At 58.7% G+C, this 57,067-nt stretch carries 50 protein-coding genes and 6 pseudogenes; 35 read left to right on the forward strand and 21 right to left on the reverse strand.

The genetic code is table 11. The features are described 5' to 3' along the window. Positions 1-75: 75 nt before the first annotated feature. Positions 76-303, reverse strand: a complete 228-nt coding sequence (locus C6558_RS27410) for a BrnA antitoxin family protein (protein ID WP_057213486.1) — start codon at positions 301-303, stop codon at positions 76-78. Positions 304-628: 325 nt separating this feature from the next. Here C6558_RS27410 and C6558_RS27415 point away from each other — a divergent pair. The 3 genes and pseudogenes from C6558_RS27415 to C6558_RS27425 form a co-directional block, all read left to right on the forward strand. Then, positions 629-942, forward strand: a pseudogene (locus C6558_RS27415) (co-chaperone GroES). A gap of 48 nt (positions 943-990) precedes the next feature. Beyond that, the gene (gene groL, locus C6558_RS27420; RefSeq protein ID WP_057213490.1) at positions 991-2,625 is read left to right on the forward strand and encodes a chaperonin GroEL; all 1,635 of its coding nucleotides are present in this window, start codon (positions 991-993) and stop codon (positions 2,623-2,625) included. A 135-nt stretch (positions 2,626-2,760) separates the two neighbouring features. Next, positions 2,761-3,014, forward strand: a pseudogene (locus tag C6558_RS27425) (IS5/IS1182 family transposase); the annotation flags it as partial. A 378-nt stretch (positions 3,015-3,392) separates the two neighbouring features. Here the strand turns inward: C6558_RS27425 and C6558_RS27435 are convergent. Next, positions 3,393-3,680, reverse strand: a complete 288-nt coding sequence (locus C6558_RS27435) for a hypothetical protein (RefSeq protein ID WP_057213496.1) — start codon at positions 3,678-3,680, stop codon at positions 3,393-3,395. Between the two features lie 323 nt (positions 3,681-4,003). Between C6558_RS27435 and C6558_RS40050 the strand changes: the two genes are divergently transcribed. Both C6558_RS40050 and C6558_RS27445 read left to right on the forward strand, forming a co-directional pair. Then, positions 4,004-4,174, forward strand: coding sequence for a hypothetical protein (locus C6558_RS40050; RefSeq protein WP_156407934.1), 171 nt, complete (start codon positions 4,004-4,006; stop codon positions 4,172-4,174). Positions 4,175-4,879: 705 nt separating this feature from the next. Next, on the forward strand, positions 4,880-5,200 hold the full coding sequence (locus tag C6558_RS27445; protein ID WP_057213503.1) for a hypothetical protein: 321 nt from the start codon (positions 4,880-4,882) through the stop codon (positions 5,198-5,200). Between the two features lie 203 nt (positions 5,201-5,403). On the opposite strand, the gene C6558_RS27450 is transcribed toward C6558_RS27445, so the two are convergent. Continuing rightward, positions 5,404-5,799, reverse strand: a complete 396-nt coding sequence (locus C6558_RS27450) for a PRC-barrel domain-containing protein (protein ID WP_057213506.1) — start codon at positions 5,797-5,799, stop codon at positions 5,404-5,406. A gap of 437 nt (positions 5,800-6,236) precedes the next feature. On the opposite strand from C6558_RS27450, the gene C6558_RS27455 reads away from it, so the two are divergent. Then, the gene (locus C6558_RS27455) at positions 6,237-6,491 is read left to right on the forward strand and encodes a type II toxin-antitoxin system Phd/YefM family antitoxin (protein ID WP_057213508.1); all 255 of its coding nucleotides are present in this window, start codon (positions 6,237-6,239) and stop codon (positions 6,489-6,491) included. Beyond that, positions 6,491-6,898: a type II toxin-antitoxin system VapC family toxin gene (locus C6558_RS27460; protein ID WP_057213511.1), complete on the forward strand. Its 408-nt coding sequence runs from the start codon at positions 6,491-6,493 to the stop codon at positions 6,896-6,898. Before C6558_RS27455 ends, C6558_RS27460 begins: the two co-directional genes overlap by 1 nt. A 605-nt stretch (positions 6,899-7,503) precedes the next feature. Here the strand turns inward: C6558_RS27460 and C6558_RS27465 are convergent. Together C6558_RS27465 and C6558_RS27470 are read right to left on the reverse strand one after the other, a co-directional pair. After that, positions 7,504-7,857 (reverse strand): annotated as a pseudogene (locus C6558_RS27465) (beta-ketoacyl-[acyl-carrier-protein] synthase II); the annotation flags it as partial. A gap of 94 nt (positions 7,858-7,951) precedes the next feature. After that, positions 7,952-8,539 carry a TetR/AcrR family transcriptional regulator gene (locus C6558_RS27470; protein ID WP_057213517.1) on the reverse strand — a complete coding sequence of 196 codons (588 nt, stop codon included), beginning with the start codon at positions 8,537-8,539 and terminating at the stop codon, positions 7,952-7,954. 99 nt (positions 8,540-8,638) lie between these two features. Between C6558_RS27470 and C6558_RS27475 the strand changes: the two genes are divergently transcribed. From C6558_RS27475 to C6558_RS27495, 5 genes and pseudogenes are all read left to right on the forward strand, one after another. Then, positions 8,639-9,754 (forward strand): efflux RND transporter periplasmic adaptor subunit, encoded by a 1,116-nt coding sequence (locus C6558_RS27475; protein ID WP_107027998.1) that lies wholly within the window; start codon positions 8,639-8,641, stop codon positions 9,752-9,754. After that, entirely contained in the window at positions 9,754-12,864 is a 3,111-nt protein-coding gene (locus C6558_RS27480; protein ID WP_057213523.1) for an efflux RND transporter permease subunit, read from the forward strand. Before C6558_RS27475 ends, C6558_RS27480 begins: the two co-directional genes overlap by 1 nt. Positions 12,865-12,986: 122 nt before the next feature. Beyond that, positions 12,987-13,241 (forward strand): annotated as a pseudogene (locus tag C6558_RS27485) (transposase); the annotation flags it as partial. A gap of 123 nt (positions 13,242-13,364) precedes the next feature. Then, the gene (locus C6558_RS27490; protein ID WP_057213527.1) at positions 13,365-13,607 is read left to right on the forward strand and encodes a type II toxin-antitoxin system Phd/YefM family antitoxin; all 243 of its coding nucleotides are present in this window, start codon (positions 13,365-13,367) and stop codon (positions 13,605-13,607) included. Beyond that, positions 13,607-13,999 (forward strand): type II toxin-antitoxin system VapC family toxin, encoded by a 393-nt coding sequence (locus C6558_RS27495; protein ID WP_057213707.1) that lies wholly within the window; start codon positions 13,607-13,609, stop codon positions 13,997-13,999. The genes C6558_RS27490 and C6558_RS27495 overlap by 1 nt, the downstream gene beginning before the upstream one ends. A gap of 307 nt (positions 14,000-14,306) precedes the next feature. On the opposite strand, the pseudogene C6558_RS27500 reads toward C6558_RS27495, so the two are convergent. The 4 genes and pseudogenes from C6558_RS27500 to C6558_RS27520 form a co-directional block, all read right to left on the reverse strand. Then, positions 14,307-14,729, reverse strand: a pseudogene (locus C6558_RS27500) (transposase); the annotation flags it as partial. A 789-nt stretch (positions 14,730-15,518) separates the two neighbouring features. Further along, complete coding sequence (locus tag C6558_RS27510; protein WP_057213530.1) at positions 15,519-15,959, reverse strand: hypothetical protein; 441 nt, start codon at positions 15,957-15,959, stop codon at positions 15,519-15,521. Positions 15,960-16,163: 204 nt separating this feature from the next. Continuing rightward, on the reverse strand, positions 16,164-16,643 hold the full coding sequence (locus C6558_RS27515; RefSeq protein ID WP_107027999.1) for an Lrp/AsnC family transcriptional regulator: 480 nt from the start codon (positions 16,641-16,643) through the stop codon (positions 16,164-16,166). Between the two features lie 38 nt (positions 16,644-16,681). Next, positions 16,682-17,284 (reverse strand): amino acid synthesis family protein, encoded by a 603-nt coding sequence (locus tag C6558_RS27520; protein ID WP_057213534.1) that lies wholly within the window; start codon positions 17,282-17,284, stop codon positions 16,682-16,684. A gap of 362 nt (positions 17,285-17,646) precedes the next feature. Between C6558_RS27520 and C6558_RS27525 the strand changes: the two genes are divergently transcribed. The 10 genes from C6558_RS27525 to C6558_RS27570 all read left to right on the forward strand — a co-directional run bounded on the left by C6558_RS27525 (position 17,647) and on the right by C6558_RS27570 (position 28,796). Beyond that, complete coding sequence (locus C6558_RS27525) at positions 17,647-18,990, forward strand: amidohydrolase (RefSeq protein ID WP_199197060.1); 1,344 nt, start codon at positions 17,647-17,649, stop codon at positions 18,988-18,990. 264 nt (positions 18,991-19,254) lie between these two features. Further along, positions 19,255-21,060: a helix-turn-helix domain-containing protein gene (locus tag C6558_RS27530; protein ID WP_057213537.1), complete on the forward strand. Its 1,806-nt coding sequence runs from the start codon at positions 19,255-19,257 to the stop codon at positions 21,058-21,060. Positions 21,061-21,238: 178 nt separating this feature from the next. Then, a complete protein-coding gene (locus C6558_RS27535; protein ID WP_057213540.1) occupies positions 21,239-22,225 on the forward strand; it encodes a flavin reductase in 987 nt (328 codons plus the stop codon). Position 22,226: 1 nt separating this feature from the next. Then, complete coding sequence (locus tag C6558_RS27540; protein WP_057213543.1) at positions 22,227-23,741, forward strand: aldehyde dehydrogenase; 1,515 nt, start codon at positions 22,227-22,229, stop codon at positions 23,739-23,741. A gap of 35 nt (positions 23,742-23,776) precedes the next feature. Continuing rightward, positions 23,777-24,853, forward strand: coding sequence for an LLM class flavin-dependent oxidoreductase (locus tag C6558_RS27545; RefSeq protein ID WP_057213546.1), 1,077 nt, complete (start codon positions 23,777-23,779; stop codon positions 24,851-24,853). A 2-nt stretch (positions 24,854-24,855) separates the two neighbouring features. After that, complete coding sequence (locus C6558_RS27550; RefSeq protein ID WP_057208180.1) at positions 24,856-25,665, forward strand: alpha/beta fold hydrolase; 810 nt, start codon at positions 24,856-24,858, stop codon at positions 25,663-25,665. Then, the gene (locus tag C6558_RS27555; protein ID WP_057208183.1) at positions 25,658-26,047 is read left to right on the forward strand and encodes a carboxymuconolactone decarboxylase family protein; all 390 of its coding nucleotides are present in this window, start codon (positions 25,658-25,660) and stop codon (positions 26,045-26,047) included. Before C6558_RS27550 ends, C6558_RS27555 begins: the two co-directional genes overlap by 8 nt. Before the next feature lie 139 nt (positions 26,048-26,186). Then, positions 26,187-27,020: a transporter substrate-binding domain-containing protein gene (locus tag C6558_RS27560; RefSeq protein WP_057208185.1), complete on the forward strand. Its 834-nt coding sequence runs from the start codon at positions 26,187-26,189 to the stop codon at positions 27,018-27,020. 61 nt (positions 27,021-27,081) lie between these two features. Next, entirely contained in the window at positions 27,082-28,056 is a 975-nt protein-coding gene (locus tag C6558_RS27565) for an amino acid ABC transporter permease (RefSeq protein ID WP_057208187.1), read from the forward strand. Beyond that, a complete protein-coding gene (locus tag C6558_RS27570) occupies positions 28,053-28,796 on the forward strand; it encodes an amino acid ABC transporter ATP-binding protein (protein ID WP_057208189.1) in 744 nt (247 codons plus the stop codon). The genes C6558_RS27565 and C6558_RS27570 overlap by 4 nt, the downstream gene beginning before the upstream one ends. Before the next feature lie 303 nt (positions 28,797-29,099). Here C6558_RS27570 and C6558_RS27575 read toward each other — a convergent pair whose 3' ends face one another. The 3 genes from C6558_RS27575 to C6558_RS27585 all read right to left on the reverse strand — a co-directional run bounded on the left by C6558_RS27575 (position 29,100) and on the right by C6558_RS27585 (position 30,774). Then, the gene (locus tag C6558_RS27575; RefSeq protein WP_107028000.1) at positions 29,100-29,510 is read right to left on the reverse strand and encodes a DUF2442 domain-containing protein; all 411 of its coding nucleotides are present in this window, start codon (positions 29,508-29,510) and stop codon (positions 29,100-29,102) included. Then, positions 29,503-29,751 (reverse strand): DUF4160 domain-containing protein, encoded by a 249-nt coding sequence (locus C6558_RS27580; protein ID WP_244494625.1) that lies wholly within the window; start codon positions 29,749-29,751, stop codon positions 29,503-29,505. The genes C6558_RS27575 and C6558_RS27580 overlap by 8 nt, the downstream gene beginning before the upstream one ends. A 576-nt stretch (positions 29,752-30,327) precedes the next feature. Next, on the reverse strand, positions 30,328-30,774 hold the full coding sequence (locus tag C6558_RS27585) for a MarR family winged helix-turn-helix transcriptional regulator (protein ID WP_057208194.1): 447 nt from the start codon (positions 30,772-30,774) through the stop codon (positions 30,328-30,330). Positions 30,775-30,925: 151 nt separating this feature from the next. On the opposite strand from C6558_RS27585, the gene C6558_RS27590 reads away from it, so the two are divergent. The 12 genes from C6558_RS27590 to C6558_RS27650 all read left to right on the forward strand — a co-directional run bounded on the left by C6558_RS27590 (position 30,926) and on the right by C6558_RS27650 (position 43,306). Next, positions 30,926-31,693, forward strand: coding sequence for an alpha/beta fold hydrolase (locus C6558_RS27590; RefSeq protein ID WP_057208196.1), 768 nt, complete (start codon positions 30,926-30,928; stop codon positions 31,691-31,693). Between the two features lie 303 nt (positions 31,694-31,996). Further along, the gene (locus C6558_RS27595) at positions 31,997-32,527 is read left to right on the forward strand and encodes an Rrf2 family transcriptional regulator (protein ID WP_371412311.1); all 531 of its coding nucleotides are present in this window, start codon (positions 31,997-31,999) and stop codon (positions 32,525-32,527) included. A 209-nt stretch (positions 32,528-32,736) separates the two neighbouring features. Next, on the forward strand, positions 32,737-33,387 hold the full coding sequence (locus C6558_RS27600) for a response regulator transcription factor (protein WP_057208200.1): 651 nt from the start codon (positions 32,737-32,739) through the stop codon (positions 33,385-33,387). Between the two features lie 340 nt (positions 33,388-33,727). After that, positions 33,728-34,123 (forward strand): hypothetical protein, encoded by a 396-nt coding sequence (locus tag C6558_RS41750; protein ID WP_063963300.1) that lies wholly within the window; start codon positions 33,728-33,730, stop codon positions 34,121-34,123. A 290-nt stretch (positions 34,124-34,413) separates the two neighbouring features. Continuing rightward, on the forward strand, positions 34,414-35,172 hold the full coding sequence (locus C6558_RS27610; protein ID WP_057208202.1) for an SDR family oxidoreductase: 759 nt from the start codon (positions 34,414-34,416) through the stop codon (positions 35,170-35,172). 346 nt (positions 35,173-35,518) lie between these two features. Then, complete coding sequence (locus tag C6558_RS41060; protein WP_245449230.1) at positions 35,519-35,734, forward strand: CBS domain-containing protein; 216 nt, start codon at positions 35,519-35,521, stop codon at positions 35,732-35,734. 24 nt (positions 35,735-35,758) lie between these two features. After that, positions 35,759-37,243 (forward strand): mechanosensitive ion channel family protein, encoded by a 1,485-nt coding sequence (locus C6558_RS27620; RefSeq protein WP_107028001.1) that lies wholly within the window; start codon positions 35,759-35,761, stop codon positions 37,241-37,243. A gap of 51 nt (positions 37,244-37,294) precedes the next feature. Then, complete coding sequence (locus C6558_RS27625; protein WP_244496087.1) at positions 37,295-37,888, forward strand: glutathione S-transferase C-terminal domain-containing protein; 594 nt, start codon at positions 37,295-37,297, stop codon at positions 37,886-37,888. 281 nt (positions 37,889-38,169) lie between these two features. Beyond that, positions 38,170-40,773, forward strand: coding sequence for a PAS domain-containing protein (locus C6558_RS27635; protein ID WP_245449226.1), 2,604 nt, complete (start codon positions 38,170-38,172; stop codon positions 40,771-40,773). A 29-nt stretch (positions 40,774-40,802) separates the two neighbouring features. Continuing rightward, complete coding sequence (locus tag C6558_RS27640; protein WP_057208208.1) at positions 40,803-41,168, forward strand: response regulator transcription factor; 366 nt, start codon at positions 40,803-40,805, stop codon at positions 41,166-41,168. A 377-nt stretch (positions 41,169-41,545) separates the two neighbouring features. Then, complete coding sequence (locus tag C6558_RS27645) at positions 41,546-42,514, forward strand: MBL fold metallo-hydrolase (RefSeq protein ID WP_107028004.1); 969 nt, start codon at positions 41,546-41,548, stop codon at positions 42,512-42,514. Positions 42,515-42,658: 144 nt separating this feature from the next. Beyond that, positions 42,659-43,306 (forward strand): HD domain-containing protein, encoded by a 648-nt coding sequence (locus C6558_RS27650; RefSeq protein WP_107028005.1) that lies wholly within the window; start codon positions 42,659-42,661, stop codon positions 43,304-43,306. A 351-nt stretch (positions 43,307-43,657) separates the two neighbouring features. Here the strand turns inward: C6558_RS27650 and C6558_RS27655 are convergent, their stop codons facing one another. From C6558_RS27655 to C6558_RS27705, 9 genes and pseudogenes are all read right to left on the reverse strand, one after another. Then, complete coding sequence (locus tag C6558_RS27655) at positions 43,658-44,587, reverse strand: MBL fold metallo-hydrolase (RefSeq protein ID WP_057208214.1); 930 nt, start codon at positions 44,585-44,587, stop codon at positions 43,658-43,660. Positions 44,588-45,865: 1,278 nt separating this feature from the next. Beyond that, entirely contained in the window at positions 45,866-46,168 is a 303-nt protein-coding gene (locus C6558_RS27665; RefSeq protein ID WP_107028006.1) for a DUF982 domain-containing protein, read from the reverse strand. Between the two features lie 872 nt (positions 46,169-47,040). Further along, positions 47,041-47,166, reverse strand: coding sequence for an exopeptide (locus C6558_RS27675; RefSeq protein ID WP_107028007.1), 126 nt, complete (start codon positions 47,164-47,166; stop codon positions 47,041-47,043). A gap of 215 nt (positions 47,167-47,381) precedes the next feature. Beyond that, positions 47,382-47,576 carry a hypothetical protein gene (locus tag C6558_RS27680; RefSeq protein WP_146160917.1) on the reverse strand — a complete coding sequence of 65 codons (195 nt, stop codon included), beginning with the start codon at positions 47,574-47,576 and terminating at the stop codon, positions 47,382-47,384. A 289-nt stretch (positions 47,577-47,865) separates the two neighbouring features. Then, the gene (locus tag C6558_RS27685; RefSeq protein WP_107028008.1) at positions 47,866-50,901 is read right to left on the reverse strand and encodes a putative Ig domain-containing protein; all 3,036 of its coding nucleotides are present in this window, start codon (positions 50,899-50,901) and stop codon (positions 47,866-47,868) included. 238 nt (positions 50,902-51,139) lie between these two features. Beyond that, the gene (locus C6558_RS27690) at positions 51,140-51,769 is read right to left on the reverse strand and encodes an outer membrane protein (RefSeq protein ID WP_057208224.1); all 630 of its coding nucleotides are present in this window, start codon (positions 51,767-51,769) and stop codon (positions 51,140-51,142) included. Positions 51,770-52,053: 284 nt separating this feature from the next. Further along, positions 52,054-53,079 carry a helix-turn-helix domain-containing protein gene (locus C6558_RS27695; protein WP_057208226.1) on the reverse strand — a complete coding sequence of 342 codons (1,026 nt, stop codon included), beginning with the start codon at positions 53,077-53,079 and terminating at the stop codon, positions 52,054-52,056. A gap of 242 nt (positions 53,080-53,321) precedes the next feature. After that, positions 53,322-53,715: pseudogene (locus C6558_RS27700) on the reverse strand (Lrp/AsnC family transcriptional regulator). A 346-nt stretch (positions 53,716-54,061) separates the two neighbouring features. After that, positions 54,062-56,380, reverse strand: coding sequence for a rhodanese-like domain-containing protein (locus tag C6558_RS27705; RefSeq protein ID WP_057208228.1), 2,319 nt, complete (start codon positions 56,378-56,380; stop codon positions 54,062-54,064). On the opposite strand from C6558_RS27705, the gene C6558_RS27710 reads away from it, so the two are divergent. Continuing rightward, on the forward strand, positions 56,379-56,798 hold the full coding sequence (locus C6558_RS27710) for a hypothetical protein (protein ID WP_107028009.1): 420 nt from the start codon (positions 56,379-56,381) through the stop codon (positions 56,796-56,798). The two genes, C6558_RS27705 and C6558_RS27710, sit on opposite strands and share 2 nt — an antisense overlap. The last annotated feature ends 269 nt before the right edge of the window (positions 56,799-57,067 follow it).

Genomic DNA, 57,067 nt, shown 5'->3' on the forward strand with positions numbered 1-57,067 from the left:
CCTGTTCCACCGTCAATCTCGCGGTTTCGCAGCTACCCCGGTTGTTGCCGGGGGATGCGAGACGGATCTGCCGGATCAAGCATCCTTGTCGAGTTCGGTTGCGTTTCGAAGAGCCTCCTGCATTCTTGAGCGCCAATGGGCGCCCGATGACTTGAACCAGTCGACCACGTCGGTATCGACGTTGAGGGTGAGTTTCGTCGTAGAACCGTCGGAGGGTAAAGCTTTCTTCTTGAGCGCTCGCGGACGTTCGAGAACCTGCTGTACCAAGTCGCCGGTAGCGTGTGTCGAATTAGCTCTAACCATTTGCCAGCCTTATGCCTTTCTGATGCCATTTCTCGCCCGAGCTGGCACGCGTTAGGAAGTGGTAGGATTCTCAAAGCAGCCTTTGTATGCTTCATACATGGACGCCCTCTGGCAAGGGCTTTATGCGGGGATTGAGTGATCGGTTGCTTTCAGGCGATCGAAGCAGGCCTCTCATTAGAGCAGGCTTAGGGCACATACCGGCCCCAGCCGGAACTGACCCCTCAAAGCCTTAACGGCTATTTCTTGGCACTCCTATCAATCGAGTGCCAAAGGTGCTATCTAAGGATTGCAGCCGCCCTATGTGCAGGCCGCAGAAAGAATCTCTATGAAAATCCGTCCACTCCATGACCGCGCCGTCATCCGGCGCGCGCAAGGCTATCTCCAATCCAAGGGCGGGATCATCATTCGCGACATTGCCGAGGAAAAGCCGCAGGAGGGCGAAGTGATCGCCGTCTGTCGAGGCTCCCGTAATGAAGGCGGCAAGCTGATTCCGCTCGACGCCAAGGTCGGTGATAGGATCTTGTTCGGCAAATGGTCCGGTACCGATTTCAGGATCGACGGCGAGGACCCCTGATCATGGACGAGCCCGACATCATGCCCCTCGTCGAAGAGACCGTCGCGGCCAAGAAAGCTGCCTGACAGTCGATTTTCCGACCCGCAATCTCAAGACCGAACTGGACGAACACAATGCCTGCCAAAGAAATCAAATTCTCCACTGATGCGCGCGATCGCATGCTGCGCGGTGTCGAGTTGCTCAACAACGCCGTCAAGGTGACGCTAGGCCCCAAGGGCCGCAACGTTGTCATCGACAGGGCCTACGGCGCGCCGCGCATCACCAAGGACGGCGTCACCGTAGCAAGGGAAATCGAGCTGGCCGACAAGTTCGAGAACATGGGCGCGCAGATGGTGCGCGAGGTGGCCTCTAAGACCAACGATCTTGCCGGCGACGGTACCACGACGGCGACTGTGCTCGCTGCCTCCATCCTGCGCGAAGGCGTCAAGCTCGTCGCCGCCGGCATGAACCCCATGGATCTCAAGCGTGGCATCGACCTTGCTGTCGCTGCTGTCGTCAAGGAACTCCGGGCGCGCGCCAAGAAGGTCGAGTCCACAGGCGAAATTGCGCAAGTCGGTACCATCGCCGCCAATGGCGACGCGACAGTCGGCGAGATGATCGCCAAGGCAATGGACAGGGTCGGCAATGAGGGAGTCATCACCGTCGAGGAAGCCAAGACCGCCGAGACCGAGCTCGACGTTGTCGAGGGCATGCAATTCGACCGCGGCTATCTCTCGCCCTATTTCGTCACCAATGCCGAGAAGATGCGCGTGGAGCTGGAGGACCCCTACATCCTCATCCACGAAAAGAAGCTTGGCAATTTGCAAGCGATGCTGCCGATACTTGAGGCGGTCGTGCAGAGCGGCAAACCGTTTCTGATCCTCTGCGAGGATGTCGAGGGCGAGGTTCTGGCGACGCTGGTCGTAAACAAGTTGCGCGGTGGCCTGAAGATCGCGGCCGTCAAGGCGCCGGGCTTCGGCGACCGCCGCAGGGCCATACTGGAAGACATTGCCGTCCTCACGGCCGGCCAGATGATCTCTGAGGATCTCGGCATCAAGCTCGACAACGTAACGCTCGACATGCTCGGCCACGCCAAGCGCGTGCTGATCGAGAAGGACACCACCACGATTATCGACGGCTCCGGCGATAAGGCGACCATCCAGGCGCGCATCCAGCAGATCAAGGCACAGATCGAGGAGACAACCTCCGACTATGACAAGGAAAAACTGCAGGAACGCCTGGCGAAACTCGCCGGCGGAGTCGCGGTCATCCGCGTCGGCGGCGCGACCGAAATCGAGGTCAAGGAAAAGAAGGATCGTATCGACGATTCGCTGAACGCCACGCGCGCAGCGGCTGAGGAAGGCATTGTTCCTGGCGGTGGTGTTGCCCTGTTGCGCGCGAGGTCGGTCCTGGTCGGACTGACCGGAGCGAATGCGGACGTCACGGCGGGCATCTCGATCGTGCTCAGGGCGCTGGAAGCTCCGATCCGGCAGATTGCCGAGAACGCCGGTTTCGAAGGCTCGATCGTCGTGGGAAAACTCACCGACAGCAGGAATCACAACCAAGGCTTTGACGCGCAGACGGAGACCTATGTCGATATGATCAAAGCGGGCATCATCGACCCGGCGAAGGTTGTGCGAACCGCTTTGCAGGACGCTGGCTCAATCGCGGCACTTCTGATCACTGCCGAAGCGATGATCGCCGACATTCCCTCAAAAGAATCTGCCCGGCCGGCCGGTAACGGCGGCATGGGCGGGATGGGATACTGAGAACAGTGCCCGAACGGCGTCGGTGCGCGGTTCGTTTATTGGTGTCGGTTGGGCAAGAGGTTTCCGATGCAGCAATTGTAGTGCAGCCATGCCTTTCGAACACAACTCCTGCCGCCGCCATCATCTGGAGAAGATGAAGTTGAGGGTGACGAACCCGGCACAACGAACCAGCATATTGCCGCAATCAGCAGAAACGGCCGGATGAAATGGCAGGCCTTCAACGGCTACGGCAAACGCTCGCTGCGGAGACCGCCATCGGACGATACAAATCCATTATCAGGCGGCGTTTACGGGCCGGTCGCTTCCCGTTCAGCAGACCGAAGTCGCCCTCGGCTGCGCAGTCCTAAAACGAATGCTTGCCGTGCGCACGCCCGAAAACCGTCCGCAAGGCAGCCACGGCATCGTATGCCACTTCAAAGATTCCCATCCGTTCAGGTGCGGGTCTCTGCACCAAACCTGTGCAGCGGGCTTCGCGTCGCGCTCAGTATGTATTGAGAACGTCGAGGGCTTGGTCTGCATTCTCACGATTGAGGCCAGTCATTCTCCACGCATCGACCTTCGCAGGCTTGCCGCTAAAGACGTGGTAGATCGTCCAGGATCCGTCCACTTCAACACGTCGGCCGAATTGATAGCGGCCATGAATTTGGTGTGGCGCGTGGCCCTCGTTCTTCCAGCGTATAATGGTGCGTGCATGCTCTCGGTGGGGCATCGTCGTTCTCCTGTTCTTCGTATCGCAGTGAACCGCTCGGTTACGCCCAGCGGTATCTTTAAGCGTGTGGCAGCGAGTTAGGAATGTTCCCGGCACCATCCAATGTGATGATGCGTTCAAGTTCGTCGGGTTCGATCGCGATCAAGCGCATGCGATACTGATTTTCTATCGTTGCCGGCACTTTGATAAAGGTCGCAACGCGTCGGTAGGCAAGCCAGGAAAGGCCTTCGATGAGGACCTCGTCTTCGTCCACGTCGTAGTCGCCGGCCGCGAACGTTTCCACGGTGTCGGGCAACTGGAAGGGCCGATTGAAGTGGATGGATCGATGGTTGGTTCGATTGAACATGATGTCTCCTTCCGACGCCGGCGTATGCGCGGCGGCGGGGTCCTGCTTGTGTGTCGAGAATTCAGGGGATTGGGGCGGTGCGAAGTTCTACGGCGAAAGCCACATTCGGCCAAATCAACTTGTCTATAGCATAGCGGGTCGATTGAGTTCCAATTGAGGCGGTTGTGCCTGTCGGTCGACGTGAACTCTCCTATTCGTTCCGATGTTTCTCTGGAGGCTGCGACACCTGTCCCACCGAGCGATGGCCAGGTGCCATCGTGCGAGGAAAAAGCCGCGTATCCGCTGCGAATGTGGTAAGCTCTTTGTTTGGAATTGGGGACGCCATGTCCGAGCCGAACAAGCTCTACGAAAGCGACATCATCACCCTCCATAAGGCGCCGCTGATCGGCACGCTCTGCCTGGAATGCGACGAGGGCCCGATCGAAGTGGCCCTGAACCGAACGGCTGCCGAGACGTTGCAAAAGGCGCTTCTGCGGTTTCTTGCCCGCAATTGATGATCTGACCATGCGGGCCCCCGACCGTCGCTGGTCGCCTTCAATGAAGGAGAGCCACAATGTCCTCCCGCTTGGTCTTTTCACTGTTGCTGGTGGCAGTGTCGGTTATCCTTGTCTGGGCATTCAGACCGCCTCAGGGCGACGCCGATGGTCGTCCTCCCATGCAACATGCAGCGACCGGGCAGGCCGTAAACACCGACGTTGGACCGCGACTTAGCGAAACGCTTGTCCGCAACCGCTGAAATGACTATCTCGATTTACCGAATCCGCACGGTTGAGCCGCTAAACCAGCCCAGGCGCCAATGCCATTCCCGCGGGAGCTACGAGCATTGCTCGCCGATCACTCCGATGACGATAGGCATCTGCAAACTCTAGGACGTGGCGTAAAACAACAGGCCCAGATGGTCAGCAGGACACCGGCGCCTGCGACCTCGCCTTACTGTCGTCACCGCGCGAACCTCTGCAACCAATGTGTCGATCAAGGTGCAGTATGATCGCGATCAAGATCGCAATGAGGTAATCCGAGATACCACGATCGCCGAGCCGCCGTCCGCAAAGACAAGGAGGGGAACAATACAGCATCGGAAGTGTTTATTTATCAACCTTCCGCGGCGCTTGGAAGGGAGGAGAGGCCGGGAAGAAGTGCTTTCAGCGTTTCGTTTCCGGCCTTTTTACGCGGAGTGCATTTATTAGGTGGAGGCAGTCATGAACCTCGCGAACCTCCAGATCGAAGGGCTACTGATGGCGATTGCTTCCATCAATCACGTGTTGGTTCGGCGCGGCCTGTTATCGGCCGAAGACATCGAGATCGCATTGCGAAAGGCTGAGGCGATCGAGACAGGTGGCGAAGCCTGGCAGGGACTGTCGCCGGTGCATCGTGATGCGATCAGTTTCCCGATACTGCTACTGCAACTCGCTAATCGCTGCCAGCCCGAGGCGGATCTTCCATGCTTTTCCGAGTTGGCCGGCATGGTCGGCAGAATGAAAGCCCCGGGCGAAGATCAGGGTAGAACGTTCTCGAAGTAGGGACGACGGTCGACTGTAACTAGGTACGATGGCGCCGTCCGCTAACCCTCTAACCCTCTAACCCTCTAATACCTGACCGCCCTTCACGGGCAGTCAGACGACCAGGCCCGTAGCCTGGAGGACCGCTCCTTCCGGATTGAGACTTCGCTTGCGAGGGAGAAGGCTCCGTCCTCAAACCTTTTCATATTTGTCCGCTACTCGGACTAGCGTTCCCAGCGGCCTTCGTATTTGAACTCCGGGGCCGTCTTGAGCTGATCCTTGGTCGCGTCCATCACCGCCGTCCACTTCTTGTCGTTTTCGACGTATGTGATTTTGACGGCCTTCGGGCTCACGATTACATAGCGATCTCCCATCCCCAGAAACCCGCCAACCGACACGATGTACCCCGTCAGCTGGTCGTCCGACAGGATCAAATCCTTGATCTCCCCGATCGCCTCGTTGGCATTGTTGGTGACGTTGAGATTGATGAGATTGTAGCTCAGCACATCGGTCGGCTTGGCGGTGACGAAGGTTTCGGTGGTCGTGGTTTCGGCCGTCTGCGCGGCAGCCGTTCCTACGATCATCGCAGTCGCAGCAAGAGCAGTCAGAATAGGTCGCATGGTCCCACTCCTTTGAGCATGTTCATGAACCCGGAAACGCCCTGATGTGAGCAAAAGTTCCAACGACCTCAGTTAATTACGCCGGTTTCGTGCACCGCTATTCGAGCCAATATGGGGGCTGCGGGGATTCAGAATCGTTCATGCCAGGCAGTCCTGTTTGAGTTACCTCCAATTGCCTTCGGCCCGATCCCAGTCCATGGGCGTTTTCTCTTGGTTTGCGTCTATACAAACAACTCACAACGTCGGAATTGGTGCGAGCCGTCGCCCGGACGGCTCGAGATCTGTATCGAGATCTGCCGCGCAGCTCGGTTATCGAGATCGCTGATCATGTGGCGTTGCGCGCAGGTCGTCGATCGACCGCGTGGTACATTGGCACTTTCAAGGGCAGACAAATAGGACTATATAGCTAGACAGTCTAGCCAAAATGGAGCGAAACTATGGAATGGCAACTGCAGGACGCCAAGAACCAATTCTCGAAGGTGGTGCAGAAGGCGCGCCATGAAGGGCCGCAGACTGTCACGCTGCGCGGTGAGCGCACGGCCGTCGTGCTGTCCGCTCACGACTACGACGCTCTGCGCGCCGGCCGGCCAACGCTGGTCGACGATCTGCTTGGCGGTCCTTCTTGGGACGATCAGCTCGCTGATGTGGTGACTGTACGCGTCAAGACGCCAAGCCGCGATGTGGCCTTCTGATGTATCTGGTTGACACCAACATCGTTTCAGAGGCGCGACGCGGCACGCCGCAGGCGGTGTCTTGGCTGCGCTCTGTCGATCCGCTCAGCATCCACCTGAGTGCGCTCACCCTCGGCGAAATCATGTGCGGCATTGCCCTGAAACAGAGGTCGGATCCAAAGACTGCCGCGCACCTGACCGAATGGTTGCGCAAGCTGCGCCACGACCATGGCAACCGCATTTTGCCGATAACCGCCCAAATCGCGGCCGAATGGGGCCGCATCGCGGCAATCCGCCCTCGCGGCGATATTGACGGGTTGATCGCCGCGACTGCGATCGTCCACGATCTCATCCTTGTCACACGCAACGTCAAGGATTTCGAAGACACAGACGCCTCCGTGATCAACCCTTGGGAGAAGTCGGCGTGAGGCGTCGGTCACCCGTTGTATGCCGGATTTATTGAGTCCATTCGACGGAAGTACCGGTTTCCTGTTTTCGATCTGCGGACTTATGCGCCCCATGTCTTTGACACCGATTTTGTTACCGTTGATGGGGACGGGAGGCCTTCAGACGACGGCTGATCCAGCTCTTATCCGCGGGTTGGTTACCGCACTTCCGTAATTCGTTTTGGGCCATCCCTGTCTAAAAGTCGGGCGTTGGAATCTGATATCCGGCCACATAGAGTCGCCGGGAATTCCCCACCGCGGCCCATCCCGTCTCTGTGCTGCCCTGATGTCCGCCGAGGCTCCGGCGCGGGCAAAGCCCCTCAATGAGGCGGCGCCCCGTGCTGGGGGCAGCCCACAGGGACGCTGCCATCTCGCGATCGCCGCAACGACATGGGTTTTTCTTGCCCGCAGCCTTCAGGCGCCGTTAGCGGTCGCACAGCCGTGTATGCACTTTCCAGGCGATCTCCCGCACCGCCTTCGGCAGACCCTCAAGCCGGACGCGAATGGTTTCCGTCACCCTGGCGGGGTGGCGATAGCTCCAGGCGCCTAAACAGGACGCGGCGCGCGCGGCGGTTTCCGGCCAGCGCCCCTTCTGCCCAGCGCCGGAAGCGTGCACTGGCATTGACCCCGCCAAAGCCGAAGCCATTTCGATGGCGTATTCGTGTGCTTCGTTCGCGACGAAATCGATACCGTCGGCTTCCGGATCCGGAGCATTCAATTTCAAGGTCCGTGGTTCGATCTGGTTGATGAGCGCCAGAACCGTGAATATGGCCTTCAGTCCTCCGGCCGCGCCGAGCAGATGTCCCGTGGCCGATTTCGTCCCGCTGACAGCCACGGTCCTTTTTGGAACCAAAAACGCCCTTGATCGCCCTGATTTCACCGAGATCCGACCGGTTCGAGGTGGCGTGCGCGTTCAGATGACCGATCTCAAGCGAAGAAATTCTAGACGTACGGCCTCGTAGACGCTCTCTCCCGAACCGGGCGGTAATTAAAGCTGGTCCTTATTCGCGCCGAGTCATCGAACCAGCTCAGCCTTCAGGCGACATCGTCACCACGCGCAATGCGTCTGACTTCGCTGGCCGCCGCGTCGAGGATCCCTTGCGACAAATTCTCGTCTTCCATGATCCGTGACAGCGTAACCGCCCCCACCATGAGTGACAGTATGGCCATTGCCCTACTGCTGGGATTAGAGGCCTTTTCGTCGCCGATCAGTTCATTCAGAACTTCAAAGTGAGCCCGGATCCCGTCTTCAAATGGGCGCCTTACCTCTTCGCTCTGGCGAGCCGCGTCCGATCCCAACGCCACCAGAGGGCAACCCTCTGCTTTTTCGCCTCTGTGGTCCGAGGAGAGATAGAACTCCATGACGGCTTCAAGCGGATCCGGACTGTTCGCCGCCGCCGCTGACCATCTTCGGGTAGCACTTTCCATTGCGCGCCTCGAGGCCAGCGCAGCAAGGTCGTCCTTCGACGCGAACTGCTTGTAGAAACCACCTTGGGTAAGGCCAGCACCCTTCATCAGATCCTTGAGCCCGATGCCATCGAAGCCATGTTCTCGAAAAAGACGACTTGCGACGTTGATCACCGTCTCGCGGTTCTCCTCGGCCTGTGCCCGGCTCACTCTCATATCGACCTCCGTTTAGATTTAATTTGACATCTATAACGCAATTAGAGTTAGATCGCAATCTAAATTATCCTTATCACCGGTCAAGAAGAGAAACTGAAAATGAAACCCAAACATGTCCTGACGATCGTAGGTCTCGTGGCAGCGGCAGGGGCAGCCGGTGCCTTTTTCATGGTTTTCGAACCCGCCAGACGGGAGGCCGAGGCTGCCGACCCAAGGACAGCTTCACCACTGGTAAGAGTGGCTGAGGCGGCGAGGACTGGAACAGCGGAACGCTCGTTTACCGGCGCGGTCGCTTCCCGGGTACAGAGCAATCTCGGATTTCGAGTTCCGGGCAAGATCGTTGAGCGGATGGTGGATGTGGGACAGCAGGTCAGGCAAGGTCAGGCTCTGATGCGCATTGACGAGACCGATCTCCAGCTTGCGCTGACAGCGAAGCGCAATACCGCTACCGCAGCACGGGCCGTTCTGACCCAGGTGCAAGCAGACGAGAAACGCTATGCGGTGCTGGTGAAAAATGGCTTGGCAGCCACTCCACAACGCTATGAACAAGCTAAGGCGGCGCTCGACACGGCCATGGCACAACTTGCAGCAGCTGAAGCGGAAGCCGAGGTCGCGGAAAACGCGGCCAGCTATAGCGCTCTTCTAGCAGATTCGGATGGAATTGTCGTCGATACTCTCGGAGATCCCGGGCAGGTCGTTGCAGCGGGTCAGACCGTCATTCAACTTGCCCAGGCGGGGCCGCGTGAAGCTGTTGTCTGGCTACCAGAGACCCTGCGGCCGAAGATCGGTTCCGAAGCGCAGGCCAGTGTCTATGGAGGCGGGGGTCTAAGCGGCAAGGCAAGGCTGCGACAGATTTCCGATTCTGCCGATCCCCAAACTCGGACTTACGAGGCGCGTTATATTCTCGAAGGCAACGCGGCCTCAGCCCCGATTGGCTCGACTGTGACAATCAGAATTCTGGATGCTGACCGCCAATCGGAGGTTGCCGTGCCAGTCGGCGCCATTCTGGACGACGGTAGTCGGACAGGTGTCTGGGTGGTCGATAACACATCTTCATCCGTGAAGTTTACGCCGATCGAAGTGAAGCGGATCGGCGAAGAGACGGCGTTTGTTATCGGAGTGGGGGTTGGCCAACAGGTTGTCGCTCTCGGCGCGCATCTGCTTGAAAATGGCGCGACCGTCAGGGTTGCCCCGAAGCAAGAGGTGACAAAGTAATGAACCTCAACCTTTCCGCCATCGCCGTTCGCGAACGCGCCGTTACCTTGTTCTTCATCGTTCTGCTAGCAGCTGCGGGCGCCTACGCCTTCGTTAAGCTGGGACGCGCCGAGGATCCCTCCTTCACCATCAAGACATTGACAGTCACATTGGTTTGGCCGGGTGCCACAGCGCGCGAAATGCAGGATCTTGTGGCGGAGCCCCTAGAGAAGCGTATCCAGGAACTCACATGGTACGACCGTGTCGAGACGACAACGCGGCCAGGCTACGCATTCCTCACAGTTACGCTCAAGGACAACACGCCAGCATCTGCCGTCGAAGAGGAGTTCTATCAGGCTCGCAAGAAGCTCGGTGACGAAGCCCGAAATTTGCCCCCGGGCGTTATTGGACCGTTTGTCAACGACGAGTATTCCGATGTCAGCTTCGGCCTTTACGCATTGAAGGCGAAGGGGATGCCGATGCGCGACCTCGTCCGGCAGGCCGAGGTCATCCGCCAGGATCTCCTGCATGTCCCCGGAGTTAAGAAAATCAACATTCTCGGAGAGCGCCCAGAACAGATCTTCGTCGAATTTTCCTATGCCAAGCTGGCAACACTTGGAATATCGGCGCAGGATATCGCTGCTGCTTTACAGAGACAGAACACAGTCACGCCCGCGGGCTCAATCGACACCAGAGGGCCACAGGTCTTTATCCGGTTCGACGGGGCCTACAATAGCGTGCAGGCGATTGCCGACACGCCCATTGTTGCTGCTGGACGAACACTTAAGCTCTCCGATCTGGCCGATGTGCGACGCGGTTATCAGGACCCCGCAACCTATGTCATCCGCCATGAGGGCGAACCCGCGATCATGCTGGGCGCGGTGATGCAAGCGGGCTGGAACGGACTGGATCTCGGCAAGGCGCTTGAGGCTCGGTCCGCCGCGATCGCGCAGACACTGCCGCTGGGCATGACTCTCACGAAGGTCAGCGATCAGGCCGTGAACATCGATGAGGCGGTCGGTGAGTTCATGCTCAAGTTCGCAATGGCGCTTGGTGTCGTTCTGTTCGTAAGCCTGGTTGCACTGGGCTGGCGTGTCGGTATCGTCGTGGCCCTTGCCGTGCCGCTCACACTTGCGGTTGTCTTCCTCATCATGCTGGAAACAGGGCGGTTTTTCGATCGCATTACGCTCGGCGCCTTGATCCTTGCACTGGGGCTTCTGGTTGACGATGCCATCATCGCGATAGAAGTCATGGTCGTGAAGATGGAAGAGGGCATGGACCGCATCAAGGCGGCCGCCTATGCCTGGAGCCATACCGCGGCGCCGATGCTGTCGGGCACGCTGGTCACGATCATCGGACTGATGCCCGTGGGTTTCGCAAAATCAACGGCTGGCGAGTACGCTGGCAATATCTTCTGGGTCGTCGGTTTCGCGCTGATCGTATCCTGGATCGTCGCGGTGACGTTTACGCCCTACCTTGGCGTAAAGATGCTGCCAAACATCAAGCCAGTCGAGGGCGGTCATCACGCCATCTACGATACGCCGAACTACCGTCGCCTGCGTTCCGTCATCGAGTTCGCCGTCCGGCATAAATTTATGGTATGCGCCGTGGTTGGCATCGCCATGGCCGTCTCGGTCGTCGGGATGGGCGGTGTGAAGCAGCAGTTCTTCCCGACATCGGACCGCCCCGAGGTGCTGGTTGAAGTGCGCATGCCCGAAGGCACGGGCATCGAGGCCACATCATCGGCGGTGAAGAAAGTCGAAGATTGGCTACAGGCTCAGCCAGAGACAAAGATCGTCACTAGCTATGTCGGGCAGGGCGCACCCCGGTTCTTCTTTGCCATGGCTCCGGAATTGCCAGATCCCGCCTTCGCCAAGGTCGTCGTGCTGACGCCGGATGCCCATGCACGCGAAGAACTGAAGCACCGCCTTCGTGCCGCAATATCGGAGGGTCTTGTTCCCGAGGCCTCCGTGCGCGTGACCCAGCTCGTATTTGGACCGTATACGCCGTTCCCAGTCGAGTTCCGGATCATGGGGCCTGATCAGGATGAACTCTACAAGATTTCCGAGCAAGCTCTGGCAATTATGAAAACTGTGCCCGATGTCCGTCAGGCCAACCGGGATTGGGGCAACCGTACGCCGGTGTTACGCTTTATTTCGGATCAGGAGAGGCTTAATCTGATCGGTCTTTCACCGTCGGAGGCGGCTCAGCAGATGCAGTTGCTGCTCAGCGGTATTCCTGTCACACAGGTTCGCGACAATATCCGCAACGTGCCTGTCGTCGCACGCAGCGCTGGCGAGAATCGCCTCGATCCATCAAGGCTTGCCGACTTTTCGCTGATGAGCCGGAATGGCCGCCAGGTTCCCCTGGATCAGATCGGGCATTCCGAGATCCGCTTCGAGGAACCGATCCTGAAACGCCGCGACCGGACCCCGGTCATCACCATCAGGTCGGACATCAACGAGGCGACACAGCCTCCGGAGGTCTCGCAACAGGTCATGAAGGCCCTTCAGCCGCTGATCGCATCGCTTCCAGTTGGATACCGCATCGAAATGGGCGGCAACATCGAGGAGTCCCTGAAGGCCAACGTTGCCCTTGTGCAGGTTTTCCCACTGATGATCACAGCTATGTTGATCGTCATCATCCTGCAGGTTCGCAGTCTATCGACAATGACAATGGTGATGCTGACCGCACCGCTTGGTCTTGCCGGAGTGGTTCCGACCTTGTTCTTGTTCAATCAGCCATTCGGCTTCAACGCTATTCTCGGATTGATCGGGCTCGCAGGCATCCTGATGCGAAACACGTTGATCCTCACTGAGCAGATCAAGGAGAACCAGGCGGCTGGTCTCGATGGCTACCATGCTGTCATCGAAGCCACTGTGCAGCGCACGCGCCCTGTCATCCTGACTGCTCTCGCGGCAATCCTGGCCTTCATACCTTTGACCCATTCGGTGTTCTGGGGGTCGATGGCTTATACTCTGATCGGTGGCACAGCGGCAGGCACAGTGATGATCCTGCTCTTCCTTCCGGCCCTGTATGCCGTGTGGTTCCGTATCAAGCCACCCAAAGCAGATGGGAAAGAGGAAACGGTCGAACATCTGGCACAGCCGATGGCGCTGGCGGCAGAATAGGGGCGTCCATGCCACGTATCACGATCCCACAGGGGCGCACGGGCACCGAAGTCGAGATGTGGCGCGAGCGTATACTCGATGTGACGGAAGGACACTTTCGCCGCATCGGTTACCGGAAGACAGCCGATCGCGCTTATGATGCAGACAGCCTGCATGACCTCATCCTTGATCAAGGCGGCGAACCAGTCGTTCCGCCGCGCCGGCATCGCAAGCATCAACATGTCAATGATCGCATCGCTTACAAATAGCGATGGGGCATCGATAGCTTCTTTGCCAAACTCAAACAATGGCGACGCATCGCTACACGCTATGACAAGCTCGCCGCCAATTTCCTCGGCTTCATAAAACTCGCAAGCATCATGCTCTGGCTCAAATGATTAATTCGTCACTGCAGCCTAGTTCTTCTCTGGGCCGCTTGGCGTCAAAGTCGATTCTTCGCGGGGCTTCGCTTGCTATCAGGCCGAAACCTAAGTTTATAAGACTAAGTTCGAGGTAGGGCCATGCACACTGTAAATATTCACGAGGCGAAAACTCATTTGTCCCGGCTCATTGAGAAAGCAGCGAAAGGCGAGTCCTTTATCATCGCCAAATCGGGTAAGCCTTTGGTGAAGGTCGTCGCGGTCGAGACTCCTGCCGCCGACGAAACTCGTCGCGTCGGATTCATGGCGGGGCAGTTTTCCGTACCGGAAGACTTCGATCGTATGGGTGACGAAAATATCGAGAAACTGTTTGGCGGCGAATGATGAAACTCCTGCTGGATACGCGTCTTCTGCTTTGGGCTGCGGGAGAGCCTGGGAAACTGCCGCCCGCCGCTTTGGCTGAAATCGAGAACACCGAAAATGTCTTGCTATTTAGCGCGGCGAGTCTTTGGGAGGTGGCCATCAAGCGCGGACTTGGCCGGGCCGATTTTACCGTAGATCCACGACTACTTCGCCGCGGTCTCATCGATAACGGCTACCAAAAGCTCCCAATCACCAGCGAACACGCAGTAGCGGTGGATGGACTGCCAGCGATCCATAAGGACCCCTTTGATCGGATTTTAGTCGCTCAATCGATCGTGGAGGGTGTCACCTTGTTGACTGTCGATGAACTGGTCGGGCAGTATCCAGCTCCCATTCGCTGTATGCAAAAATAGCGCGAAATCCCCTGCTCGCTCATTCGGAGCGCGCCGGTGTGGACGAATTCCCCAGTGTTAGTGTTTCCCTCAGTCGCGCCGAGGCGTAGGCGCTTCAAGGACGTTCATTTATCTTTGCGATTGCACCGAGCTGGACGCACGATTTGCGCCCCCGGCGTCAAGTACCCAGACGTTCTACTTGTTTGGTAATGATGTTCCCGCAGGCTTAAGGTTGAATTGCGTGCGATCGAGGAGGCTTGGAGGCGCTTGTCAAAACTTTGCTCAAGAAATCGCAGAATGTATCGACTTCAAAGCTCTATAGGGAGCCTTCCGGTAGATGCCGATAGAGCTCCAGCGCCTGATCTTCCTTGCCATAGATGAAGCGATAGATCGTCTCGGTGCAGACACGCACGGCGCTCACGCCATCGGCGAACAGGCGACCGGCGATCTGTTCCGGTGACCGCAGCGCCTCCAGCTGCTCGATGACCAGTGCGCGCAATTGCGGGTGCCGCATCAGCTTCCTCAAACGCCGCCGCCGCTCTTTGCGGATGTCGTCGGCAACCGTTGGGAAGTAGCCGCTGTATTCGGGCAGTTCGCGATCGTGGAATGTATTGCGCCTGATCTCGCGATAGATGGTGGAACGGTGACGACCGAGTTGGCGCGCCATTTCATTGATCGGCACCTTGCGTTCGACAAAGTGATAGAGGCGGCGACGATCCGCCAGATTCAGCTGCGAATAGCTTCGTGACATCCCAAAATCTCCAAGGGGAAACCATTGAAATCATTGGCATGTCGCACTTCGAATTAGAATGTACCTCCCATTTCGAAATGAAACGGGTAATCGCCGGAGGCGTGAAGAATGCGCCTCTTTCCTTGCGGAGAACGGGAGTGTCGATAGGGTCGCGATGGGTAACGAAAGTCACGGCTAGCTCCCGAATCGTGCACGCATGGGTTCGCTGTCTTGCCGGTTACCTATTCTATACAGATGAATTTCTGTCTACTCTTTGTTCTATTTCCAATCTGCCGATCCAGCGGAAAAATTGCGGCAAAACATTGCGCAGCAATGCCTACTTCCATCCAGAACTGTAGTGCGCCTATGGGTAGGTGTGCAGCCCATCAAAATCAGGCGCTTAGCGCTCTGGGGTCGACCGTTCGGATCCTTCAAGGCGATCGTCGCTGATCGTTGCGGCTGATGCGCGGGATACCGGCTTCCACGCTCCTCTGGTTGACGACACGCGCTGCCGAGGCACCCGACACTATCGGTGGCCCTGGATTATAAGGTCAAAGAACACGGCATCAATCCTCTCGACATCGAACATGCCGACTGGTGCATATTGCCAGCTTCCGATCGTCTCAGTCGGTGGAACTTTGCGGTTCGACTAGCCATCGGAACGAACAAGGAGCGCCGGGAGTACCAAATCGAATCCTCTAACGTTGCGTTCGGGGCCGAAGTGGAACGGCCGCTTCTTAGATGGCAGCGCTGGCCTTTGTATTCAGCGTAGTGGACCGACTGCAGGGACGACGATCGGAGCGACGGCCCTTACTTCACCGTGATGGCAATGCCGCTGAGATCGGCGTTGACTTGCAGGCCTACCTGCTTGCCTGAGAGTTCGAGTCGGGCGCCCTTGTCATTGGTCATGACGATTACTTGGGCCCCTTTGCCGAGCGCGCCGCCACCGCCCACCGCACCGTAGACCCCCGTCACATCCCGGGCGCGGCGAATGTGGCTAACCGTACCCTGGAAATAGGTCTTCGAAGCCCCGAAGGCGAGGCCGCCCGAGAGGCCCCCGACAGAGATGGGATAGCGGCGACCATGGAAGGTCAGCGTGCCCTCGCCCCCAGAGCCACCCACAAAGAAGGCAGCCTTGTAGACTGAGAAGCTGATCGTACCGCTGTCGGCATGCGCGGAGCCGGCAAAGCTGATTCCTGCTACAGCGATAACCGCAGCCGCGACTGAACGAAATCTGGACGAAATCTTCATGATGCAAATCTCCTCAAAATCGAGGCTTACCCAGCCAGGAGGGCACGTCAGCGTCATGCCAAAGAGTCACAGCTCAAACCGTCTCGCCCGTCATTAGTTCCAGGCACGCGGCCTGAATCCGTCTGGAAGAAGGCCGCCACGAAACGAGGTGGATGGCACACATAGTCTCGGTGGCAGGGTCGGTGGCAGCCAACGCTCGGCTGCTTAGGCTCCATCGGCCACGAGCACAGAAACGGGCACGACTGGATCTTCCTTCACGGTCTTGGTAACGATGTAGGTAAAGTAGCGGGCGATGCCGAGTTCGCGGTCGAGAAGCGCGTCGATCAGGCGCTGGTAGGCATCGATATCGGCTGCAACCACCTTCAGGATATAGTCGCCGCCGCCGACCGACCAGCAGCAGACGATCTCGCGAATGTCGCGGACGACCCTTTCGAACCGGTCGAAGTCGGCCTGGCGGTGGTTGGCCAGGGTGATCTCGACCACCAGGCTGGCGACCGGGGCGACGCGTCGCAGCGACAGGCGTGCATGATAGCCGCTGATGATGCCGGCCTTCTCCAGCTTGCGCAGTCGCATCCAGCACGGCGTTGGAGAGAGGCCCGCCTTTTCGGCGAGCGCGAGTTTGGTGATGCGGCCATCCCGCTGGATGGCGTCAAGGATGCGCAGGTCAATCGCGTCAAGTCTCATGGCAAACTCCTGCGCCGGTCTCCGCGTGCTTGCCTTGGTCAGGCCCTGCTGAGCGAGGCCATTTTTTCGGCTTCCATTTCGGCGATGTCCTGGAAGCGGTCGGCGATGCGTGCATGGGCACGACCGCTATCGGAAGCGCCGATGGCAACGATGATCTCATCCGGGCCTGGCGCATCGGCGATCTGGAAATTGGCTGTGAGGAAATGCGATCGCTTGCCGTTCTCACTCTTGTGCATCATCGGCAGGCACAGAAGAGCACCTGGCGCATTGCGGGTATTGGCAAATTCCAGATAGTTGGTGCCGCCGATCGCTTCGCGGAAGGGATTGCCGAACCGCAAAGTATGGATCATCGCCGAGGCATGTTCGATCTCTCCGTTGATCCCGACCGCGGCTGCCTTGCCGCAAGCCTCGATCCTTTCCGGAGCCAGCTGGCGCAATAGCCGGTCGGTCATTTCATGGCTCAGTTCGCCGGCGATGCGGATGATCTCCGGCCGGAGATCGTCGACAAAGCCTCGCCCGGCCCAAGGGTTACGGATTACCGCTGCCACGACAACGATATTGACGGGACGGGAGGCCGCCTTGCCGCCTTCTACGAAGGTCTCTTCCAGGAAAGTGCAAATTTTTCTGATGCCGAGGGTCATGTTCTGAAGCCGCTGATAGTGGAAACTTGCGACAACCTACCGCGATGCCCGGTGAATTCTTCCTATGTTCGGATGAAGAGAAGCGTCGAACGATCCTGCGAAAGAAAGCAGACCAATGTGCTGGCCGGCAGCGTCCAAGGCTGATGGGGCCCGGCAGGTTCCATCTCTCCAGATGACTGGATCGCTGCGGCCCTTAAGTAATCGATCTCTGAAATGCCTCTCCAGATTGCAGACTTTAGATCAGTGGCGAGAAAAATTGCCGCTGCTTTTCCTCTGTATAGGAGAATGCCCCCGCTGCCGGTGCTCCTCATCATGGTCCCGTCAAGAAACGTCTTGTCGTAATGAGACTGAAGGGGACCCAAATGAAGACGATACTGGCCAATTCGAGCGCTCTGCTTCTCGCGCTGCAGGTTTCTGCAAACCCGGCTCTTGCGGACACCGTAAAACTAGACGCACTCATCGAACAAAAATATCCCGAACTTGAAAGGGTTTACCGGGATATCCATTCCAATCCCGAACTCGGATTTCACGAAACTCGGACCGCAAAGCTGCTGGCAGCTGAACTTGACAAGCTCGGCTTCGAGGTAACTGCAGGCTTCGGTGTCGAATCCGGTCTCGTCGGTGTCTTCAGGAATGGTGACGGACCGACGATTATGCTTCGCACCGAACTCGATGCCCTTCCGATGGAGGAAAAGACCGGACTTGACTATGCTAGCCGGGTACAGGTGCCGGCAACCCAATGGCCCGGGAACACCGACGCCTCCGCAAAGGTCTTTGTCGCCCACAGCTGCGGCCACGATATCCACATGGCGTCATGGCTCGGGGCTGCGCAATTGTTGGTCGACATGAAGGATCATTGGCGCGGGACGCTCCTTTTGGTCGGCGAGCCAGCCGAAGAAATCGGCGGCGGCGCGACGGCGATGCTCAAGGCGGGACTGTTCGAGAGGTTCCCAAAGCCGGATTTCGGTTTCGCGGTGCATGTGAACGGCGAGCCTGCCGGCAAGATTACCGTGAAGGACGGGGCCTTCAGCGGAAACTCCGATACGTTTGACCTGACCTTCAAAGGCCGAGGGGCGCACGGTAGCGCACCACACCTTTCGATCGACCCGATCGTATTGGGCGCCCGCTTCGTCACCGATATCCAGGCCGTCGTCAGCCGCGAGAAAGACCCGCGCGAGCCCGGTGTGATCACAATCGGCAGCTTTCAGGCGGGGACAGCCGGCAACATCATCCCTGATCAGGCCAAACTCAAGCTGACGATGCGTTCGACCACGCCCGAGACCCGTAAGCTGCTGCTTGAAGCAATGCACAGGGTGGCCGGCACGACGGCACAATCGGCTAAGGCCCCGGAGCCGGAATTGCTGCGCATCGGCGGCGGCGCTGTGGCCGGCACAAATTCGTCGCAGCTGATCGGTGACATCAAGCCGGCATTGGATAGGTCTTTCGCAGATATCGTGTATGTACCAGCCGCCGTGCAGCCAACGCTTGGAGTGGAAACCTATCCCGAGTTTATCGAGGCGGGCGTGCCCTCGATCTTTTATTGGATCGGCGGGAGTTCTCCCGAACAGATCGAAGAAGCCCTGCATGAAAACAGACCTGTTGCTTCCAACCATTCGCCCTTCTTTGCGCCGGCTCCGGAGACGTCCATCAAGACGGGTGCAAAGATCCTTGCGATCTCTGTGCTCCAGAAGGCGGCCGTGGACTAAGACATAGTTCGGCAGAAACTCCAGCTTTCGTGGTCATCGGGAGCCCGGTGGTCACGAGGTCTGAATACACTCGCATGACACGTGCTGGATGCGGGCTCGGATAAGTAAGCCGGAGATTTGATTGTCTTTCGCAAGCTGCACCTGCGGAAGCTTTTGGTTCCTATGTTTCGTCGGATCAACCGTCCAAATTTTCCTATGAAAGATAGTGGATTTATACGGTCTGTGCGCGCATGGTAGTTGACGGAAGTCAAGAGGCGAGCCGATTTGGATCAGAAGTCCCGGATATTGTCGCTCCGCGACGTCGCCAGCCAAATCAACAGCGGCGGCGACTTGCGGACCGTACTGCAGCAGCTCATCGCCGCCGCCTGCCGTCATGCCAACTGGGCCTTGGGATCGATAATGGGCATCGATGCGGCACACGGCTACGCCCATGTGATCGTGCGCCACGATCCCACGCTGATTGATCGGCAACTGCCGGACAAATGGGAACTGGCGACAAGCCCGTCACTGATCGCGCTCCAGCGCAACGAGCCAGTCTATATTCGTGACGCGCGGGAAACGGTCGACTTTCCAGGCTATCGAAAAGAAGCCTTCGAGCGCGACTATCGCACCGTTCTCGTGATGCCGATGAATTGCAGGGACGCGGAGGGCCGCCCTATGGTGCTCAGTGTCATTGCGCGGCAGGTGACGGAGGTCTCAGAGGATGATCTCGCCTTTCTCGGGTCGATCATCCACCTTGGTGCCATTGCGGTCGAGCGCGAACATCAGCTGGAGGCACAGAAAGTGTCTGCGCAGCGTCTGGAGCGGACGCTCAAGGCGCACACCTCGCTTCTGGAGCATGTGTTGAGCGACGGATCGGTGTCATCGCTTTCAGCGATGGTTGGCGCAATGATACCCAATCCAACGGTTGTCGTCGATTTCACCGCAAACCACGTCATGGCCGGCAGGTCGCCGAAGCCGACGCTGATCGATGACAATGGCTGGCAGGATGCGGCCTCGACTTTGCTCGCCCGTGCGCTGATGAAGGCGGCGCGTGATGCGGCCGAAAGGGGCGCGAGCGAAGAGACAAGTCTGTTTCTCGATCTCGGTAATCACCGTTTCAAGATTTCCGCGCGCGTCGAAGCGCTCATGGTCGACATGCAATTGGTCGGCGCACTGATCATTTTCCCTTCGCCGCAGGAATTCAGCGACCTGGATCTGATGATGCTGGATAGCGCCAAATTTGCGCTGAGTGTACAGATGATGCGCAGCTTCATTCGCTTCCGCTTTGAGACGCGAACCCAGACTGAGCTTTTCTTCGAGGTGGTGGAGGGCCGCTGGCGCGACGCGAATGATATCTCCCAGCGTGCTCAGCGCCTTGGGCTTAGTTTCTCCGTGCCTCAGCAGATGATCGTCATCGATTTTCCCGACAAGACCAAGGCTTTCGGCGGCGCGTCCGTCGATGTCGAGCACACGCTTTCGCGCATCATGCAGCAGGCGTCATTGCCGGCGGGTCTGGTCGCCATCGCTGGTGGTGCCGTCTGCCTGGTCCCTTACGACGCCAGCAAGCGACAGGAGCGCCTGGTAAAGCTCACACGCCGCATTGCGGAGGAGTTGGGCCGATATTTTGATGAGGAGCCGATCGTGGTGGCCGGCAATCGCTGCGCGGCGCTCGCCGACTATCCGGCCGCTTGGGAGCGCTGCGCCCGCATGATCCGGATCGGCCGCTCTTTCGGCTTGACCGGATCGCTCGCAGCCCAGGACTTCGGTCCGCTTCCGATGCTGGTCGCTGCTTGCGAGGCCGGCGATGTCCGAGGCTTCGTGGAAGAAAGCATAGGCGCCATTGCCGACCACGACCGCCAGAACGGAACGCCCTACCTGGAAACCTTGTCGATCTATTTGCAGGAGGGCTGTCGCAGTCAGGCCTGCGCCGATGCGATGGGCCTGCATGTGACAACACTGCGTTACCGGCTGTCGCGCATTCAGGAGCTTTTCGGCATAGATGTCGAAACGCCGGAGAAGCGTTTCGCCGTCGAGCTCGCGATCCGCCTCAACGGCGTCATCGACAATCGCTCCGCCGCCCGCGGCTGATTTTTCCTCCTGGTCTGACCACCTGTTGCGCGGCGATCGCAGCGCTCGTTCTCGGCCTGCTTCATGCTCCTATGGATCGGCGGAGACGTTTTCCCTTTGCTCCTACGAAGGCGTGGAAGAATGGTCGGTAACTCGGGGATAGCCTCTACTCAACCTGATGGAGAGGAGGCATTGAGGAATGACCGAGACAGCCGCATCGACCGACGCGCCTATCGATCCCATAGCGCTGCGTCGCGCCTTCGGCACGTTCGTGACCGGTGTTACCGTGATCACGACGCGTGACGAGGACGGCACGCCGCGCGGCATGACCGCAAACTCCTTTACCTCCGTTTCGTTGGACCCGCCTTTGCTGCTCGTGTGCGTGGCGAAGTCGGCATCGAGCTACCACGCCTTCACCAGAGCCGGATGCTTTGCCGTCAACGTTCTGCATGAGGGACAGGTCGATGTTTCCGGGATCTTCGCCTCGAAGTCGCAGGACAAGTTCCAATCGGTGACGCATGACCACATCCACACGGGTGCGCCGGTGCTGACAGACAGTTTGACCTGGTTCGACTGCACCACCTCAAACACGGTTGACGCCGGCGACCATGCGATCTTGATCGGTGAGGTTCGCGCCTTCGGCACAAGCCCGACTGCGCCGCTTGGCTTCTGCAGGGGGCGCTACGCCAGCGTGAAGGATCCGCTGCCGAATGGCTGGCTTGCTTCTCATGGCATGATCATCGGCTATCTCATCGAAGCTGGCGATGGTCTGCTGCTGCGCTCGGACGGCAAGGGCAACTGGGTGCTGCCATCGGCACGGCGTCGAAAGGCGGATAGCCAGCTCGTCGTCGACGGCGGCGATGCGCTTCGCCTCGTACCGGAAGAAACGTTTCTCTATTCCGTATTCGACGTTGCCGACAGCGATCCGGGTTATCTTGTTTACCGCGCCCGCCTTGCCGGCGAGGGGAGCAGCCTACCTGGTGATCTTCGCTTTTTCTCGATCGACGATTTGCCCTATGACGCGATCGCCACCCATGAACTGCGTTCCATGCTGCGGCGCTATGTGCGCGAGCGGCAGGCGGGGCGCTTCGGCATCTACATGGATTCTGATGACGGCGGTCGCGTCGCGATGATCGACGGCGAAGCCCGTGCCTGGCTTCAAGCCTCCCAAGACCAAGGACAGTGATATGAAGACGACAGTTACCTCCATCGAAGGATCGCGCCAGCTCGTGTTCATCGATGGGCAGTTCGTGAAGCCCAGAAACGGCACGTATATCCAAAGCTATGACCCGACGACGGGCAAGCCCTGGTACGAATTTGCCGATGGCGATGCGGACGATGTCGACGCCGCCGTTGCCGCGGCCAGCACCGCCTTTCGCAACCCGGCGTGGCGGCGCATGACACAGACCGACCGCGGCGGGTTGATGCGCCGTCTCGCCGAGCTCGTGCGTCAGAATGCCGATGCGCTTGCAGCAATCGAGACCCGCGACAACGGCAAGCTGCTCAAGGAAACCACGGCGCAGATGCGCGCCATGCCCGACAGCTACCACTACTTCGCCGGCATGGCCGACAAGCTGCAGGGCGAGACGATCCCGATCAACCGGCTCGACACCTTGAACTTTAATCTTCGCGAACCCTTGGGCGTCATCGGAATGATCACGCCGTGGAATTCGCCGCTGATGTTGCTGACCGGCACGCTGGCGCCATGCCTGGCGATCGGCAACACGGTCGTCATCAAGCCTTCGGAACATGCAACTGCTTCCACGCTGGCGCTTGCCGAGCTGATCCACGAGGCGGGTTTTCCAGCTGGCGTCGTCAATGTGGTAACGGGTACGGGAAAAAGCGCCGGGGAGGCGCTGACGCGCCACCCCGGTGTCGCGAAATATGTCTTTACGGGCAGTACGGTCACCGGTCGACGGATCGCAGGCAATGCAGCTGAGAACCTCATTCCCTGCTCAATGGAGCTTGGTGGTAAGTCGCCCCATGTGGTCTTCGGGGATGTCGATATCGAACATGCCGTAAATGGGGTCGTCTCCGGCGTCTTCGCGGCTGCCGGCCAGACCTGCGTGGCAGGCTCACGCTGCTTTGTCGAGGCGGGTGCCTACGCCAGGTTCATCGACGCGCTCGTCGCCAGGACCGAGCAGATTTGCGTCGGCCTGCCGACGGCCGACGACACGGATATCGGCCCGCTCGCGCTCGCCGACCAACTTACGAAAGTGGAGGGCTACGTCGCATCCGGCGTCAGGGAAGGCGCGAAGATCGCCACAGGCGGCCGCCGACCCCAGCGAGAAGGACTTGCTGAAGGAGGCTGGTACTTCGAGCCGACCGTCATGATCGACGCGCAGAACGACATGACCTTCATGCGCGACGAACTCTTCGGCCCTGTGGTCGGGGTCATGCCGTTCCGCGACGAGGAGGAGATGATCCAACTCGCCAACGACACGCGCTATGGCCTCGCCTCTGGCATCTGGACCAAGGACATCGATCGGGCGCTGCGCTTCGCCAATCGGATCGACGCCGGCACGGTGTGGATCAACACTTATCGATCCGCCTCCTTCATGTCCGCCAATGGCGGCTTCAAGGAAAGCGGCTACGGCCGGCGTGGCGGCTTCGAGGTCATGCACGAGTTCTCGCGGCTGAAGAACGTCATCGTCGATTACTCCGGCGCGATGCAGGACCCCTTCGTCATTCGCTTGAAGTAACGACAAACGCACCGGCACAGGAAAGGCAGAAAACCATGAAGTTCGCAGTTTCCCTCACGATGGAACGCTTCTCTCCGGACGTACCGATGGAGCGGGTGAAGAGCAACCTGCTTCAGCTCGCGCGAATTGCCGATGAAGGCGGTTTCGAGGCGCTGTGGACCGCCGAGCATCATACGCTTGAATGCACGATTTCTCCGAACCCGTTCCAGACGCTCGTCTGGCTCGCACAGCACACCGATCGGATTCGGCTAGGCACATCAACGCTGGTTGCACCCTATTGGAACCCGATCCGGCTGGCGGGCGAGTCGGCGCTTTGCGACCATCTGACTAATGGCCGCCTGGAATTCGGTATTGCGCGCGGCTCCTACCAGTATGAGTTCGATCGCCTGGCCGGCGGTATGCCGCAGCAAGAAGGCGTCGCCTACATGAAGGAGATCGTCCCGGCCGTGAAGAAGTTGTGGTCCGGCGACTACACGCATGAAGGGCGCTACTGGAAATTCCCTCGGACGGCGGCCGTGCCCAAGCCGCTACAGCAGCCGCATCCGCCGATCTGGGTTGCGGCGCGCGATCCCGGGACATTCGACTGGGCGATTGCGAACGGTGCCAGCATTCTGTCGACGCCGCTCTCTGCGCCGGCTGCTGAAATCCAGGTGCTTTCTGACAAGTTTCACAAAGCGGTCGCTGATCACCCGGAAGTTCCGCGACCGCGCTTCATGATGCAGCGCCGCACCTGCGTCTACGACAGGCCGGATGGTGGGGAACTCGCCGTCAAGCACAGCATGGACTACGGCCGCGCCTTCGAAAACCTCATGCAGAATATCGGCGCGGTGCGCGACGGCTTCCCGGAAGCCGTGCCTTATGAAGCGGTCAAGGGCAAGGATAACTACAATCCGGAAAACATCCGCAAAAACCTGATGTTTGGGACACCGGACGAAGCGATTGAGAAGCTGCTGGCCTATGAAGCGGCTGGCGTCGACCAATATTGTCTTGGCCTGACCTTCAACCTGCCGTTCGAATTGCAGAAGCGGACGCTGGAGTTGTTCATCTCGGAAATCATGCCCTTCTTTGCGGCGCGCGAGAACGAGCAGAAGCGCGTCGCGGTGGGGCGCTGACGATGGCGGGGACCCAACGCCATACCATCGGAGAGGTTACGCTCAATTACCGTATCGACGGTGAGGGCGAGCCGCTCATCTGCATTCACGGCGTCGGATCTTATCTGGAGGCGTGGTCGGGGGTAGTCGAACGGCTGAAGGATCGCTTTACGATCCTGACTTTCGATTTGCGTGGCCACGGCCAGTCAAGCCGGGTCAAGGGGCGATACGAGATCGACGACTTCGTCAACGAGACGTTGGCTCTGGCCGATCAGGCGGGCTTCTCCACCTTCAATCTCGCGGGCTTCTCACTCGGCGGGCTCATCGCCCAGCGTCTTGCCTTGACCCATCTCGGCCGACTGCGCCGGCTTACGCTGCTTTCGACGGTTGCCGGACGAACGTTGGCCGAACGGGAGCGCGTGCTTGAACGCCTGGCGGCACTCAGGGCGGGCACGCCCGCTGATCACCACAACGCGTCGCTGTCGCGCTGGCTGACCGAAGACTTCCAGGAGCGCAATCCCGAGATCATCGCGAGGCTACGATCACGCGATGCCGAAAACGATCCGGATTGTTATGTCGCTGCTTACCGGGTGCTCGCCGAGACGGATTTCGGCGGCTTCCTTGACCAGATCCGTTGCCCGACGCTGATCGCAACCGGTGAGGACGATGCAGGCTCCAATCCTCGGATGGCCCGGTACATGCACGAGCGCATCCCCGGGTCCGCACTCCGGATACTGCCGGGCCTGCGCCATTCCATTCTTGTCGAAGCGCCGGAGCTCGTAGCGACGTTGATGGCCGATTTTCTGAGACAGGGGGAAAAAGTCGATGGATGAGGCGCTGCAGGCGAAGGGCGAGGCCGTGAGGCGTAGGGTGCTCGGCGACGACTATGTCGATCGGGCAATCGGCAACAGCGACGCCTTCTCGCGTCCCTTCCAGGATCTTTTGAATGAGTATTGCTGGGGGACAGCCTGGACGGACGAGGGGCTCGATCTCAAGCAGCGCAGCCTGCTCAACCTCGGTATGCTGGCGGCTCTCAACCGCATGCATGAATTCGCCATCCATTTCCGCGGCGCGATCCGCAATGGCCTGACCGACGAGGAACTTCGTGCGGCACTCGTCCAGATCGCGATTTATTGCGGCATTCCCGCGGGCGTCGAAACCTTCGGGATCGCGCGGACTGTGCGTGACGAGATGGACAAGAAAGAAGAGCGCTGACTTCCACGGTTATTAGGAAAGGGCGGCTCCGCGCTGCCTCGTATCGCCGGAAGACAGAAGGGCGCTTGAGAACTCAAGATCACCCCTATGGCAGGAAGAGGACCCTGCCCAAACCAGAACGACAAGAGGGAACGACCGAATGAACACTTTCGCCAGATTGACAGCGGCGGCCGCATCGATGGCCATATCATTCACGGCGCTTCCGGCCAATGCCGGAGCCGTGCTCGAGCGCGTGCTCGACGCAAAGACCTTGAAGGTTGCAACCGACGCCAGCTGGGCGCCGCAGTCCTTCATGAACGACAAAAACGAGATGGACGGTTTCGACATCGATGTTGCCAAGGAAATTGGCAAGCGCCTCGGTGTCGGCGTCGAGTTCGTCACCCCAGGCTGGGATATCATCACCGCCGGCAACTGGCAGGGCCGCTGGGACATGCATGTGGGCTCGATGACGCCGACCAAGGAACGGGCCAAGATATTCGACTTCCCGGCCGTCTACTACTACACGCCGGCGGCGGTCGCTGTGCACAACGATAGTCTCGCCGTCACGTTGATCGACCTGGACGGCAAGGTCGTCGGAACGACGGCAACGTCGACCTTCGAAGCTTACGCGAAGCAGGAACTGACGCTCGATGCCGCGGGGGCTCCCGCCTTCGAATACGCGTTCAAGCCGAAGGAAGTGAAGTCCTACGCCAACTCGACAACGGCCTTTGACGACCTGCGCCTCGGCGACGGCGTTCGCGTCGATGCGGTGGTGTCGTCGCTGCCGAGTATTCGCGATGCCATCAAGGCCGGATATCCGATCAAGCAGGTCGGCGATCCGGTCTTCTATGAGCCATTGGCCGTTGCCATCGAGCACGGTGACAAGGAGCTGAACGACAAGATCGCCGAAGCGATCAAGTCGATGCAGACCGATGGCACGCTGAGCAAGCTCTCGGAAAAGTGGTACGGCGTCGACTACACGGTCGTGAAGTAGGCTTGTCTACGTCTGGCGGTCCGGGTTGGTCCGGATCGCCTTTTTGTCCAGAGGGACTAACATGCTCTATCCGGATACCGTTGACTCCGAAATTCTCGTCCACAAGCCTCCGTTCGTGGCGTCGGTTTTCGCAGCCGTCCTGGTCGTCTTCATGGCTTTCAATCTGACCGGGACAACGATGGGCGAACTGATGCGCCCGGTGATAGGCGAGCCGCTGGAGAGCGGCTTCTACGGACGTTTCGCCATTGCTCTTGTCGTGGCGGCGCTCTTCTGCCTGAACATCGTGCTCATCGGCTTCGCCAGTCTCAGGCTGCAGATCGCCATCGTCTGGATGGAGCTTCTGGTGTTGTTTCTCGCCTTCTTCCAGACCTTCCACCTAAGCCTGCCCTTTATCGAGGAGAAGCTGCCTTTCCTGATCGCGCAAGGCCTTGTGACGACCGTCTATGTCTCAGCCGTTTCGATCTTGATTGCCTCGCTCATCGCAATCCTTGGCGCGGTTGCGAAACTTTCGACCAACGGTTTCGCCTATGCGATCGCAAGCTTCTACACATCATTCTTCCGCGGGCTCCCGCTTCTGATGCAAGTCTATCTGATCTATCTGGGTCTACCCCAACTTGGCATCATCATCGATGCGGTTCCAGCCGGCATCCTGGCGCTTTCGCTCTGTTACGGCGCTTACATGACCGAAATCTTTCGATCGGGCATTCAAAGCATCGACCGCGGCCAGTGGGAAGCGTCGCGTTCCATTGGCTTTGGCTTCGGGCTTACCATGCGCAAGATCATCCTGCCGCAGGCGCTGCCCGTCATCATTCCGCCGACCGGCAACCAGTTCATCTCTATGTTGAAGGACAGTTCGCTCGTCTCCGTCATCGGTGTCTGGGAACTTATGTTCCTCGCCCGCACGCTTGGGCAAAAGAGCTTCCAGCACATGGAAATGCTCATATCCGCCGCCATGCTTTACTGGATCATGTCCATCTGCCTCGAACTCATCCAGTCCCGCATCGAACGTCATTACGCCAGGAGCAAGGTCCGATGAGTGCTGAGACTATCATCGACGTCAGGAACGTTTCCAAATGGTACGGTGCCTTTCAGGTCCTGACGGATATCAACCTGACGGTCCGCAAGGGCGAGCGCATCGTCGTCTGCGGCCCTTCCGGCTCCGGCAAGTCGACCCTCATCCGCTGTTTCAACCGCCTGGAGGCACACCAGGAGGGTGAGATTGTCGTCAACGGTATCAGCCTGCACAGCAAGATGCGCAATGTCTCCGAAGTGCGGCGCAACGTCGGCATGGTGTTCCAGCACTTCAATCTCTTCCCCCACATGACTGTGCTGATGAACTGCATGGTTGGGCCGATGTGGATCAACGGTGTTCCGGCAGCAGAGGCGCGGGCGCGGGCGTTGACGTTCCTGGAGCGGGTGCGTATCCCCGAACAGGCCAACAAGTACCCGGTGCAGCTTTCCGGCGGCCAGCAGCAGCGCGTGGCAATCGCACGCTCGCTTTGCATGCAACCGGCGGTGATGCTGTTCGACGAGCCGACCTCCGCACTCGACCCTGAAATGGTTTCGGAGGTTCTCGACACGATGACAAGTCTTGCCCGGGACGGCATGACGATGGTCTGCGTTACCCATGAAATGGGGTTTGCCCGAGCTGTTGCTGACCGGGTGATCTTTATGAATTCCGGTCAGATCGTCGAACAGGGGAGGCCGAAAGAGTTCTTCACTAACCCTCAGCATGAACGTACGAAGCTGTTTCTTAGCCAGATCCTCAAGCATTGAGCGTGAAATAGCATCGATCGATTCAACTCTACTCGACAGAAAGATGCCTGTTTTACATCGCACTTACATGCGCCAGAGGGTTTTCAGCAGCTACGTGATGACGGCACGCTGTGTGTGGGCATCACACCAAGTGGCCAGGATCGTTTTTCTCGCTCTGCCTGAGTTCAGGTGTGCTAAGAAAGACAATGAAGTCAGTACGCGACTGAAATACCCTGCTTCCGCCGAAGGCGACCCCTTGTACATCCGATGTTTTCATTTTTTGCTTCGGAATGTATCGGCTGAAAGAGCGCGGCGATTGGCCGGCTAGCTGATCTTCCGGGGACGCCCGCCCTTCGCGCCGTTGGCTCGGCTTGCCTCGATCTTCGCGGCGGACCGAGATTGCCCGCCTCGGCGCTGAGCCTCCATGAACTTCGCAGTTCCGGATATGCCCTTCATTAAACCGAGGATGGTGAAATCCACGTCTAAGGTTTCCCAATGCAAGCCAGTTTCGCCCAAAAGCTCGACTTCCGCCAACTGGGCAGGCGTTGCATTCTCCAGGCCTTGTATCGATCGGGCAGGCACCATGAAAGCTGCGCCGTTTGTGAAATCCACGACAATGCGGCTGGAAGGTTCATCGAAACGGACCGAAGATGGGATCGGGGCGCGTGCACGCTCTGCGTCCCCTTTCGAGGTAGCTTCTCGGTAGTGACGATCTTCAAAGATGACTTCACCCATGAATGCTCTCCCATTTTTCGATGAACAAGCGCTGGTTTGCCTGGACAATAGTGAGAGCCACGCTCAAATCTCGCTTTTTCATCCCCCGGTTCGATAATACGGTGAGATCGAGAATGTTGATACGGGCTTCACCGTCTCCGTAGACATGGGCGTGCGCGGGTTCGTGGTCATTTGTGTAAATGATAAAATCGCATGCCAGCGGCGCGGAGAACGGTGACCATGAATCAACATAACCTAACAACTTGGGTTATGCAAGATCTTTAGTCCTGGCCGCGGATCGCGTAACCTAAACAAGCAAAGCACGCGCCATCACGACGACCCGCAACGCGCTCCTGATCACGACCTAGACCCCAAGATCTTTCGCACCTTTTGCCAGACTTCATCGAGTGTCGCCATCACGGCCGAGCATGGCCGGCGCCCTGTCTCGGAGCAGGCGAATTCCTGGAAAATGGGTCTGGTCAGCCATTGATGTCTCCCGCAAACACAGCTGCGGGGAACGGTGCGCATGCTTCCGAGAGCCAGGATGCCGCCGGCAGTGATGAAGATTGAGCTGGCGATCATGCTCCGGTCGGGACGCTAGCGCCAAATAATGCTGCCCGCAATCACCGATGCCGGGATGGCGGCATACCGTAACGACGCTATTCCAGCGAGGGTAGCGATCCGCGTCGCCTGCACCAGCATCCAGTTCGCAACGGCGGCGTCCTGTCCGCTCGATCCGCCTGCCGAACTTTTGCCATGCCGCCGTTGATGAACCGCCACCATCGTCTCGCTCGGAAATGCATGTGAGGCGGCCTGTCGCTGTGAGCAGGTTTTCGAACTATCCCGCCCCTGCCTGAAGCCTGTTGCGTAGATCGTCGATCGTTTCGCGGAGGATATCTAGGGCCTTCGCGTCAAGCGCTACCGCATCGCCGATGCAATGCATGACATGATCGGCCTGCCCCTGCAGAGCGCGGCCTTTCTCCGTCAGGTGCAGAAGCACCTCGCGTTCGTCCCGGGGGTTGCGCGTTCTCGTGATGAACCCGGCAATGTTCAGGCGCTTGAGCAACGGCGTAAGCGTGCTGGAATCAAGGAAGAGATTGTTACCCAGCTCCTTGACGTTCTGCCCGTCGCGTTTCCAGAGCGACACCATGACCAGGTACTGCGGGTACGTCAGGCTCAGCTTGTCCAGCAACGGCCGGTAAAGCTGGGTGAATGCGTGGCTTGCGGAATAGAGGGAAAAGCAGAGCATTCCGGCGACCCCGGGATGGTCGTCTGGCTTCGTCATGGCGATCTCCTTTCCAAACAGATAAATCGTGCACGATTTATTTGCAAGCGGTTGACAACCACGTTTCGGCAGCATAATAGATTGGACACAAATGAATTGCACACAAATAAATAAGACCTAAACCGAGATCCGAACCACGAAGGAAGTCGTCATGTTCAAACTCGCCGCCACCGTTGCCTTTGCCGCCGCCCTCCTGTCCGGCAGTGCACTCGCCCAGCCTGCAAAGCCCACTGTCGTTCTCGTCCACGGCGCTTTCGCCGACTCCTCGAGCTGGAATGGTGTGACGAAGATCCTTCAGAAGGACGGTTACACAGTCGTTGCCGCGGCCAATCCCCTGCGCAGTGTCGCCGGCGATGCGGCCTATGTTTCCGACATCATCTCGAGCATCAAAGGATCTGTCGTCTTGGTCGGGCATTCCTACGGAGGCCAGGTGATCTCGACCGCTGCCAATGGCAAGGACAATGTCAAGTCGCTGGTCTATGTGGCAGCGTTTGCTCCGGAAGCAGGGGAAGCAGCTGCCGATCTCGCCGGTAAGTTCCCGGGCGGAACGCTTGGCCAAGCGCTCGCCGCTCCGGTCAAGCTGGCAGATCGCGGCGTCGATCTTTCCATCGACCAGGCGAAGTTTCATGACCAGTTCGCCCACGACGTTTCGATTGAGGATGCGGCATTGATGGCCGCCGGCCAGCGCCCGATCACTGAAGCCGCCTTGACGGAAAAGTCCGGTTCGCCAGCCTGGAAGACGCTGCCCTCCTACTTCATCTATGGGGACGGCGACAAGAACATCCCTGCGAAGGCACTCGGCTTCATGGCCGAACGGGCAGGCTCAAAGCACACTGTCGTGATCAATGGTGCATCCCATGTGGTGATGGTGTCGCAGCCCAAGGCAGTCGCGGACCTAATCGAAGAGGCTGCACAGTAATCTTTGCAAATTGCTGGTGATCAAAGGCCGCCATCCGGAAGGGTGGCGGCTTTGCCGTAAGAGCACGGCTCAACCAGTCACGTTCGCGAAAATCCATCGGTGTCAGGATGTGCGGCATGCCCAATCGCAACTCACCCAAATCTGCCAATTGCCGAACTCCGATGATGGCTTTAGCGGAATTGAGAGACGTTCCTGTCTCCGGCGGTCGCTGATTTTGTACCGCGACAGTACCGCTTCGCCGGCGGTTCAAATTAGTGCTTGCCAGCCAAAACGCGGATAATTATAGTCCGCGTTATTGCGCATATGACGGCAGGTGTGGAATACGGGCTGCATTGTCTCCTGTGGTTGGCAAGTTCGCCCGGAACGCCGCTGAGCAACCGCGACCTGGCGGATTTTCAGGGAATTTCCCCTAGTTTTCTGGCGAAGATATTTCCGAAGCTGGAAAAAGCGGGGATCGTATCAGCTTCCGAGGGTATCAAAGGGGGATATCTGCTCGCAAAGCAGCCTGGAAATATCACGGTTCTGGAGGTTGTTGATGCGATCGAAGGTAGGAAGCCCTTATTCGACTGTCAGGAGATCCGTGGTCGCTGCGCCGTATATCGGGAGCGGCCGCCGTCATGGGCAACGAAAGGCGTATGCGCAATCCACGCGGTGATGTTGCGCGCGGAAAAGGCCATGCGGGATTCCCTTGGAAGCGAGACGTTGGCCGACATTGCCGGCGACTTAAGCCGCAAGGCGCCGCCGGAATTTTCTGACGAAGTCCGTAAATGGCTTGCCGACAGGACGAAGGGCCGGACCCGAAGCGGTGCAATAGAAGACGGAGCATTGTCCTGACGGGCTGGAAAAGCGGACATGGGTTGCGGCTGGCAATTGCGGCCGGGCTGGCAGAGATGCGGCCGGCTCGGGAAGATGAGGATTTAGAGTGATGAAGGATATATTCATCTTGGCCGGCAACGGCACCCTTCACTCGCGTATTCGGTCGCAGTGCGGCAAGGTTAGCGCGCTGCGCATGGTAGCGCCTACAATCTGCCGGAGTTGATGAGATGGGCACCCCAGCTGTCGTTGCGGATAGTCCGCTGGTTCTTGTAGTCGATGATGACGAAAATGTTCGCAACTCCCTGCAGGAACTCATCGAATCGGTCGGCCTCGACGTCGCCTGTTTCCCTTCGCCCCGCGAACTGATGAGCGCCGGCCTTCCCGACCGGCCCGGGTGTCTGGTGCTCGACGTCCGCATGCCGGGCGCGAGTGGCCTCGATCTGCAGCACCAACTCTCGACGCGTGGGGTAACGAAACCCATCATCTTCCTCACGGGATACGGGGACATACCGATGACCGTGCAGGCCATGAAAGCCGGGGCCGTCGATTTCCTGACGAAACCCGTGCGCGACCAGACGCTGCTCGACGCCGTGATTGCCGGTATTCGGCGGGACGTGGAGCAAAGGGCACAGGCAGAAAACATCCACCAGCATTCCACCCGATTTGCGACCCTTACCCCACGCGAGCGGCAAGTTCTTCGAGAAGTGGCGCGCGGGCGCCTCAACAAGCAGATCGCTTTCGAACTCGGCATCAGCGAGATCACCGTGAAGCTCCACCGCAGCAATATGATGCGCAAGATGCGAACTACTTCCGTCGGAGAACTCATCCGTGCATGGGATTCACTGCCTTCCAGCCTGCGCGAGAAGCCGCAAGCGTGAGCTTGCGGCGGCGCCGTCGCGCCGCTTTACGTCCATTCTCATTTCTTAAAAAAATGTTTAGTCGCGGCGCACAGCGCCGCGCGATGTCGTACTTCACTTTTTCGCCAGATACGTGAAGACTGCGAATTCGCTACAAAACTTTGTGCAGCCGATCATGAGCTGAAGCCGTTGCTCTTAACGAACTGCGATGGGGTGAACTCAGTCAGGGCGCATCCTAATCACCCGATCTATCATACCTGTACTCTGGGACTAGATGGCCGATGCATGGGTTCGATAGGCCGGCGGGCCGCCGTGATGCATTCTCCTGACCGGCCGAAAAGGCTCTAACTGGAGACGTAAGATGCGCGATATCATCAAAGCTCTCGCGCTCGCCGCAGCGGTGGGCACCATAGCTACCGCGTTCGCACAAGCAGCCGATTCCCAGGACAAGCCGACAATCGTGCTGGTGCATGGCGCGTTTGCGGAGTCGAGCGCGAACGACGTGATCGGTGCACTGGCGGTCAACACCGAAACAGCCAGCGGAAATGCGAATGTGACGGCCTCGGTCGACCTCGCCGCCGTCGCTCCGGAGGCAGGTGAATCCAGCGTAAGCCTTTCGGGAGAATTTCCCGGCAGCACGCTGGCCGACGCGTTAACGACGACTACGCTGCCGGAGGGCGGCAAGATCTCTACATTCGGCCGGACCGGTTCCACGATCAGTTTGCCGCCGATGTGCCCGAATACTCGGCGCGGCTGATGGCAGTTCCTCAACGTCCCGTGGCACAGGTCGCCGAACGGTCGGGCGTCGCCTCGTGGAAGACGCTGCCTTCCACGCAATTTGCGGTTCCGCAGATCGCAACATCCCGCCGGCGGCAATGAGATTTATGGCGAAGTGTGCGCTTACCTTGAAGACCCTTAGCATTCAGGGCGGGTCACATGCCCTGACGGTCTCGCATCCATCGCCTCGCTATCGAGGAAGCAGCCTCCGCGAAGTAACGCCGGTGCGCAACCCGCAAACCCGAATCAAGCTAAACTAGGAGATTGAACATGAAAATCGTCGTCATCGGAGGCACAGGCCTCATTGGATCGAAGACCGTTGAACGGCTTCGCAAGCGTGGCCACGAGGTGTTGGCTGCCTCTCCGAATTCGGGTGTAAACACAGTTACCGGAGAAGGCCTCGTCGAAGCGTTGGCCGGTGCGCAGGTCGTGATCGACCTGGCGAACTCGCCAAGCTTCGAAGAAAAGGTCGCCATGGAATTCTTCGAAGCGGCCGGCCGCAACCTCTTCGCTGCAGAAAAGACTGCAGGCGTTCGCCATCACGTAGCGCTGTCGGTCGTCGGTACCGACCGCATGCAGGCGATGGGGTATTTCCGCGCCAAGCTGCGGCAGGAGGAGCACATCCGGAATTCCGGCATTCCCTACACGATCGTCCACGCGACGCAGTTCTTCGAGTTCGTGGGGGCCATCGCTCAATCGGCGACCGAGGGAACGAATGTTCGCGCGCCCACGGGCGCTTTCCAGCCGATAGCAGCAGACAATGTCGCCGATGCCATGGCCGATGCCGCTCTGGCCGAGCCGGTGAACGGCGTAATCGAGATCGCCGGTCCGGAGCTAGCCCCTATGAACGAGTTCATCGCGCGTTACCTCAAGGCTACCAACGATCCGCGCACCCTCGTCGCTGACCCTAAGGCCTGTTATTTCGAGATCGAGATCAATGACCGGACACTGGTTCCGGACGACAGCGCCCGCCTCGGCGCGATCCACTTCGAGGATTGGCTACAGTCCCCCGCCGCCCAGAAGAAGTAAGCGCCCGCGCATATTCCATTTGGGTTCGCCGTCCCGGCAGACCTCTGCTCACCGACCCTAACCGCAGCCCTTGTCTGGCATCGACAACGCTATGGCTCCGGTGGCCGGCGCCATAGCGGTTCTAACCAACACCGAGATACCCGGCTGTGCCGACGAGCGCTGTCAGGAGGAATCCATGCGCATTGAAAAGCTCTATCCCATGACGTCGGCTGATGTTGATCGATGTCGCCGCGACGCTGCAGGCTGCTGCCCTGACGCTTTCCAATCCGGGGATCGAATTGGCCGTCGTCAGCGAGGAAGGCGGCAAGGCGGCGGGGGTGCTCAGCAAATCCGATCTCATTCGCTGATGAGTCGCAACATCATTTCCTGCAGCTCGGGCGACGATTTGCAGGCCGCATGGCAGGTCATGATGGAAAACCGCATCCAGAACATGCCGGTCCTCGGCAACGATGCGAAACCGCTCGGTGTCCTGGATATCCGCGACGCGCTGAGAGTGCTCTTCGAGCAGGAACAACTGCAGGAACATATGTTGGCGAACTACATCGCTGGCATTGGTTACTAATCGCCGGATCTTGGGACGATCGTCATGTTTCAAGCATATCTGATTGAAATCGCCGCTGCGCCGCTGGCATGGCTGATCATTCTTGGCCTGACCGGAATAGCCGTGTGGAAATTCATCGGTCCGACGCGCTCCAATCTGCGGCTTGTGGTGCAGATCATCTTCTTTACGGCCATGACTTCCGTCATCGTTCTCGCAGATATTCCGCTTGGTCAATCGCAAGGCCTGGGTATTGGCGACGAGCAGGCGGCTTTCATCGTCTTCGCCCAGTTGCTGTGGTGGCTCCATCTCTCTTGGGCCGTCATCGGGTTCGTGCGGATCTATCTGGTTCTGGAAGGTAGGCCACGCGAGGCCCGTTTGCTGCAGGATATCGTCGTCGGCGCGGTTTACATGTGCGTCACGCTCGCCGCCCTCGCTTTCGTTTTCGGCGCCCCTGTTGGAACGCTGATTGCGACTTCCGGCGTCATAGCCATTGCGCTCGGCCTTGCTCTTCAGAACACACTCGGCGACGTATTTTCCGGTGTCGCTCTCAATCTCGGGCACACCTATGTGCTGGGCGACTGGATCCTCCTTGAGGACGGCACGGAAGGACGCGTCATTGCAAGTACCTGGCGCTCGACGCAGATTCTAACGGGCGCCAACAATATCGTGGTCCTGCCCAACAGCGTCCTTGCGAAGCTAAAGCTGACTAATGTCAGCCGGCCGGATGAGACGCATCTTCTCAAGATGACGGTGCGGGTGGTACCGACGCACGCTCCTTCGATTATCGAGGAGGCCATGCTGACGGTTCTGGCGGGCTGCAATTCCATCATGCGGGAGCCGCCGCCCTTGGTTTCGCTGAGCGGCGTGGATGCAACCGCGCTGGAAATTCATCTGTTTTTCCGGGTGAGCAATCCGATGCTGAGGATGAAGGCGCAAAACGAGGTGATCGACCGCTTCTACCGACATTGCCGATCCGCCGGTATCCAGCTTGCGATGCCGCCCATGGCCACCATCAATGGAACCCCGTCGAATGAAACAGCCAGGCCACCTGATGTGACGCTGCAGGAGGTCATCGATGAAAATCCAATCTTCTCCGGACTGACGCGACCCGAAAGAGAAAAATTGGCCCAATCGGGCATAGAGCGTGAATATCGCAAGGGGGATGTCATCGTCTCCCAAGGACAGTCGCTGCCCTCGATGACGATTATCCGCACCGGCGTCGTATCGATGCAGCATGACCAGCAGGAAAAGCGGCGCCTTTCGGCGGGCGACTTCTTTGGTGAAACCGGGCTCCTCGCGGGAATGCACGAAGCTTACACGCTGCAAGCGCTGACGCGGATCGCCGCCTACGAGATCGACCAGAAGAGTTTCGCGCGCCTGATCGCCGACCGTCCGGCGATTGCCGAGGAGGTCGCGGCGATGCTATCCGCATGTTCCGGCGACAACAGCCAGCTTCCGATGGCAGCGGCAAAACACGAACGGAGCGCCTCCGCTTTCTTGAAGTCGATCCGGACGATCTTCAGCACCTGAATGTCGGCCGCAGGCCGAAAACCATCGAAAACACCAAAGAAGGACGAGACCATGGGCGTGAAACTCTTTTACGCGCCGGGCGCCTGCAGCCTCGCGAGCCACATCTGCCTGATCGAGGGAAACATGCAGTTCGAAGCCGAACGTGTCGATTTGAAAACGAAGATTACCGCGTCGGGGGATGATTTTCGCGCGGTGACCGCCAAGGGATATGTGCCGGCGCTGATGCTCGACAGTGGCGAAGTCGTCACCGAAAATGTTGCGGTGTTGGCTTATCTAGCGGGAGAACTGCCGGCGCTCGACGTCAGCGGCGAGTTGGGCCGTACCCGGCTTATCGAGGTGCTAGCCTATCTCTCCACGGAAATCCACAAGAGCTTCGAATCCTTATTTCTGGGTGCCAACACGAAGGAACACGCCAAAACTAGCGCCTCCATCACCTATCGCCTTCAGTATCTCGCCGACCATATGCGTGACGAATACCTGTTCGGCGATCATCCGAGCGTGGCCGATTTCTATCTGTTCGTGATGATGAGCTGGGCCAAGATCTTCGGCGTCGAAATCCCGGCGCCGCTGCTTGCGCTCGATAGGCGCCTGCTGGCGCGGCCTTCGGTCCAGGCCGCGTTGAGGAGTGAAGGGCTCGCCACCTGACAACCGCCCGCGTCTCTCCAGACAGGCCTTTTAGGCTCCGCCGCGTCAGCGGCGGACGTCTGTCCGGCGCTCATAGTGGGTACGCCTCAGCCGCGTCTAAGGCCAAAATTGCCTTGCGAATCTTCGCCCTATCCTTCGGAACAGGTGTTTTTGTCGCAAGCTCCCATATACCTTTCTCATAAAATAGGCCGTAGTGCTGTCTCGCTCTAAGACGCACCATGGCAATTCCTAGTGCAATGGGGTCGGGTTGAGGCATGTCGAACTCCGCCGGAACGTCGGGGATGGATAGTAGTGGTGGATCGCAAGGCCCACCCGATATCGATGCCGTACAGGCGGCGAAGCTGGTCGAGCGGATCACCGGCAATGCCTGGGCCGCCGATGCCGCGGGCAAACTTATCTATGTGACACCGGCCGCGCTCGCCTTTTTCGGCGCAAGCCCGGAAAGCCTCAATTCGCAGCCGGATAAGAATAGGTTCGACTGGAGTCGGGTCATCCACCCGGAAGATTACGATGCAGCCGCTGTCGCATGGCGCCGGTGCTTGCAGACGGGCGAGCAATACACTGTCGAGCACCGAACGCTGCGTGCGACCGGAATCTATGGCTGGGTGCGCAGCACCGGGCAGCCGATCCGTGACGGGGAGGGCGCAATCGCCGGATGGTGCGGCACGCTAATCGACATCGCCCTCCCCGAAGACACCGATAGCCCGCAGGCCGGTCGACCCGCTCGGGACCCCCTTTTGTCGATGGACACGGTACATCCGCACGACAGGCTAACCGACGAGCAGGCGGCTGCGCGAGCCTTCTTTCACGGCATCCCCCAGATCAGAAGCTACCGCCAGCTTCAGGCGGATAGCAGCTACGAGCGGGTTGCGTTTCGTGTGGAGCCGGATCACGGGATCAGCATCGAAGTCGATCCGGCTGTGGCACGCCAGGCCGAGTCCTGGATGACCGCAAGCTCGTTCGGTGAGACGGCTGATGCGGTCCAGGCCGCTCTTGCCATCGAAAAGCTCTATGGCGGCGCTTGGGCGATCGACGTCACCGGACAATTTACCTATGCAACTCCAGCGGTGCAGACCTCTATCGCGATGACGCTTGAGGATCTCAACCTTCTGCTGGATGGCAAATCCTTCCTGGAAGGCGGGCGTCAGGGCTGGCAGCGCGGCACGCATCCCGACGATAGCGAAAGAATGGGAGAGACAGTACGACACGCGCTCAGGACAGGCGAGCATTGGAACTTCGAATGCAGGATCCTGCGTGCCAACGGCGCTTATGTCTGGCACTGGGCTGCAGCCCGCCCGACGCGTGATAGGCAGGGACGTGTTACCGGGTGGTATGGAACTGCATTGGACATCGACGTGTATAAGAGAACCGAGGCTGCACTCCGCGAGCGCGAACGGCAACTGCAGCAGCTTATCGACACCGTGCCGGCGCTGATCTGGAGCGCGATGGCCAACGGAGCTCCGACCTATGTCAACAAACCCTTCACGGAAGTCACCGGGGCCACGCTCGAAGATATGATCGCGCCGGATCAATCGGCTTCGCTCGGCGTCGTTCACCCCGAGGACAGGGCGGCGGCGCGAGAGGCTTTCCTACATTCGGTCGCGACAGGCATCCCGTATATTCAAAGATACCGTCAACACCGTGCCGGCGGTGACTATCGCTGGACCGAGACGCGGGCCGAACCGCTGCGGGATGAATTGGGCACGATCGTCCAATGGTGTGGCGTGAGCTCCGACATCCACGACCTCATAACCACCCAGGAAGCGCTACGCGAGAGCGAGCAACACCTCCAGCAACTCGTCGAAACGCTGCCCGCGTTGGTCTACTGCGCCTTGCCGGATGGCAAGCCGATATATCGCAGCCAGCGGCTCCGCCAATATCTCGGTTTCAATCTCGAGGAAACGGATGGTCTCGGAAAATCCCGACTGGAAGGCACGCTCGACGCCGTGATCCATCCGCACGATCTAGCTGCCGTGAAGGAACGGTATGCCCATTCGCTAGCGACCGGCGAGCCCTATTTGCTACGACATCGCCTAAGGCGCTTTGACGGCGTGTACCGTTGGGTGGAGACCCGTGCTTCGGCAATGCGCAATGGTGACGGCGAAATCGTTCAGTGGAACGGCATCTGCCTGGATATCGACGATCAGGTCCAGACCCAAGAGGAGTTGAGCCGTGCCCAGGAAAATCTCGCCCGCTCAAGTCAGGCCGCCAGCCTGGCAGAATTATCAGCCTCAATCGCGCATGAGGTGAACCAGCCGCTTTCGGCAGTGATGAACTATTCCAGCGCCTGCCAGCGCTGGCTCACCGCCGAGCCGCCCAATATCGAACGCGCCCAGAAAACGCTCGATCGCATAGTTCATAGCGCCAATTCCGCAGCAGATGTCGTCAGCCGCATTCGCGCCCTCTTCAAGCAGTCGACGGATAAGCGTGACAGTTCCGAGCTTGGCGCCGTCGTCAGGCAGGCGCGTGACCTGCTTGCAGAGGAGGCGGGTCGGCGACGCATCAGGATGGATATCGAAGGCGAGAGCGGTCTCCGGCTCGTCCCATTCGACCGGGTGCAGATTCAGCAAGTGTTGGTCAATCTCATGCGCAACGGCATGGATGCGATGGCTTCCGTTTCGAACGACCGTGTTGTCCAGATCCGCGCCTTCCGGGCGGGGGATATGGTGCGCGTTGAGGTCAAGGACAGGGGGCGAGGCGTCCAGTTCCCCGACAAGATTTTCGAGCCGTTTTTTACAACCAAAGATCAGGGCATGGGCATGGGCCTCGCAATTTCCCGCTCGATCGTAGAATCGCATGGCGGTCAGTTATGGGCAGAAAAGAATGAACCGAGCGGCGCGAATTTCGTGTTCACCCTGCCGCTCGACGTGGCGAAGATGCCATGAACCAATAGCCTGCCATAGGGAGGAACGGTATGAACAAGTCTGTGGTAGCGCTCGTCGACGACGACCCGAGCGTGCTTGCTTCATTGGCGGAACTCCTGGAATCGGCGGGATACGAAACCCGCAGCTTCCTCTCGGGCGAGGCGTTGCTCGCTTCCGGGCTTAAGGGCGTTGACGTGTTGATTACCGATATCGGGATGCCCGGTACTGATGGATTCGAACTCCGAGATCTTGCCCGGCAGCAGAACCCGCAACTGCCGGTATTCCTGATCACGGGGCGCCATGAAATCGCCGATCAGGACCGCGCACGCTGCATTGACGGGTTTTTGCGAAAGCCTTTTGCAGGGCACACCCTGCTTGCGGCCGTTCGCGATGCCCTGGACGATCGACAGTGCTGATCAGAATCCACGCTTTGGCATAGCTCCGTCCGCCCGGGCATCGCGACTGTCTTATCAAACAACCAACCGGGTGGAGGGGGCGCAAATGTCTGTTTACATCGCCGGTCGCAGAGTTTCGCGTGGGAGCGCAACACGCTCAACGCGGCCGTCTGTTTTGATCAATCGCAATCACGCCCTATTTTCGGGACGCCCTTTTAAATGCCAGCTCAAGCAACACTGAATCCTCGCGTTCGTAAACGAACAAGCCAGCCTACCCTATTCTCTAGTGTAGCCTATCCTCTCCCTTGACCCCAATCGACTGCTCAGATGCCCCCCAATACACTCAGCCGCATGGGCCGTGCCCGGCACGTTCCAACCCCGCAGAACAGGAGCGCATCATGACGCAGGCAGAAGCAAATCCCCGTACGATGGGGCAGGAGGAGACAATCATGAGCTTGGATAACACCCTACGTGGCGGCCGATCGGCAACCGAAGAATTGGTTCCATCGCGCTACGCGGTGAAGGTCGGCGAAATTGAAGTGCTGGTGATCAGCGATGGAGTGCTACCCCTTCCAACCGCGATGTTGGGACACAATGCCGACCCGACGGAACGCGCCGCATGGCTGGACAATATGTTCCTGCCGCAGGAAGCTTTCGACTGGGCGCTGAACGCGGTGGTGGTGCGCAGCGGCGTGCAGGTGATCCTTATCGACGCCGGTCTGGGGCTGGATCCGGAATTGAACCTGCCGCGGGCCGGGCAATTGGTGAAGAGACTTGAGAGTGCCGGCATCGACCTCGGGTCCGTGACCGATGTCGTACTGACCCACATGCATATGGACCACGTTGGCGGGCTGCTCGTCGAAGGCGTCAAGGATCGGTTGCGTCCGGACATGCGCATTCACGTTGCCGCCGCCGAGGTTAAGTTCTGGGAGGCGCCCGATTTCACGCATGTCAACATGCCTGCCGGCTTTCCGGATGCACTTCGTGCGGCCGCCAAACGGTTCGCCAAGGAATACCATGACCAGCTGCGGCTGTTCGATGAGGAACACCAGGTGGCTCCGGGCGTCGTCGTCTCTCGCACCGGCGGCCATACCCCCGGGCACAGCGTGGTCCGCGTTGCGTCCGGGAACGACCGGCTGATGTTCGCCGGCGACGCCGTGTTCGCGGTTGGCTTCGAGCACCCCGACTGGTTCAACGGCTTCGAGCACGATCCTGAGGAAGCTGCCCGTGTTAGGGTCCGGCTTTTGCGAGAGCTGGCGGCGACTGGGGAACTGCTGGTAGCTACTCATATGCCGTTCCCGTCGGTCGGGCACGTTGCGGTTGACGGCGACGCCTTTCGTTGGGTGCCGGTTTTCTGGGACTATTAACCGAATATTGACCTAGCCGCCAATCAAGCGACCGCATGCGATCGGACATCCTTGGAGATCGCGTGCGGTTCTTCGCGGCACGGTGCTGATGCGCCGCGCTCTCCCCAATTTTTTGCCCTGCAGCAGTCACGAAGAGGTTGTGACATGATTGCCATGGAAGCACGCATCGTCGCCGGCATTTCGGTTCCGGGAACGCCGCTCGTCGGCCGAGCGATCGATTATGCGCGGGAGGCTTGTGAGCCCTATCTCTTCAATCACGTCATGCGATCCTGGCTGTTTGCCGCAAAGATCGCCGAGCTGCAGAACATAACGCACGACGCCGAGGTGCTCGCAGTCGGCGCGCTGTTGCATGATATCACCCTGAATGAGCGATTTGCAGGGCCCCGCCGTTTCGAAGTGGAAGCCGCCGATCTGGCTCGAAAGTTCGCGACGGAAGCCGGACTCGATGGACGGCGTGCCCAGCTGATCTGGGACAGCGTCGCCCTCAACTCGACCCCCTCGATCGGGCTCTACAAGGAAGCGGAGATCGCACTTTGCACGGCAGGAATCTGCTTTGATGTTGTGGGCCTCAAATACAGCCTCATTCCCTCGTCCGAAGTGCGGGCGATCATTGCCGAGTTTCCCCGGCTTGGGATGAAGAAAAATATGACCGCATGTTTTTGCCACATCGCCAAAACGCAGCCCGAAACCACCTACGACAATTTTGTCCGGGATTTCGGCGAGCGCCTGGTTCCCGGTTACAGTGTCCCTTCCTCGGTCGATCTCATCGCCGAAGCCCCCTTCGCTGAATGATGCAGCGATATCGGCTATCATTGATGCCGATGCTAAAAACCGGCAGGGGCGTAGCAGGCGCCTCAAAGGCCCAGAGTTGATGTGGCCTCTCGTCTCCTGCTTCTCCGCACGTTTGAGTAGTCGCCACCACAGATCGGACGACAGGAAAATCTTGGAGTGCGTCGGCTTTACGGGGCAAAGCGGCGTGGCCACCTTCATCCTTCGTGCACAGCCGTTTAGCGTGAAGGGTCGCGCAGGATAGGCTCCAAATGTTCTCGTTTCGATTGACCGGTGGATCGAGGGCCATACCGCCCTAGGATCCACCGGTCAGTCAACCCAACGCCTTAGGTCGGATCCTAATCGCCGTAGGGATCAGTAGTCCCACCAAGCCGGGACCCAGCGATAAAGGTCGCCGGCGGCTGCCACACGACCGACCGACGGGAACGGCATGTGCGTCGACACCAGCCAAGATCCGGTTTCCGCCAGCTCTTTCATAAGACGGAGCCGGACGCGGGTTGCTTCCTCTGGGTCGTGTTCAAAGCCGTTATGCCACTCAGGATGGTCGAAGGAAACCGGGAATAGGGCGTCGCCCCCGAACATAAGCCGTTCGCCGCGAGACGAGATCCGGACCACGCTATGCCCTGGGGTGTGGCCGCCGGTGCGTGCGACAACCACCCCCGGCGCCACCTCGGACTGCTCATCAAAGGTGCGCAAATGACTGCCGAACATGTCCATGAACTCGAGCGACGCCTTGCGTGCCAGATCCGCAAGTGCCGGTGGCATGGCCGTAAGCGAGAAATCGGGTGACTTCCAGAATTTGGCTTCTGCCGCGGACACATGGACGCGCAGATCTGCACGCATCCTCTCTTTCACGCCTTCGACGAGCAGCCCGCCAACATGGTCGAAGTGCATGTGCGTCAATACAACGTCGGTCACGGATTCAAGATCGACGCCGGCGGCTTCCAGACGATGGCCAAACTGTCCGGCTCGGGGGAAGTCGGGGTACTCTTCGCCGATACCGCTGTCGATGAGAATCGTCTGGTCGCCGCTACGTACCACCACGGCGTTCAACGCCCAGTCAAAGGCTTCCTTCGATAGAAACCTTTCGTCTAGCCACGCTCCACGTTCGGCTGGGTTGGCATTGGTGGCCATTGACTCGGCTGGAGGTGTCAGCATCCCATCGCTGATAACCACCACTTCGATCTCACCCACCTGAACCGCGTAGCGTGACGGAACCAGTTCGTCCGGCGTCGGTCTTTCCTGCTGGATGATTTTTCGGGGGCTGATTTCTGCTTTCGACATATGCGCTCCTGTTTTCGCAATTCATACGTGCCGGTCGGGCTACATCAGGGAATCTAGTTTGGAGCGTTTTAGCAGTCGACCTACACATGAGTATGGGGCGGTCACGCTCATCCCGCCCGGACTCAAGGAACACAGCCAGGTCTCCTGGTTTGCGTCCGAAATCTCATAATCTTCCGACCGGAACCGGAGCGGAACCGCGGCGTAGTCTCGCCTCCTCGTGCATGTTGATGGATGTCGATACGAGAACGCGGGTGACCAGCGATGTAGGAAAACGGACCTAGGAAGATTCGTTTTTTGAGGATCGATACGGACGATCAATCGTCGGCGCGGAAGGACTGCTCCGGAGATAACGCGGCGGCTCAATGCCGACGGATGCCCGTTCTCGAAGAACGTTCAGGTCTTCGGCGTGGGCAACTCTATTCCCCCTGTTTCCGGCAGCCACCGTCGCGGCGAACTGCCAGCAACTCGTCGAGTCGCGAGGCAACCCAAATCACGGTCATCGACCCCTGCGCGAAGCGATAGCCGAACTCTCTGTCTCAAGTCTAGCATGAACATGTCGGACAACGGCTGAAGCTACACAGCCGCAGTGATCACCCGTCTTCGTGACCGCTGCAATCGGTCCCTGACCGCGCTGCCAAACCGCGGAGATACTGGCATGATCAGTTCAATCGCTCATCTTCGCCGGAATTTCCCTCGCCCGGTACTGGGGTAATGTCGGGCGCTTCTTCCGGGACATCATCAGGTCCCGGCTCCTCAATTGGGCGATCTGGGTCGGGCAGCGAATCGGGCGGAGTATCTGGTGGAACTTCCTCGGGCCTTTTCGGGTCTCTGGGGCCTGGGACGGTAACAACCTGGGGCTCCGAGGGCGTCAGGCCTGCCGGGCCGGGCATCGGAATTGGTTCAGTAGGTTTCGTGCTCACGATGGACTCCTCCTCAGGAGGGCAACTGATACCGCGCCGTTTTTGTTCCGCAAGCAGGGAGGCGAGGCATGAGCGCCGACCCCGCTTCATGCTCGATGGCCACACCATGCGCGTCGGGCTTGCATTGAGGCCATGCCAAGGTGCCGTCGGGCTCACATTGCGTCGTCCACCGCCATACGCTCGGCGAGCATCTTGCGCAGTATCCTAGTCGAGCTCAACCCGGATTACGCGGATGTCGCGGTTCGCGCGTAGCGAAAGCGCGCCCATAAACCTGACGAAGAACCAGCATGAGAAATCTTTCCCATCCGTGCCGGTGGGACCAGAGAGGCCGCCATCGCAGCCCCTCTTTATGGTCATGTCACGGAGATACGCGGCCACCCCCAGACGTTCCCTTGAGCATCCACGGCAGAACCGCGGGCGCTTCAACAAGAATCCCCTTCTTCTTCGCAAACGCACAGAGCGTATCGCGCGCGACACTGATGGGCTTCAGCCCGTCGTGAGCCAGGTAGCACGTCTTCAAGGTCGCATCGTGGATAAGATCCTGATCTCCTTCGGACCACTCCTCAAGGAAGTCGATCGCGTCGGCCAGGTTGGCAATCTCGATGACTAGGTCCTTCCTTTCACTCAGGTAAACTGGTCGATCAAACATCTTCGTTTGCATTTCTACCTCACTGAACTGATTGTTTTTCAACAAGGAAAGCGCTTTGCGCTCGACGAAAATTTATTTTCGACGCCGCGCCAGTTCAAGAGGTCTAGCGCGTTTTTTCGCCAAATCTCGCCATCAGTGCCGCCAGACCCTCCTTGGCGCCTACGCCAAATACGGTCCCGACGCAATCACCATCCCTGACGCTTTGAACATCAAGGAAGACGTGCCTCATCAACATGAAGATGGACCATGATCGCCTCGGCCCACCCGTTTGCCAGCGGTCCGCGGCGAGCGCTCCTCGAAAGCCCGCCCCGTTCGCCGGCTTCGACGAGACGGCCGAACGGAAAACTATACTAGCAAGTTTATTGCGGACGTAGATTAGAGGGAAAACTCGCCGGGCCTGAGGCAAAAGCGAGGGATGCCACAGCTGTAATCATGATCTTCATCGGTAGTCTCCTAGGTTCGAACCTCCCGCCAAGGATTGCGGGAGACTTTGGCCTAGGACTATTGCGGAGACGGCGACATAAGGCAGGTGTCGTATTTCGACCGTTCCGCGATCCGCGACGCCTCCAGGTGGTTAGCGACTTGTTTCGAACACATTGGCCTCCTATACCTCGTCGTTGGCATTGCTATGAGCGCTGAATGATTCGCCGCTCGCAAATGCCTCGTCGCTTTAGACTTTTGACCACGGATGTACTGGCACTGGTTGGCAAGCGATGATGAGGAAGGTCGGTGCGGTTTCGCCCCGGCCTTTTTTCATGGGAATTGATCTCAATTTGTTCCTACTCCGGACGAGCTAATTGAGCTTAGACATGCGCGGTATGTCCTGTGGATGTTCGCTGCTCGTTCTCGCGTTTTAGATTTAGCTTGAAGGCGCACCACCTAGTTTAGCGGGTGATTGGTGGTGTCGGCGCTGTTTCTGATCCGAATTCCGGTTCAAACGCCATGATGCCAAGCACGATCCCCACGAGAATGCAGAGCAGCACGATGAAGATGAGGCCGGATTTGTCCATCGCTCACTTCAGGCTCAGAATGCGAGCAATTCGTGGCAGAGCGTGATCAGAGCAGGGCGTCCGCTTCCAGATCCAGCGCCATGGTAGTGGTGACCTTTGCCTCGCGCCGAGAGGTGGATGAATCCCGTAACAATTTCCGCAGGCAGGACAAACGGTAAGTCGCGTGGCCCATGACCACGAAGAACCGGGTCCATGCCCAGGCCTGCAACCAGTCCTCATTCTCTCCAGTGCAGGCGGCGCGCGCCACATGATTTTTGCCTGACGTTCAATTTCATCGGGGGAGCGGTGCGGTACTTTGCGGCAAGGGCCAGCGCGAGAGCCCGGAGGTTTGCGAGAATGTCTCGGTGCTCGTCGGCTGCTTGCGCCTGGGCGTTTAGCTCCGCCAGCAGGCGCTCATCATCGTCGGCCATTGGTGCCTCCATTAAGCGCTGGCCTTCCGATCCAGCGACAATCTCGGGAGCGTGCAAACTTTCAATTTTCTCGAAATCAGTATTGGAAGCTTCAACTTGGATCACAGGTCGAACCGCAGACTGATTTCGTGGCGGCTATGATGAAAACTATCATCAAGGCGTCGGCCGTCTGGTCGATCCTGACATGAACGATGTCTCCGCGCGCTGGAAAGCGCTCCGGTCCAGGAACAGTTGGCGAGTCAGGCACTCAACATCGCCAACGATGAGTCGAAGAGCATTTTTGCACTCTTCAGGTAGTCGAGTCGTCCGCGCCGAGACTGCCGTCTATGCCGAAGCGCCGTCGCGGATTGCCTCGAAGGAAGAGCCTTCTCAAATGCCTTGCGAGCACCGTAGGCTCACCAATCGCGGCAGCGATCACAGCAAAATCAGTAGGACCAAGGGAAACCGTAAAAGCGGCAGGCAAAGTGGCCGTACCGCCTGGCGCCGTCACTGAAACATCGGTTGAACCCGCGGCATTGGCCGGTGCGATGGCGGTGATCTGGGAATTGCTGACAACCACAATGCTGGCTGCTGCCACGCTGCCGAGCATCACGCTAGTCGTGCCAATGAGATGATTGCCGGTGATCGTGAGGGCTGTTCCACCCCTCGTGGAACCGGTTGCAGGAGAAATCCCCGTCAGGCTTGGTGGAGCAGGAGCGACAACAATTGTGTAGCTGGCCGAAGCCGAGCCTGAGGTTACAGCGGTCGCGGTAACGTTGATGGTGAAGGCACCATCTGCGGTTGGTGTTCCAGTGACCTTACCGGAAGCCTCGTCGATGATGAGGCCAGCTGGCAGCCCGGTAGCGCTGAACGTGATGGTGCCGACACCGCCGGCCGCGGAAATCGAACCATCGTTGTACGCGGCACCGACCACACCCGCGGTCAAGGCAGAGCCTTCAGCCGGTGTCAGGGATACAGGGAGTGGGGCCGCCGCGATCACGATGATATAGCTCGCGACGGCGACCCCCGAGGTTGCTCCAGTTGCAGTAACAGCAAGGGTGAACGTCCCAGCGGCCGTCGGCGTTCCGGTAATCTCACCGGTCTCAGGATGAATGGACAGGCCTGATGGCAGACCGGTGGCACCGTAGGTGATAGTGCCGGCACCACCAGACGCGGAGATCGAACCATCGTTGTACGCGGTGCCGACCACGCCCGCGGTCAACGCAGAGCCGTCGGCCGGTGTCAGGGATACAGGCGGTGGGGCCGCCGCGACGACGATGGTATAACTCACGCTGGCCGTGCCGGAGGTTGCTCCGGTTGCGGTAACAGCAACGGTGAACGTTCCATCGGCCGTCGGCGTTCCCGTGATCGCACCGGTCGCAGGATCAATGGACAGACCGGAGGGCAGACCGGTGGCACTGTACGTAATGGTTCCGGCACCACCGGTCGCGGAAATCGAACGATCGTTGTACGCGGCACCGACCAAGCCATTCGACAGGTTCGAGCCGTCGGGCGGCGTGAGGATCATCGAGGGAGCAACGTTCCAAGGTGTTCCACGGGTAAAAGCCAGATTGCTATTTCCTGCTATGTTGCTGATGGCATTTGCCAGAACATCAAGGCGAAGGGTGCCTGATCCGGATATATCGTCGACCCGGACGGTATAATGAACGTTGTCCGAGGTCTGGATTAACGCCAGCCTCCCGATAGCGGTGCCGGTCGATGTCAGCACCAGGTCGGAGCCGGTAAAACCCGTGACGGCTTCGGAGAACGTGACATCAAACGTCACGCTGACGGCGCCGGACGCAGGGTCGCCGATCACCCCGGTTGAAATAACCTCAGGTCGCATAGCTGCTGCTTCGACTATAAGCGTATAGGTCATCGCTTTCGAATGGGCACGCGCGTTAGCCGCCTGAACGGTGAAGGTGAAACTACCCGTTTCCGTCGGCGTTCCCGACAGTTCACCGGTATCGGCCAGCGTCACACCTGCGGGCAACGTGCCACTGGTCAGCGTATAGACAAAATCCAGATTGCCGCCCGTTGCGGCGATCGTCTGATTGAAGGCGACGCCGATTGTTGCGTTGACCAACGTCGCAGGCGAAATGGTAATTTCCTCAAAGCTGAAAGAAATCGAGCAATTCGACGTGATGGGATTGGTGTACCATGCAGCGCCCACAGCATGAATACCGCATCCGCTGGGCTCACGATATGTCGCGGCCGCATCCGGTGAGACGTTCCAGAATGCTATTATCCGCTCTTCGGAAACTTCCACAGGACTACTGATCGTCGTCTGGGGATCGTCATTGAAGGTGACATTGATAACACGGCCCGGGCCGTTGGATGACCAGGAAACCGTGTGGTCCTGGGCGGGCGCCGCAATCACCCGGACTGTCTGTGTAGCCTTTTGCGAGTCGTTGAAGTTGGCGTCTCCCATATGTTGGGCGCTCACCACGCAATCACCAGCATTCAGAAAAGTGACAACACCGTTGGAAACAGTGCATATGTCGCCGCTTTCCACCTTGACCTCGACAGGCACGCTCTGGCTTACGCGCATCGCGTGAGCGGTCACATCATATGTCTGACCGACAATTGCCTGCCTAGGTGGAATTGTGTCGAAATAGATGCTTTGGTCGGCCTTGGCGATATCGATGACAACGCCACTGCTGATGCCGGGCTCATGGTTCTCGTCCCCGGAGTAAACAGCGGTGATGATATGCTGGCCAGCGCCAAGCTCATTGGTGGTGATCGTTAGACTGGCCCCATTGCTGGTATCGAACGAAACTGTGCCAATCCTTGTATTTCCATCCATGAAGGCAATTTCGCCGTTCGGTTTGCCGCTCGTCCCTATGACGAGCGCCTTAATTTCCACCGTCTGGCCGTAAACTCTGCCTTTCGGCAGTTCGTCCACCAAGACGATCGAAATTGCCTTTGTGATTGTCAGCGTCGCCGGCCTTGAATAGGCGCTCTCACCGTCCTTGCTGACGACAACGCGATATCGTGTGCCGGTTTCGCTGACGCGGACGGGCTTGAAGGTGTATGTACTCTCGATGGCACCTGGAATTGTCGAGAAATCATGCCCGTTGGTACTGACCTGCCATTGATAAGTCGCATCGCTAGCGCTGGTCGCGACGGAAAACGTGACGATTTGCCCGGCCGCTACCGTCAGGTCCTGGGGTTGCTGCGTGATAGCAGGAGGGGCGGCTTGCGCTGGCGAGCCGCACAATAGCATGAGCGTTACCAGCAGAAATACTGACCAGCCGCGTCTCAGAGTCTTCCACGCCTGTGCCGAATCCCAGCGCGCTCCATGGAGGCTTTGATTTTTAAAGAAAAAGGTCTCAGTCGGGATCATACGAATAAGAAGCTCAGTGGGAAATAAGAAGAAGCGCAGCCTTCATTGATGCACTTGAGTGGCCCCCGCGGAACGAACCGGCGCCACCAACGATCGCCACCATGGCAGGGGCCTGCCGCCGGCCGGCGATCGTCAACCCGGCAAGACCCGACGGCCTTGAAAGCCTGATAATGCTCGCAAGCCTACGAGGGGGCGTTCTTTCAACCTCCGTCGCCTTCGTCATCTCCGTCCGTCGCCACTAGAATTTTACGCCCAGACCAATCTTGACGGTCTGCTGGTCGACATCGACGTTGATGCCCTGCAGGTCTTTATCCCCGTAGTCGCTGTACCTGTATTCGGCGCGGCCGAAGATGTTGCTGGTGAAGGCGTAATCCAAACCGGCGCCGACCGTGTAGCCGTTGAACGTTGCTTCCTCTTTGCCCAATCCCGGCACATCGACATAGCCACGCGTCGCCGCCCAACCGGCTGTGGCATAGATGAGCGCGTGATCTAAGGCATAGCCAACGCGTCCCCGCACCGAGCCTGCCCAATCGGTGCCGAAATCTGCGCCGAAGATTTTCTGTTCGTTCCAGTTGTATTCGAGATCGCCTTCAACGCCGATGATGAGCCTATTGTCGAATTGATAATTATAGCCGGCGAACCCACCAAAGAGGCCGCCATTGGCATCTTCGGATCCGGCGATGCCGAAGCCGGAGAATTCACCATTGGCCCAACCGCCGCCGCCCTGAACACCGAGATATGCTCCCGACCACACAAAGGTCGACGCATCGACAGCAACAGACCGTGCGCTATTTTCGGGAGCTACATCAGCAGCCATTGCCGTAGATGCGGTGAGCACAAGAATGGCAGGTAGAAGGAATGTTCTCATGTGGTCGGCTCCGATTCCGTGCGAAACTATCGTTGAATTGACGGCCCGCCGGACTGGCAGGCAGCCATCGTGAATTAACGTCGCCGAGGAGCGACGTCCCGTGGTGATGGCAGCGTGAAGGCTTCCAGCCCGCGCCAATTGCGCCCAGACAATCAATATTCCGGAGCTGATGGTAAGTATGAAAAAGAGCGGCCGCGTAAATCTATCCCAGCGCGCAAACGGCACCGTTCAAAATAATCACATTACGCAAAAGTCAGCTGGCTGCCTGCGAGCGCATGCGGCAACTACCAACGTCCCCATTGGGAAGCTCGGTCGAACCAGTTTTGCGATTCGCTGATCCCGGCCATCCGATATCTTTGCGCTACGGCCGCCCGCGCCTCGCGCGGCGTGATGCCGTAAAGGCGCTGAAAAGCGCGCGTGAAATTGTGAGCGTAGGTAAAACCGTGTTCGAGACCGATTTCTCCAATGGATCTGTGTGCCTGAGCGGGATCGCGAAGGGCCCGGCGCGCCATTTCCAGGCGCCGCTCCTGAATATAGGAGGCAACGCCGCCATCTTTTGAAAAGAGATAGGCGAGCTTGCGCAATGACATCGTGAAGTGTGCTGCAATCTGAAAGGGCGACAGATCAGGATCCAGTGCATGAGCATCGATATAACGGCGGATCGTTGCCAGTTGCGCCCCGGCTATTCCGCGCATCGTATCTTCTCTCGGGACACCATTGAGGGTGGCGGCGACAAGTTCGAGCGTCGGCGCTACCAGCGTCGCCGCCTGCTTCTCGTCGAGTTGCGGCAATAGCCGGAAAAGGCTGTCGATGTGGTTGCGGAGCAACCCGACCATCGGCTCATGAGCCGCGAGGACTCGCATATTGTGGTCATCGGGGTTGATCAACAATCGCGCCAGCAGTGGGCGGGGGACGAAGAGAGTAAGATTGCAGAAATCGCTTGCTGATCCCGCATGGGCCTGCGCCGCGTCATGAACGATCATGTCTCCCGGCCCGGCGTAAGCTTCTTCTCGTCCGTCATGGCGTCGCCAATGACCATCGATGAAGAACTGTATTTCGAAGTGGTCGTAACCGTCCGCGCCGATGCGATAGTTGGAACGACTAAGTTTTTGGGCCACGCTAACACAGTGTGTAAGCAACAGGTCTCCGAGGCGAAATGTACAATGTGCGGTATGAAATTCATTTGCCTGGAAAATGTTGAAATCGTAGAGCGAACCGGCTGATTCTTCCCAGAATGCGAGAGCTTTCTTTAGAGGGATCGCGCGCGTATCCGTTTTGAACAAAAGCGTGGGATGCTCTTTTTTGGTCATCGCTCTTCCAGTTTCTCTCCACAGCAGCATCAGAATACGTCTTCATCAACATCCTAGGGTATCTGCGCGGCATTGCCCTACAAGTGTCTCACGGGTCTTGGAAAGAACCATTTGTAGGTCGCAGATCGATCATCTTACAAGTCCTGTCGATTGCCGAGTTTCCCCGTCAGCATTTGGCACGGATGATTATATGGCTCTGTTGCCAATTTTTCATTTTGGTTATGAAGTGCCAACTCATCCGCTTATTTCCTAACGACAGAGGAGAGTGCGAATGCCGTAAAGGTATCCCTTACGCCCGGAAGTTCAGAGATCAGTTGCCAGCTCTGGCGGATACGATCGGCGGGACTCTACCCGTACCAGCAGATCAAAATCGACCGCCATCACATCGCAACCGACGACCACCGGAATTTTTCGCAAAGCGTGGATGACCTCGCCACCCTTCATGCGATCCTGGCGGTAGACAAAAATCAATGCGGTGGTGATGTGGCTGTCGTTTCCGCCACCGTTAGTGACGATTGTATAATCCTTGATGAAGCCTTCGCGTTCAAGCCGTTCTATCCGAACGCGAACAGCATTTCGCGACAGATTGACTTTACCTGACAGTTCCGCATGAGAGGCACGCCCGTGGGATTGCAAGGCGCAAAGTACCCTTGAACCCGATTTGGGTAGGCTGTTTCGATTGTTGGAGCAAGTTTTAGGCTGATTACACAGTGCCTACAGTTGTCTTCTCGTGCGCTGGTGTCCGTGTCCGCGGCGCTCCGCACACGGTTCTTGAAGAGTTCTCGATCAGATGGATGCCACCGAGATCCAAGCGGTGGCGTAGACGATGGTCGGCATGGCACATGCTCATCGAAACTGAAATCGTAAAAAGAGCTGCAGCGCCTGAAGTTACGAGTTTTCCAACTCTTCCAGCAGCGTCAGCGAAAATCGCAGGCTGCTTGTGGTGCGAGACGCGGTGCCTCATGGCCATTCCTACGGCATTTTACTGCTTGGGAGCAGCCGCGACCGCATAACCGGCGTCCTGCCATTCCGGAAACCCGCCAGCGAAATGGAAGATGTGCGTGTAGCCCCAAGCAACGGCCTTTGCGGATGCATATGCGGAATAGGGACAATGTTTGCCGTGACAATAGAAGGCAACGTCTGACTGCTTGCCCGCCACCTTGGCAAGGCTCTCCTTCGATAGATCAGTGACAAGGGACAGATTGATGGCCCCAGGAACATGGCCGTTGGCGTAGTCTGGCGGGGCCCGTACGTCGACGAAAGGCACCCCGCTGTCACGCAACACCTTGGCTTTCGCAGCGTCAACTTTCGTTGTGCCGTCCACAGTTACTTCGCCGTGGGTCATCCTCATGAACTGGACGTAGTCGTCCAGAGCGAGATCGGTCCCTGCGCCCTCGGGCACTCCTGCTTTCCGTAGGCCCTCCTGCACCCGTGCAATGTACGGTCTATGATAGTTGAACGCGATGCCGTACCAGTCCCACGCGCTTTCTTGGACCGTGAGCGGATCGTATGCGGCGGACAGGGCGATCTCGTTGTATTTGGCGATTGCGGCCTCAACGCCGTCGGTGCGGCCGAGGTGCCCAAGACTAGATACCAGCGTCGCGTAGTCCGCGTGGACGGCCGACTCTTGTTCCATCACCCGCTTCAGCGTGTTGACCGCATCTTCGTATTTTTCTTGACAGAAGAGTGAGATAGCCAGCATGCGAAGCGTTCCGGGTGCAAAACGGGGGTCGAGGCGCATAGCCAGGCGCGCTTGCTGTTCGGCCTCGTCGGCGTGCCCGGTCGCGTTGAGAATCCGCGCCTTGCTGATGTGGTTGTCCGGATCGTTCGGGGCAAGCTCCATCGCACGATCGATGGCGACGAACGCCTCGTCATAGCTTCCCTGCTGCGCAAGCAATTGGGATGAAATCGCGTAGGCAAGCGACGTCGGCTTCTCCATTGCTTTTGCCAGGTTTCTGTTCAGGCTCTCGTAGGCGTGCTCCCAGCCAGCACCTGCGGAAGAAAACCAGAACGAGAGGCTAATTCTCCAGTTGGCTGCGGCGAGCGATGCGTAGGCGCGGCTATAGTCCGGATCGAGCTCTATCGCCTTCTCGAAGAGAGCAATCGCCTTCAGGGTCTCTTCTTCGTTGTCATGGCGAAGATGATCCCATCCTCGGAGCAATGCATCGTAGGCTTGCGGGTTGCTGGTTTCCGCTTCGCGCGCCGTGACCTGTTCCGCACTCGTCAGCTTCACCGCGAGCGCGGCCACGATCTGGCTGATGACCTTGTCCTGCAGCCCGAAGACCCCCTTTATTTCACCATCGTAGCGATCGGCCCAAAGGTGATGTCCGCCGACGGCATCGATCAGTTGGGCATTGACTCGAACCTGATTTCCGTCGCGACGTACGCTGCCCTCCAAGACGTATCTGACGCCCAGATCTTCGGCTACCTGCTGCACGTTCGCGGGTTTGCCTTTATAGGCGAAGGTGGTGTTCCGCGAGATGACGAAGATGCCGGACAGCTTCGATAGGTCTGTGATCAAGTCTTCCGTCATTCCGTCTGCGAAATAGGCCTGCTCGGGATCGGAGCTGAGATTATCGAACGGAAGGACCGCTATCGACGGCTTGTCGGGGAGGGGAAGCGCCATCCGAGCGACTGACGCAGTTCCGACACTGGTCTTCCAGGGGCTTATCCATAAAACAGGGGTCGCCACTAAAAGAACCAGGGCAACCGCGGCGGTAATGCCCCGATTGCGATGGCGCTGGTTCTTGAACCACCAACTGCGCGTATTTCCATCAAATTTGACGCGATAGACACGCACGGGTCGCGCAATGTTTTTCACATGCTGCTCGCCCATAAATTCCAGTGGCAGCTCGAGCTTGCCTTGCAAGTGATCGAAAGCCGTGCCGGATACAAAAAGCCCTCCTGGCTCACATAGTTGCTCCAGGCGAGCAGCGATGTTTACGCCATCGCCCAGCAGATCATCCGCATCCACCACGACGTCGCCGAGATTAACGCCCATGCGGAAGAGCAGGCGGTGGTCGCCCGGGATATCCGCTTGGCGTGCTGCGACTTGCCTCTGGAAATCCACGGCACAAAGGACAGCATCCACGACCGAACCAAATTCCGCGATCGCCCCATCGCCCATGAGCTTCACGATCCGTCCGTGATATTCCGCCAGCAACGGGTCGAATACTTCGGCGCGCAACGCTTTCATCGCGGCCAGCGTACTGGCCTCGCTAGCTTCGATAAGGCGCGAATAACCAACAATATCGACGGCGAGAATTGCGACCAGCCGCCGCTCGGCATGATCTGCTCCCATGGCCACTCTCTCCGGAAAAACGAAGAAAGCCCCGCTGTTGGGTCTGGTCCCAGACGGAAACTTCTCAGCCTCCCAGTCGAGCGAAGTCTACTCCCGATTCATCGTTCGTGCGATAGCCATTGCCTGCCGCGGGGCCGGGGACATGTCTGCGCGTCCGGCCGATTGTGAAGTCGCGATTCATCAAGATCGGTACCCTCGACAGCTGGCCATGGAGTGCGCGACCCGGGTCGTCATTCTTCGGCCGGACGGGAAGCTGGTCGGCGGGCGCAGAGGCGTGGAGCGACGGCGCGAAGGCCTGAGTTCCAGCGACGAATGGAAACGCAAGCGCCTGCATCCGCTCGTGTCCTACGGCGCGATCGGGGCCCGTCGTGCGCTTTCCGCGATATCTGGAAGTTCAGCTGTCAGTGCGATGATCTGACATTTGGATGTTGGCTTGTGCCATCAACCCGAAGAAATCTCCAAGCCCTTCTTTCAATAGAAGAGTCGGCGCAAAACGAGCTTCGCTTCGAGGCATTGCGAGGCACTATCTGCAAACGCACAGTCGATTTCTCGAATGTGCCTAAGGGCTTCTGCCCTTGCTCGTTCATTCACTTGATTGACGGATAACGTCTCAGATGTCCCATCCCTGTTCTCGACCGTGCACTCCGTTCCATAGCAGAACGTCGTTTGCGCCTGGGCGGCACCAAG

The sequence above is a fragment of the Ensifer sp. NM-2 genome (genome assembly GCF_003024455.1).
GTDB lineage: Bacteria > Pseudomonadota > Alphaproteobacteria > Rhizobiales > Rhizobiaceae > Ensifer > Ensifer canadensis.

What these genes read in the sequence shown, in the direction of transcription:
- C6558_RS27575 (WP_107028000.1), bottom strand. Translation starts at nt 29,510, where the DNA reads ATGGGTGAAGTCATCTTTGAAGATCGTCACTACCGAGAAGCTACCTCG.
- C6558_RS27625 (WP_244496087.1), top strand. Translation starts at nt 37,295, where the DNA reads ATGGGCGTGAAACTCTTTTACGCGCCGGGCGCCTGCAGCCTCGCGAGC.
- C6558_RS27685 (WP_107028008.1), bottom strand. Translation starts at nt 50,901, where the DNA reads ATGATCCCGACTGAGACCTTTTTCTTTAAAAATCAAAGCCTCCATGGA.
- C6558_RS40050 (WP_156407934.1), top strand. Translation starts at nt 4,004, where the DNA reads ATGTCCGAGCCGAACAAGCTCTACGAAAGCGACATCATCACCCTCCAT.
- C6558_RS27445 (WP_057213503.1), top strand. Translation starts at nt 4,880, where the DNA reads ATGAACCTCGCGAACCTCCAGATCGAAGGGCTACTGATGGCGATTGCT.
- C6558_RS27565 (WP_057208187.1), top strand. Translation starts at nt 27,082, where the DNA reads ATGCTCTATCCGGATACCGTTGACTCCGAAATTCTCGTCCACAAGCCT.
- C6558_RS27495 (WP_057213707.1), top strand. Translation starts at nt 13,607, where the DNA reads ATGAAACTCCTGCTGGATACGCGTCTTCTGCTTTGGGCTGCGGGAGAG.
- C6558_RS27570 (WP_057208189.1), top strand. Translation starts at nt 28,053, where the DNA reads ATGAGTGCTGAGACTATCATCGACGTCAGGAACGTTTCCAAATGGTAC.
- C6558_RS27620 (WP_107028001.1), top strand. Translation starts at nt 35,759, where the DNA reads ATGTTTCAAGCATATCTGATTGAAATCGCCGCTGCGCCGCTGGCATGG.
- C6558_RS27650 (WP_107028005.1), top strand. Translation starts at nt 42,659, where the DNA reads ATGATTGCCATGGAAGCACGCATCGTCGCCGGCATTTCGGTTCCGGGA.
- C6558_RS27690 (WP_057208224.1), bottom strand. Translation starts at nt 51,769, where the DNA reads ATGAGAACATTCCTTCTACCTGCCATTCTTGTGCTCACCGCATCTACG.
- C6558_RS27540 (WP_057213543.1), top strand. Translation starts at nt 22,227, where the DNA reads ATGAAGACGACAGTTACCTCCATCGAAGGATCGCGCCAGCTCGTGTTC.
- C6558_RS27410 (WP_057213486.1), bottom strand. Translation starts at nt 303, where the DNA reads ATGGTTAGAGCTAATTCGACACACGCTACCGGCGACTTGGTACAGCAG.
- C6558_RS27470 (WP_057213517.1), bottom strand. Translation starts at nt 8,539, where the DNA reads ATGAGAGTGAGCCGGGCACAGGCCGAGGAGAACCGCGAGACGGTGATC.
- C6558_RS27555 (WP_057208183.1), top strand. Translation starts at nt 25,658, where the DNA reads ATGGATGAGGCGCTGCAGGCGAAGGGCGAGGCCGTGAGGCGTAGGGTG.
- C6558_RS27635 (WP_245449226.1), top strand. Translation starts at nt 38,170, where the DNA reads ATGGATAGTAGTGGTGGATCGCAAGGCCCACCCGATATCGATGCCGTA.
- C6558_RS27695 (WP_057208226.1), bottom strand. Translation starts at nt 53,079, where the DNA reads ATGACCAAAAAAGAGCATCCCACGCTTTTGTTCAAAACGGATACGCGC.
- C6558_RS27675 (WP_107028007.1), bottom strand. Translation starts at nt 47,166, where the DNA reads ATGGACAAATCCGGCCTCATCTTCATCGTGCTGCTCTGCATTCTCGTG.
- C6558_RS27680 (WP_146160917.1), bottom strand. Translation starts at nt 47,576, where the DNA reads ATGGCCGACGATGATGAGCGCCTGCTGGCGGAGCTAAACGCCCAGGCG.
- C6558_RS27645 (WP_107028004.1), top strand. Translation starts at nt 41,546, where the DNA reads ATGACGCAGGCAGAAGCAAATCCCCGTACGATGGGGCAGGAGGAGACA.
- C6558_RS27480 (WP_057213523.1), top strand. Translation starts at nt 9,754, where the DNA reads ATGAACCTCAACCTTTCCGCCATCGCCGTTCGCGAACGCGCCGTTACC.
- groL (WP_057213490.1), top strand. Translation starts at nt 991, where the DNA reads ATGCCTGCCAAAGAAATCAAATTCTCCACTGATGCGCGCGATCGCATG.
- C6558_RS27705 (WP_057208228.1), bottom strand. Translation starts at nt 56,380, where the DNA reads ATGGGAGCAGATCATGCCGAGCGGCGGCTGGTCGCAATTCTCGCCGTC.
- C6558_RS41060 (WP_245449230.1), top strand. Translation starts at nt 35,519, where the DNA reads ATGAGTCGCAACATCATTTCCTGCAGCTCGGGCGACGATTTGCAGGCC.
- C6558_RS27520 (WP_057213534.1), bottom strand. Translation starts at nt 17,284, where the DNA reads ATGACCCTCGGCATCAGAAAAATTTGCACTTTCCTGGAAGAGACCTTC.
- C6558_RS27545 (WP_057213546.1), top strand. Translation starts at nt 23,777, where the DNA reads ATGAAGTTCGCAGTTTCCCTCACGATGGAACGCTTCTCTCCGGACGTA.
- C6558_RS27590 (WP_057208196.1), top strand. Translation starts at nt 30,926, where the DNA reads ATGTTCAAACTCGCCGCCACCGTTGCCTTTGCCGCCGCCCTCCTGTCC.
- C6558_RS27510 (WP_057213530.1), bottom strand. Translation starts at nt 15,959, where the DNA reads ATGAAGATTTCGTCCAGATTTCGTTCAGTCGCGGCTGCGGTTATCGCT.
- C6558_RS27460 (WP_057213511.1), top strand. Translation starts at nt 6,491, where the DNA reads ATGTATCTGGTTGACACCAACATCGTTTCAGAGGCGCGACGCGGCACG.
- C6558_RS41750 (WP_063963300.1), top strand. Translation starts at nt 33,728, where the DNA reads ATGCGCGATATCATCAAAGCTCTCGCGCTCGCCGCAGCGGTGGGCACC.
- C6558_RS27585 (WP_057208194.1), bottom strand. Translation starts at nt 30,774, where the DNA reads ATGACGAAGCCAGACGACCATCCCGGGGTCGCCGGAATGCTCTGCTTT.
- C6558_RS27560 (WP_057208185.1), top strand. Translation starts at nt 26,187, where the DNA reads ATGAACACTTTCGCCAGATTGACAGCGGCGGCCGCATCGATGGCCATA.
- C6558_RS27600 (WP_057208200.1), top strand. Translation starts at nt 32,737, where the DNA reads ATGGGCACCCCAGCTGTCGTTGCGGATAGTCCGCTGGTTCTTGTAGTC.
- C6558_RS27455 (WP_057213508.1), top strand. Translation starts at nt 6,237, where the DNA reads ATGGAATGGCAACTGCAGGACGCCAAGAACCAATTCTCGAAGGTGGTG.
- C6558_RS27640 (WP_057208208.1), top strand. Translation starts at nt 40,803, where the DNA reads ATGAACAAGTCTGTGGTAGCGCTCGTCGACGACGACCCGAGCGTGCTT.
- C6558_RS27550 (WP_057208180.1), top strand. Translation starts at nt 24,856, where the DNA reads ATGGCGGGGACCCAACGCCATACCATCGGAGAGGTTACGCTCAATTAC.
- C6558_RS27490 (WP_057213527.1), top strand. Translation starts at nt 13,365, where the DNA reads ATGCACACTGTAAATATTCACGAGGCGAAAACTCATTTGTCCCGGCTC.
- C6558_RS27595 (WP_371412311.1), top strand. Translation starts at nt 31,997, where the DNA reads ATGACGGCAGGTGTGGAATACGGGCTGCATTGTCTCCTGTGGTTGGCA.
- C6558_RS27450 (WP_057213506.1), bottom strand. Translation starts at nt 5,799, where the DNA reads ATGCGACCTATTCTGACTGCTCTTGCTGCGACTGCGATGATCGTAGGA.
- C6558_RS27610 (WP_057208202.1), top strand. Translation starts at nt 34,414, where the DNA reads ATGAAAATCGTCGTCATCGGAGGCACAGGCCTCATTGGATCGAAGACC.
- C6558_RS27710 (WP_107028009.1), top strand. Translation starts at nt 56,379, where the DNA reads ATGGCCACTCTCTCCGGAAAAACGAAGAAAGCCCCGCTGTTGGGTCTG.
- C6558_RS27665 (WP_107028006.1), bottom strand. Translation starts at nt 46,168, where the DNA reads ATGCAAACGAAGATGTTTGATCGACCAGTTTACCTGAGTGAAAGGAAG.
- C6558_RS27515 (WP_107027999.1), bottom strand. Translation starts at nt 16,643, where the DNA reads ATGAGACTTGACGCGATTGACCTGCGCATCCTTGACGCCATCCAGCGG.
- C6558_RS27525 (WP_199197060.1), top strand. Translation starts at nt 17,647, where the DNA reads ATGAAGACGATACTGGCCAATTCGAGCGCTCTGCTTCTCGCGCTGCAG.
- C6558_RS27655 (WP_057208214.1), bottom strand. Translation starts at nt 44,587, where the DNA reads ATGTCGAAAGCAGAAATCAGCCCCCGAAAAATCATCCAGCAGGAAAGA.
- C6558_RS27535 (WP_057213540.1), top strand. Translation starts at nt 21,239, where the DNA reads ATGACCGAGACAGCCGCATCGACCGACGCGCCTATCGATCCCATAGCG.
- C6558_RS27475 (WP_107027998.1), top strand. Translation starts at nt 8,639, where the DNA reads ATGAAACCCAAACATGTCCTGACGATCGTAGGTCTCGTGGCAGCGGCA.
- C6558_RS27435 (WP_057213496.1), bottom strand. Translation starts at nt 3,680, where the DNA reads ATGTTCAATCGAACCAACCATCGATCCATCCACTTCAATCGGCCCTTC.